The 50,514-nt window shown below is 68.0% G+C and carries 42 protein-coding genes; 14 read left to right on the top strand and 28 right to left on the bottom strand.

Annotation, left to right across the window (positions count from 1 at the left end):
• Nucleotides 1–307 precede the first annotated feature (307 nt).
• Together VGP60_RS27750 and VGP60_RS27745 are read right to left on the bottom strand one after the other, a co-directional pair.
• Nucleotides 308–1,441 (bottom strand): NAD(P)/FAD-dependent oxidoreductase, encoded by a 1,134-nt coding sequence (locus VGP60_RS27750; protein ID WP_327551053.1) that lies wholly within the window; start codon nucleotides 1,439–1,441, stop codon nucleotides 308–310.
• Between the two features lie 8 nt (nucleotides 1,442–1,449).
• Entirely contained in the window at nucleotides 1,450–1,785 is a 336-nt protein-coding gene (locus VGP60_RS27745) for a bifunctional 3-phenylpropionate/cinnamic acid dioxygenase ferredoxin subunit (RefSeq protein ID WP_327551059.1), read from the bottom strand.
• Between the two features lie 174 nt (nucleotides 1,786–1,959).
• Between VGP60_RS27745 and VGP60_RS27740 the strand changes: the two genes are divergently transcribed.
• From VGP60_RS27740 to VGP60_RS27725, 4 genes are all read left to right on the top strand, one after another.
• Complete coding sequence (locus VGP60_RS27740; RefSeq protein WP_327551052.1) at nucleotides 1,960–2,760, top strand: IclR family transcriptional regulator; 801 nt, start codon at nucleotides 1,960–1,962, stop codon at nucleotides 2,758–2,760.
• Between the two features lie 254 nt (nucleotides 2,761–3,014).
• Nucleotides 3,015–5,471 (top strand): FAD-dependent oxidoreductase, encoded by a 2,457-nt coding sequence (locus tag VGP60_RS27735; protein ID WP_327551051.1) that lies wholly within the window; start codon nucleotides 3,015–3,017, stop codon nucleotides 5,469–5,471.
• On the top strand, nucleotides 5,468–6,613 hold the full coding sequence (solA, locus tag VGP60_RS27730) for an N-methyl-L-tryptophan oxidase (protein ID WP_327551050.1): 1,146 nt from the start codon (nucleotides 5,468–5,470) through the stop codon (nucleotides 6,611–6,613). Before VGP60_RS27735 ends, solA begins: the two co-directional genes overlap by 4 nt.
• Complete coding sequence (locus VGP60_RS27725; protein ID WP_327551049.1) at nucleotides 6,610–7,767, top strand: aromatic ring-hydroxylating dioxygenase subunit alpha; 1,158 nt, start codon at nucleotides 6,610–6,612, stop codon at nucleotides 7,765–7,767. The genes solA and VGP60_RS27725 overlap by 4 nt, the downstream gene beginning before the upstream one ends.
• Nucleotides 7,768–7,810: 43 nt before the next feature.
• On the opposite strand, the gene VGP60_RS27720 is transcribed toward VGP60_RS27725, so the two are convergent.
• Both VGP60_RS27720 and VGP60_RS27715 read right to left on the bottom strand, forming a co-directional pair.
• Complete coding sequence (locus VGP60_RS27720; protein WP_327551058.1) at nucleotides 7,811–8,443, bottom strand: dTMP kinase; 633 nt, start codon at nucleotides 8,441–8,443, stop codon at nucleotides 7,811–7,813.
• Nucleotides 8,444–8,536: 93 nt separating this feature from the next.
• Entirely contained in the window at nucleotides 8,537–8,872 is a 336-nt protein-coding gene (locus VGP60_RS27715) for a hypothetical protein (protein WP_327551048.1), read from the bottom strand.
• Nucleotides 8,873–9,195: 323 nt separating this feature from the next.
• Here VGP60_RS27715 and VGP60_RS27710 point away from each other — a divergent pair, with 323 nt between their 5' ends.
• Nucleotides 9,196–10,164, top strand: coding sequence for a hypothetical protein (locus tag VGP60_RS27710; RefSeq protein ID WP_327551047.1), 969 nt, complete (start codon nucleotides 9,196–9,198; stop codon nucleotides 10,162–10,164).
• 81 nt (nucleotides 10,165–10,245) lie between these two features.
• Here the strand turns inward: VGP60_RS27710 and ahcY are convergent, their stop codons facing one another.
• Nucleotides 10,246–11,736: an adenosylhomocysteinase gene (gene ahcY, locus VGP60_RS27705; protein ID WP_327551046.1), complete on the bottom strand. Its 1,491-nt coding sequence runs from the start codon at nucleotides 11,734–11,736 to the stop codon at nucleotides 10,246–10,248.
• Nucleotides 11,737–11,819: 83 nt separating this feature from the next.
• Between ahcY and VGP60_RS27700 the strand changes: the two genes are divergently transcribed.
• Nucleotides 11,820–14,123, top strand: coding sequence for a hypothetical protein (locus tag VGP60_RS27700; RefSeq protein WP_327551045.1), 2,304 nt, complete (start codon nucleotides 11,820–11,822; stop codon nucleotides 14,121–14,123).
• An 82-nt stretch (nucleotides 14,124–14,205) separates the two neighbouring features.
• Here the strand turns inward: VGP60_RS27700 and VGP60_RS27695 are convergent, their stop codons facing one another.
• The 7 genes from VGP60_RS27695 to VGP60_RS27665 all read right to left on the bottom strand — a co-directional run bounded on the left by VGP60_RS27695 (nucleotide 14,206) and on the right by VGP60_RS27665 (nucleotide 21,232).
• Nucleotides 14,206–15,726, bottom strand: a complete 1,521-nt coding sequence (locus VGP60_RS27695; RefSeq protein WP_327551044.1) for an amino acid permease — start codon at nucleotides 15,724–15,726, stop codon at nucleotides 14,206–14,208.
• Between the two features lie 90 nt (nucleotides 15,727–15,816).
• Entirely contained in the window at nucleotides 15,817–16,731 is a 915-nt protein-coding gene (locus VGP60_RS27690; protein WP_327551043.1) for a cation diffusion facilitator family transporter, read from the bottom strand.
• A gap of 95 nt (nucleotides 16,732–16,826) precedes the next feature.
• Complete coding sequence (gene manA / locus VGP60_RS27685; RefSeq protein WP_327551057.1) at nucleotides 16,827–18,053, bottom strand: mannose-6-phosphate isomerase, class I; 1,227 nt, start codon at nucleotides 18,051–18,053, stop codon at nucleotides 16,827–16,829.
• A gap of 48 nt (nucleotides 18,054–18,101) precedes the next feature.
• Nucleotides 18,102–19,196 (bottom strand): hypothetical protein, encoded by a 1,095-nt coding sequence (locus VGP60_RS27680; RefSeq protein ID WP_327551042.1) that lies wholly within the window; start codon nucleotides 19,194–19,196, stop codon nucleotides 18,102–18,104.
• Complete coding sequence (locus tag VGP60_RS27675; protein WP_327551041.1) at nucleotides 19,180–19,401, bottom strand: Trm112 family protein; 222 nt, start codon at nucleotides 19,399–19,401, stop codon at nucleotides 19,180–19,182. The genes VGP60_RS27680 and VGP60_RS27675 overlap by 17 nt, the downstream gene beginning before the upstream one ends.
• 29 nt (nucleotides 19,402–19,430) lie before the next feature.
• The gene (locus VGP60_RS27670) at nucleotides 19,431–20,786 is read right to left on the bottom strand and encodes a phosphomannomutase/phosphoglucomutase (RefSeq protein WP_327551040.1); all 1,356 of its coding nucleotides are present in this window, start codon (nucleotides 20,784–20,786) and stop codon (nucleotides 19,431–19,433) included.
• Nucleotides 20,787–20,878: 92 nt separating this feature from the next.
• Nucleotides 20,879–21,232, bottom strand: a complete 354-nt coding sequence (locus VGP60_RS27665; protein ID WP_327551039.1) for a DUF3499 domain-containing protein — start codon at nucleotides 21,230–21,232, stop codon at nucleotides 20,879–20,881.
• A gap of 114 nt (nucleotides 21,233–21,346) precedes the next feature.
• Here VGP60_RS27665 and VGP60_RS27660 point away from each other — a divergent pair, with 114 nt between their 5' ends.
• Nucleotides 21,347–21,778 carry a metallopeptidase family protein gene (locus VGP60_RS27660; protein ID WP_327551056.1) on the top strand — a complete coding sequence of 144 codons (432 nt, stop codon included), beginning with the start codon at nucleotides 21,347–21,349 and terminating at the stop codon, nucleotides 21,776–21,778.
• A gap of 84 nt (nucleotides 21,779–21,862) precedes the next feature.
• Here VGP60_RS27660 and VGP60_RS27655 read toward each other — a convergent pair whose 3' ends face one another.
• Together VGP60_RS27655 and VGP60_RS27650 are read right to left on the bottom strand one after the other, a co-directional pair.
• Nucleotides 21,863–25,195, bottom strand: coding sequence for a glycosyltransferase family 2 protein (locus VGP60_RS27655; RefSeq protein ID WP_327551038.1), 3,333 nt, complete (start codon nucleotides 25,193–25,195; stop codon nucleotides 21,863–21,865).
• Nucleotides 25,196–25,279: 84 nt separating this feature from the next.
• Nucleotides 25,280–25,603, bottom strand: a complete 324-nt coding sequence (locus VGP60_RS27650; RefSeq protein ID WP_327551037.1) for a WhiB family transcriptional regulator — start codon at nucleotides 25,601–25,603, stop codon at nucleotides 25,280–25,282.
• Between the two features lie 232 nt (nucleotides 25,604–25,835).
• On the opposite strand from VGP60_RS27650, the gene VGP60_RS27645 reads away from it, so the two are divergent.
• Nucleotides 25,836–26,606, top strand: a complete 771-nt coding sequence (locus VGP60_RS27645; RefSeq protein ID WP_327551036.1) for a site-2 protease family protein — start codon at nucleotides 25,836–25,838, stop codon at nucleotides 26,604–26,606.
• Here the strand turns inward: VGP60_RS27645 and VGP60_RS27640 are convergent.
• From VGP60_RS27640 to mshB, 3 genes are read right to left on the bottom strand one after another with little or no spacing between them, the layout of a single operon-like run.
• On the bottom strand, nucleotides 26,590–27,408 hold the full coding sequence (locus VGP60_RS27640) for a hypothetical protein (protein ID WP_327551035.1): 819 nt from the start codon (nucleotides 27,406–27,408) through the stop codon (nucleotides 26,590–26,592). The two genes, VGP60_RS27645 and VGP60_RS27640, sit on opposite strands and share 17 nt — an antisense overlap.
• Complete coding sequence (locus VGP60_RS27635; protein ID WP_327551034.1) at nucleotides 27,401–27,859, bottom strand: hypothetical protein; 459 nt, start codon at nucleotides 27,857–27,859, stop codon at nucleotides 27,401–27,403. The genes VGP60_RS27640 and VGP60_RS27635 overlap by 8 nt, the downstream gene beginning before the upstream one ends.
• The gene (gene mshB, locus VGP60_RS27630; RefSeq protein ID WP_327551055.1) at nucleotides 27,846–28,682 is read right to left on the bottom strand and encodes an N-acetyl-1-D-myo-inositol-2-amino-2-deoxy-alpha-D-glucopyranoside deacetylase; all 837 of its coding nucleotides are present in this window, start codon (nucleotides 28,680–28,682) and stop codon (nucleotides 27,846–27,848) included. Before mshB ends, VGP60_RS27635 begins: the two co-directional genes overlap by 14 nt.
• Nucleotides 28,683–28,844: 162 nt before the next feature.
• Here mshB and VGP60_RS27625 point away from each other — a divergent pair, with 162 nt between their 5' ends.
• The gene (locus VGP60_RS27625) at nucleotides 28,845–30,626 is read left to right on the top strand and encodes an ABC transporter ATP-binding protein (RefSeq protein ID WP_327551033.1); all 1,782 of its coding nucleotides are present in this window, start codon (nucleotides 28,845–28,847) and stop codon (nucleotides 30,624–30,626) included.
• Nucleotides 30,627–31,151: 525 nt separating this feature from the next.
• Here the strand turns inward: VGP60_RS27625 and VGP60_RS27615 are convergent.
• From VGP60_RS27615 to typA, 5 genes are all read right to left on the bottom strand, one after another.
• Nucleotides 31,152–32,078: an ABC transporter permease gene (locus tag VGP60_RS27615; RefSeq protein WP_414640418.1), complete on the bottom strand. Its 927-nt coding sequence runs from the start codon at nucleotides 32,076–32,078 to the stop codon at nucleotides 31,152–31,154.
• A 1-nt stretch (nucleotide 32,079) separates the two neighbouring features.
• Nucleotides 32,080–33,096, bottom strand: coding sequence for an ABC transporter permease (locus VGP60_RS27610; RefSeq protein ID WP_327551031.1), 1,017 nt, complete (start codon nucleotides 33,094–33,096; stop codon nucleotides 32,080–32,082).
• Nucleotides 33,097–33,281: 185 nt separating this feature from the next.
• Nucleotides 33,282–35,093: an ABC transporter family substrate-binding protein gene (locus tag VGP60_RS27605; protein ID WP_327551030.1), complete on the bottom strand. Its 1,812-nt coding sequence runs from the start codon at nucleotides 35,091–35,093 to the stop codon at nucleotides 33,282–33,284.
• Between the two features lie 294 nt (nucleotides 35,094–35,387).
• Entirely contained in the window at nucleotides 35,388–37,076 is a 1,689-nt protein-coding gene (locus VGP60_RS27600; protein ID WP_327551054.1) for an ABC transporter family substrate-binding protein, read from the bottom strand.
• A 491-nt stretch (nucleotides 37,077–37,567) separates the two neighbouring features.
• Complete coding sequence (typA, locus tag VGP60_RS27595) at nucleotides 37,568–39,508, bottom strand: translational GTPase TypA (protein WP_327551029.1); 1,941 nt, start codon at nucleotides 39,506–39,508, stop codon at nucleotides 37,568–37,570.
• A gap of 189 nt (nucleotides 39,509–39,697) precedes the next feature.
• Here typA and VGP60_RS27590 point away from each other — a divergent pair, with 189 nt between their 5' ends.
• Entirely contained in the window at nucleotides 39,698–39,853 is a 156-nt protein-coding gene (locus VGP60_RS27590; protein ID WP_327551028.1) for a hypothetical protein, read from the top strand.
• Nucleotides 39,854–39,925: 72 nt separating this feature from the next.
• On the opposite strand, the gene VGP60_RS27585 is transcribed toward VGP60_RS27590, so the two are convergent.
• The gene (locus tag VGP60_RS27585; protein WP_327551027.1) at nucleotides 39,926–40,225 is read right to left on the bottom strand and encodes a YciI family protein; all 300 of its coding nucleotides are present in this window, start codon (nucleotides 40,223–40,225) and stop codon (nucleotides 39,926–39,928) included.
• A 333-nt stretch (nucleotides 40,226–40,558) separates the two neighbouring features.
• On the opposite strand from VGP60_RS27585, the gene trpS reads away from it, so the two are divergent.
• Complete coding sequence (trpS, locus tag VGP60_RS27580) at nucleotides 40,559–41,524, top strand: tryptophan--tRNA ligase (RefSeq protein WP_327551026.1); 966 nt, start codon at nucleotides 40,559–40,561, stop codon at nucleotides 41,522–41,524.
• Here the strand turns inward: trpS and VGP60_RS27575 are convergent.
• The 3 genes from VGP60_RS27575 to VGP60_RS27565 form a co-directional block, all read right to left on the bottom strand.
• The gene (locus VGP60_RS27575; protein ID WP_327551025.1) at nucleotides 41,508–41,903 is read right to left on the bottom strand and encodes a (deoxy)nucleoside triphosphate pyrophosphohydrolase; all 396 of its coding nucleotides are present in this window, start codon (nucleotides 41,901–41,903) and stop codon (nucleotides 41,508–41,510) included. The genes trpS and VGP60_RS27575 overlap by 17 nt on opposite strands.
• A 131-nt stretch (nucleotides 41,904–42,034) precedes the next feature.
• Nucleotides 42,035–43,366, bottom strand: a complete 1,332-nt coding sequence (locus tag VGP60_RS27570) for an ATP-binding protein (protein ID WP_327551024.1) — start codon at nucleotides 43,364–43,366, stop codon at nucleotides 42,035–42,037.
• Nucleotides 43,363–44,082, bottom strand: coding sequence for a response regulator transcription factor (locus VGP60_RS27565; protein ID WP_327551023.1), 720 nt, complete (start codon nucleotides 44,080–44,082; stop codon nucleotides 43,363–43,365). Before VGP60_RS27565 ends, VGP60_RS27570 begins: the two co-directional genes overlap by 4 nt.
• 157 nt (nucleotides 44,083–44,239) lie before the next feature.
• Here VGP60_RS27565 and VGP60_RS27560 point away from each other — a divergent pair, with 157 nt between their 5' ends.
• Genes VGP60_RS27560 through VGP60_RS27550 form a run of 3 tightly spaced genes read left to right on the top strand, consistent with a single transcriptional unit; the run spans nucleotide 44,240 to nucleotide 47,210 of the window.
• Nucleotides 44,240–45,328 carry a LolA family protein gene (locus tag VGP60_RS27560; RefSeq protein WP_327551022.1) on the top strand — a complete coding sequence of 363 codons (1,089 nt, stop codon included), beginning with the start codon at nucleotides 44,240–44,242 and terminating at the stop codon, nucleotides 45,326–45,328.
• A complete protein-coding gene (locus VGP60_RS27555) occupies nucleotides 45,325–46,326 on the top strand; it encodes an ABC transporter ATP-binding protein (RefSeq protein WP_327551021.1) in 1,002 nt (333 codons plus the stop codon). Before VGP60_RS27560 ends, VGP60_RS27555 begins: the two co-directional genes overlap by 4 nt.
• Entirely contained in the window at nucleotides 46,323–47,210 is an 888-nt protein-coding gene (locus VGP60_RS27550) for an ABC transporter permease subunit (protein ID WP_327551020.1), read from the top strand. Before VGP60_RS27555 ends, VGP60_RS27550 begins: the two co-directional genes overlap by 4 nt.
• Nucleotides 47,211–47,738: 528 nt before the next feature.
• On the opposite strand, the gene VGP60_RS27545 is transcribed toward VGP60_RS27550, so the two are convergent.
• Together VGP60_RS27545 and VGP60_RS27540 are read right to left on the bottom strand one after the other, a co-directional pair.
• Nucleotides 47,739–48,752, bottom strand: a complete 1,014-nt coding sequence (locus VGP60_RS27545; protein WP_327551019.1) for an ABC transporter ATP-binding protein — start codon at nucleotides 48,750–48,752, stop codon at nucleotides 47,739–47,741.
• The gene (locus VGP60_RS27540; RefSeq protein WP_414640417.1) at nucleotides 48,752–50,404 is read right to left on the bottom strand and encodes an ABC transporter permease; all 1,653 of its coding nucleotides are present in this window, start codon (nucleotides 50,402–50,404) and stop codon (nucleotides 48,752–48,754) included. Before VGP60_RS27540 ends, VGP60_RS27545 begins: the two co-directional genes overlap by 1 nt.
• Between the last annotated feature and the right edge of the window lie 110 nt (nucleotides 50,405–50,514).

Genomic DNA, 50,514 nt, shown 5'->3' with positions numbered 1-50,514 from the left:
TGCAGACATATTCGCACTGTTCAGCCCGGCCATGCGCACGACCCGGCGATCTGACCACCAGAAAGATCAACAGATCGCCTTTTTCGGGGTACCCCGTAGTCCATTCGGGCGGCGGGGACAAGGGGAAGTTTACCGACAGCTTGTCGACAGGCCCGAAAAGTTTCGAGAACGGGCAGGGTGTCTGACGCTCATTTGTGTTCGCCTTGCGAACGCTTGTTCGTTTAGCGCACACTGCTGGTTGGCATGACGCTCGGCGCGATGGCGCCGTCGGCCCACCACGGACAGCTCGCTCGGGTGGGTGGGTCGGTCAGAGCCCGCGGCGCAGGCGGGTGAAGAGTTTCGGGCTGTCGATGGCGAGGACGCCGACGACCTTGTCCCCGGCCGAATAGGTGGCGACGAACTTCCGCTCGGCCGGATCTCCTTCCACCACCCGGACTTCGCCCTCGCTCGCCCCGGCGAACTGGATACGGCAGCCGTACTGATCGGACCAGAAGTACCCGGGCCGCTCGTAGTTCGCGACCGTCGAACCCGCGAGCAGGTTCCGCACGGCGACCGCCGGTTGCTCGGTGGCCGCCGTCCAATGTTCCGCACGGACTCGCCGCCCGCGCCGGACACACTGATACCGCACCACATCGCCGACCGCGACCACCCGCGGATTCCCGGTGACACCACCGGAATCCGCCAGCACCCCGTCGTCGACGGCGATCCCGGAACCGGTCAGCCACGCCGTGTTCGGCCGCACGCCGATGCCCACGACCACCAGGTCCGCCGGGATCTCCGTGCCGTCCACGAGCCGCACACCGGTGACTTTCGACGTCCCGAGCAGGCCCTCGACCCCGATTCCGGTCAGCGTCCGCACCCCGTGCCGGCCGTGCAGGCTCGCGCACGCGGCACCCATGAGCTCACCGAGAATCCCGGCCAGCGGTACCGGCATCGCTTCCACCACAGTCACTTCATGCCCGAGCGACCAGCAGGTGGAAGCCACTTCCGCGCCGATGAACCCGGCGCCGATGACGACCACTTTGGACGGACCCAAGGCGAGAGCACCGCGCAGCGCGACGGCGTCGTCCAGGGTGCGCAGCGTGTGCACTCCGGCGAGTTTCTCCGTACCGGGAAGGGTTTTCGCCGCTCCGCCGGTGGCGATGACCACGCCGTCGGCCGCGATTTCGACACCATCGGAGAGTGTCACGCTGGTCTTGGAGAGCCGTTCGGCACGGGTTCCGAGATGCCATTCGGCGTCGAGGTCGTCCGAGTCCAGCAGCGCGAGTTCGTCCACGCCGACCTTGCCCAGCAGGAAATCCTTCGACAACGGCGGCCGGTCGTACGGCTGATGCGGCTCTTCGCCGACCAGCACGAGCCGCCCGTCGAAACCCTGCGAACGAAGTTCCTGTGCCGACCGGAGTCCGGCGAGCGAAGCGCCGACGACGGCGATGGTTCTCATGGCCGGCGTCAACCCGTCGCGTCGAGGAGTTGCGGCTGGGCAACCACATTCACATCGACGTAGACCACGCCATCCTCGATGACGACGGGGTATGTCCGAATCGGATTCTTCGCCGGCAGGCAGGACGGCATGCCCGTCCGGAGGTCGAACAGCGCCGCGTGCAACGGGCACTCGACGAAGCATCCCTCGACCCAGCCATCGGCGAGCGAGGCGTCCTGATGGCTGCACGTGTCGTCGACGGCGAAGAATTCGCCCTCGGCGTGGAAAACCGTGATCGGCACGTGGGCGAGGAGGCGGACACCTTCGCCTTCCGGCAGGTCAGCGGCATGGCAGGCTCGAATCATCAGGGCCTCCGAGAGACGTGCGAAGTTACTTACCGGGTACCCGCATGTTTCGTGAATGTTGCGCATTACGAGACACGACGTGCTAGGCGCAACAATCCAGGTCGGACCCGAGCTACGTCAAGGGGTTCGCCCGGTCAGCCGAGCGTGATCGCGCAAAACGGATAGTGTTGCGCCATGCGGAACCAGGACTCGGACAAAGCAGGCTCGGGCAACGGAACCCCCAGTCAGGTGCAGTCGGTCGACCGAGCCATCAGCGTGCTCGAAATCCTCGCCCGCGAAGGCGAAGCCGGGATCACCGAAATCTCGGTGGAGCTGGGCGTGCACAAGTCGACGGCGTCCCGTCTGGTGAGTGTCCTCGAAGCGCGGGGCCTTGTCGAGCAACTCGGCGAACGCGGCAAATACGCGATCGGCTTCGGCATCGTGCGACTGGCCGGGGCGGCCACCGGACGGATGGACATCGCCAAGCTGGGGCGCCAGACCTGCCAGACGCTGGCCGAGACGCTCGGCGAGACGGTCAACATCGCCGTCGCCGACAACGGCGTCGCCATCAACGTCAGCCAGGCCCGCGGGTCGGCGGCGATCAGCACCCAGAACTGGACCGGTCAGCGGACCCCGCTGCACGCGACCTCCAGCGGGAAAGTGCTGCTGGCCTTCATGAACGAAGCCGAGCGGCGCAGATTGCTCCGCCGCAAACTCGACCAGTACACCCCGCGCACCACCGTCGAGGCGGCCGATCTGGCCATCGAGCTGGACCGGGTGGCCGAAGAGGGCTACGCCGTGTGCTTCGAGGAACTGGAGCTCGGCATGCACGCCGTCGCGGTGCCGATCCACGGTCCGAGCGGTGAGGTGGTCGCCGCGATGAGCGCGTCGGGCCCTTCGTATCGCCTCTCCAAGCAGCGCGTTCGACAGATCGTCCGGCCGTTGACCGACGCGGCGACAGAACTTTCGTCACAGCTGGGGTTCTACCAAGAGTAGCCAGTTGCCACTACTTGCGTAATGCGCAAGTAACGCCTGCGTCATAGTGCTTCCAACCAGGCGGAACAGCGCGTTTGGGGTATTGACACGGCGTCTCGGATGACGCACCTTGTTGCTGAAGGCGGAACAACTCCCCCCATACGCAACTCACCCCGCGTCCCCCGCGCGGGTATCCGTGCTCGCCTGCGCACCCGGACCCGAATCAATCCTCTGTGGACAGATCGGGTGGGCAGGCGTGGAGCAGGAGGTACTCGATGGCCGTCGCCCCCCGAGTGGTCGTCATCGGAGCAGGAATCGTCGGCTGCGCGCTGGCCGACGAACTGTCCGACCGTGGCTGGACCGACATCACCGTGCTGGAGCAGGGAGAGCTGTTCAAGACCGGCGGCTCCAGCTCCCACGCCCCCGGCCTGGTTTTCCAGACCACCGGCTGTAAGACCATGACCGAGTTCGCGAAATACACCGTCTCGAAGTACAGCGGCCTGACGCTGGACGGGAAGTGGTGCTTCCAGCAGCTCGGCGGACTCGAAGTCGCGACCACCCCGGACCGCTGGGAAGATCTCAAACGCCGTCACGGCTGGGCGACCTCCTGGGGCGTGCGCAGCTACCTGCGGGCGCCGGGCGAATGCGCGCAGCTGCACCCACTGCTCGACGAAACCAAAGTGCTGGGCGGTTTCCACATCCCGAGCGATGGCGTCGCGAAACCGTTGCGGGCAGCCGAAGCCCAGGCCAGGCGCGCGATGGAGCGTGGCGCGAAATTCCTCGGGCACCAGAAGGTCACCAGTGTCGAACGCTCGGCCGGGCGCGTCACCGGGGTCACCACCGAGACAGACAGCTTCCGTGCCGACATCGTCGTCTCGTGCGTCGGGATGTGGGGCCCGCTGATCGGCGAGCTCGTCGACCTCACCGTGCCGCTGGTCCCGATGGCCCACCAGTACGCGAAGACCACGCCGTTGCCGATCCTCCAGGGCGACAACGACGAACTGACCGAGGCCAGCAAGCCGATCCTGCGGCACCAGGACGCCGATCTGTACTTCCGCGAGCACGTGGACCGCATCGGCGTCGGCGCGTACGGGCATCGCCCGATGCCCATCGACGCAGGGGAAATCGCCGATCCGCTGACGTCTTCGGGCATGCCGTCCGAGCTCGCGTTCACCCCGGCCGACTTCGACGAATCCTGGGCGGCGGCCGTCGACCTGCTGCCCGTGCTCGGCGAGTCCAAGGTCGAGGAGGGCATCAACGGGCTGTTCTCGTTCACCGCCGACGGGATGCCGCTGCTCGGCGAGCACCCCGACCTCGACGGGTTCTGGGTCGCCGAGGCCGTCTGGATCACGCACTCCGCGGGGGTGGCGAAGGCGATGGCCGAGTGGATGGTCGACGGGCAGCCGAGTCTCGATCTGCATTCTTGTGACCTGGCACGGTTCGAGCAGGTGCAGCTCGCGCCGGATTACGTGCGAGCGCGCAGCTGCCAGAGTTTCGTAGAGGTCTACGACATCCTGCATCCCTTGCAGCCCATGCAAGATCCACGTCCGCTGCGGACCAGTCCGTTCTATGAGCGGCAGGCCGAGCTCGGTGCGTACTTCCTGGAGGCGGGCGGCTGGGAACGGCCGCATTGGTACGAAAGCAACGCGAACCTGCCCGAGGTCGAGCAGATCCCGGCGCGCAACGAATGGGCGTCGCGGTACTGGTCGCCGATCGGCGGTGCCGAGGCGCTGGTCGCGCGGCAGCGGGTGGCGATGTTCGACATGACGGCGTTGAAACGGCTCGAAGTCACCGGGCCGGGCGCGCTGCCGTTCCTGCAGACGATGACCACGAACCAGCTGGACAAGAAGCCCGGTGCGGTCACGTATACCTTGCTGCTGGGCGAAGACGGTGGTGTCCGCAGCGACCTGACCGTCGCCCGGCTCGGCGCCGAGCGGTTCCAGGTCGGCGTCAACGGGAACCTGGACCTCGACTGGCTGCGCCGGCACCTGCCCGGCGACGGAACCGTGCAGGTGCACGAAACCACGCCCGGCACGTGCTGCATCGGCCTGTGGGGCCCGCAGGCGCGGGCATTGCTGCAGCCACTGTCCAAAACGGACTTCTCGCACCAGGCGATGGGCTATTTCCGGTCGAAGCAGGCGTATATCGGACAGGTTCCGGTGACCGCGATGCGACTGTCCTATGTGGGCGAACTCGGCTGGGAGCTGTACACGACGGCCGACATGGGCCGGAAGCTCTGGGACACGCTTTGGGAAGCGGGGCAGAAGTTCGGCGTGATCGCCGCCGGGCGCGAGGCGTTCAACAGCATGCGGCTCGAGAAGGGCTACCGCTCTTGGGGCACCGACATCACCGCCGAGCACGATCCCTACGAAGCCGGTGTCGGGTTCGCCGTGCGGATGGACAAGGGCTACTTCATCGGGCGTGACGCGATCGAGGGCCGCGCGGCCGAGACGGTGACGCGCAAGCTGACCGCGTTGACCATCGACGATCCGTTCGCCGTTGTGCTGGGCAGGGAGCCGGTGCGCGTCGACGGGCGTCCGGCGGGGTACGTGACCAGCGCGGCTTATGGCTACACGATCGGCAAGAACATCGCCTACGCCTGGCTCCCGGCTTCGGCGGCAGTACCAGGACGTCCGGTGGAGATCGAGTACTTTGCGGCGATGGTGCCCGCGGTCGTCGCCGAAGAACCCTTGTTCGACGCGAACATGAGCCGGCTGAGGAGTGCGTTGTGAGCGGTTACGACACGATCGTCATCGGACTCGGCGGCATGGGCAGCGCGGCCGCGTACCGGCTCACGCAGCGAGGTCAGCGAGTGCTCGGCATCGACCAGTTCGCGCCGGTGCACAACCAGGGCTCCAGCCACGGCGGCTCGCGGATCACGCGGCAGGCGTACTTCGAGGACCCGGCGTACGTACCGCTTCTGTTGCGGGCACACGAACTCTGGGAGGGCATCGAGCGGGACTCCGGTAGCGAGATCTTCAACCGCTGCGGGGGGATCATGATCGGCAGGCCGGATTCGCGCACGGTCGCCGGAAGCCTGCTGAGCGCCCAGAAATGGGATATCGCCCACGAACTGCTCGACGCCGGGGAGATCCGGCGTCGCTTCCCGACCATGCGACCCGACGACGACGAGATCGCGCTGTACGAAGGCGGCGCCGGTCTCGTGTCGCCGGAGGCGAGCGTCGGCGCGCATCTGCACCTGGCGGCGCGCGCCGGCGCGGAACTCCACTACGACGAAAAGGTGTTGTCCTGGACGGCCGATTCCACGGGCGTGCGCGTCAGGACTTCGCAGGGCGACTACACGGCCGACCAGTTGGTGATCTGCCCCGGCGCGTGGGCTCCTCAACTGCTCGCCGAGTTGGGTGTCGAGTTCACGATCGAACGTCAGGTGCAGTACTGGTTCGCCCCTGAGGGCGGCGCCGAGCCGTTCCTGCCGGACCGGCATCCGGTTTATATCTGGGAAAACGCCCACGGACGGCAGTTCTACGGCTTCCCGGCGCACAATTCTCCCGAGGACGGTGTGAAAGTCGCGTTCTTCCGCGGCGGCGATATTTGCACGCCCGAGACCATCGACCGGACAGTGCATCCCGAGGAAGTCACGACGATGGCCGACTTCGTCCGACGGGGAATGCCGACACTGCCGGGGAAGTTCCTGCGCGCGGCGACCTGTATGTACACCAACACCGTCGACGAGCATTTCGTCATCTCGCGGCATCCCGCGTATGAGCAGGTCGTCGTCGCGTGTGGTTTTTCGGGGCACGGCTTCAAATTCGTGCCCGTGGTCGGGGAAGTGCTCGCCGATCTCGTCACCGAAGGTACGACCGCGCACCCGATCGCCCTGTTCGACCCGGCCCGTTTGACAGGAGTCAGATGACCGCCGAAGCACTCCCTGCCGCCGAGGCGGCATCCAATACCGCGACCGAGTTGCCGCCGAGCCTCATTTCGACGTTGCCCGGCCGGTACTACACCGACGAACGGATTTTCGCGCAGGAGCAGGAAAAGGTCTTCGAGTCGATGTGGTTCTGCGCGGTACGTTCTTCGGAACTGGCCAAGCCGGGTGACTTCAAGAACGTCCAAATCGGACGCGAGAGCGTGCTCGTGAACCGCGCGCGAGACGGTGGCCTGCGGGCGTTCCTCAACATCTGCCGCCATCGCGGCGCGCGGCTGTGCACGGAGGAATCGGGTTCGGTCAAACGATCTTTCCAATGCCCGTACCACGCCTGGACATACGGGCTGGACGGGAAACTGATCGCCGCGCCGAACCTCGCGAGCATGCCGGACATCGACCGCACGGAGTACGGCCTCAACGCGGTGCACCTGCGGGAATGGCTGGGCTACGCCTGGGTCAACCTCGCCGCCGAGCCGCCGTCGTTCGAGACCGATGTCATGGGCGCGGTGACCGAACGGCTCGGGAACCTCGAAGCGATCGAGCACTACCAGCTGGACGAACTCGAGATCGGGCGCCGGATCACCTACGACGTGAAGGCGAACTGGAAACTGATCATCGAGAACTTCATGGAGTGCTACCACTGCGCGACGATCCACCCCGAGCTGACCGAGGTCCTGCCGGAGTTCGCGGACGGCTACGCCGCGCAGTACTTCGTGGGCCACGGCGCCGAGTTCGGCAGTGACATCAACGGGTTCACCATCGACGGCAGCGATGGCTTCGAAAAGCTCGACGGCGTCGCCGAAGACCAGGACCGCCGGTATTACGCCGTCACCATCCGGCCGCAGGTGTTCGTGAACCTCGTGCCGGACCACGTGATCTTCCACCGGATGTACCCGCTGTCGGCGGACCGCACGATCGTCGAATGCGACTGGCTCTACTCGAAGGAGGTCGTCGCGTCGGGGCGGGACGTGTCACGGTCGGTGGAACTGTTCCACCGCGTCAACGAGCAGGACTTCGAGGCGTGCGAACGCTGTCAGCCGGGCATGAACTCCCGCGCCTACGCCGGCGGCGGCGTCCTCATGCCCTCAGAACACCACATCGGCGAATTCCACACCTGGCTCCAACGCCGCCTCGCGTAGTCCTGAACTTTCGCCATCTGTCGACAGATGGCGACGAGCGTTTTCAGCCCGCCAGCAGTTTCCCGGCGAGGGCATCGACGTTCACGCCGGCGACGCCGTCGAGGACGTGCCACGGCGAGAGCCACGAGGTGGCGGCCAGTTCGTCGTAGACCTTCGAGCAGCGTTCCTGCAGGGCGTCGTCGGACTCGAAGGCGTCCTTCGGGCGCGACGCGTTGGCGCGGGCGCGGCGGGCGGCGCGGGCGGCGGCGACTTCGGGTGAGACGCGGAGCAGCAGGTGGGCGTCCGGGGTCGGCAGGCCGAACCTGTCGATCTCCAGTTCCTTGACCCACTTGACGAGTTCACCCGACGCGTCCTGGTGCAGCCGCGCGGCACCGTAGGCGGCGTTCGAGGCCACGTACCTGTCCAGCAGCACGACGTCGTAGCGCTCGCGGTACGCCCGGATGTCGTCGGCGGCGCCGCTGCGGTCGAGCGCGTACAGCATCGCCATGCCGTAGACGGAGTCCGCGAGGTCGCCGTGGCCGCGGTGCAGCGCTTCCCGCACGAGGTCCGCGTGCACACTTTTGCCGTAGCGCGGGAACGCCAGGCTCGTCACGGTCGCCCCGCGGTCGGTCAGCGCGCCGGTCAGCCCGTTGGCCAGCGTGCGCTTGCCGGCTCCGTCAAGTCCTTCGATCACCACTAGTCGCCCCACGAGCGATCACCCTACGGCGTCGGCGTGGATGGCCGGCGGGCCCGGCGGGGTATCCAACACGCCGAAGCCCACCGGCACGTTTCAGGCGGGCCGCCGCACCGAATAGAGCAGGTAGGCACCGACGCCGGCGGCGAGCAGACCGCCGACGACCAGCAGCGGGATCCAGTCGAACTCGCGTCGCATCGGCGCCTGCGCCTGGCCGTCGCCGCCCCGGGGCATCACCGATGCGACCTGGCCACCCGCCAGCCCGTTCCGGGCGTATTCGGGCAACTTGCCGGCGTAGCGTCCGGCGACATCCTGGTAGGACACGACCGGCAACACTTCGCCCGCCGAGGCGGCTTGCGCGCCGGGCATCGCGAACAGGAGACCGGCCGCGGCCAGCCCGGCGATCACCAATCCGTTCCGCACGCCGTTCATCGCCTGCTCCCGACAAGCGGGTGCGTCCAGCTGTAGAAGTCGTGGGTCGAGGAGTTCGCCAGCACGAGATGCCTCCTGTTCCGAGAACACACGGCTACCTGATCACTACGGTGGATCGTGTGGTCACGCAGAGCAAGAAGGCCACCGATACGGTAGGACCGTTCCGCGTCAACCCCGGAACGTGGAACGGTCACTCGAACGTGGCGAACAGACCCGAAGGGGTCTCGGAATCGGCACTCTCCGCTGATAGCGTGAACGTTCCGTGGTGTTCACAGCAGCGCACACGTGTGAACAAGACCCCGGAAGACGGAGACAGGCGAACGGTGAACGAAAAGCCCCGACGGCCTCAGGCCGAAGCTTTGCCGAAGGAACTCACTGAAGCACTTCGCGCCGGAGAATTCCATCAGGCGCTCCGACTCGCCATCGCGCACCGGGGACTTTCGCTCGCCCGGCTCCGCGCGCATCTCGATCAGCGCGGGGTCCCGGTCGGCCAATCCACCCTCAGCTACTGGCAGCGCGGACTGCGTCAGCCCGAGGTCCCGAAGGCCCTGCCCGCTGTCCGCGCCCTCGAATCCGTCCTGCAGCTGCCCGCGGATTCACTCGTCGTGCTCATCGGACCGCGCACGTCACGGGGACGCGGGTCCCAGCTCGCCGCGTCCTTCTCCGACCTGCGCTCCGGCGACATGGCTTCGATCGTCGACCAACTGCTGGCGGAGCTGGGCGCGAACCCGTCGGACAACCACTCGAACGCCGACCTCGAGCTGCTTTCCGTGCACGACACGGTCACCTTCGACGCCGAACAACGCCAGCGCAGCGTCCAGACCCGGCTCGTGACGAGGGCACGGCGGCACGGCCCGGACAGGTACATCACCGTCTACAACGGGGACGAAGGCTGCCGGATCGAAGACGTCGAGCTCGTCACCGCGGAAGGCTGCCGCGTCGGCCGGATCCGGCGGCACCCCGGCGGCGACACCCTCGCCGTCGAGCTGCTGTTCGACCGGAAACTCGCCGAGGGCGACATCCACGTCTTCTGCTTCGAGGTCCGCGACGACTCGGGCGCGATGTCACCCGGCTACTACCGGATGTTCCGGGTGCACTGCGCGAGCTTCCTGCTGCAACTGCGGTTCAACCGCCGCGCGCTCCCGGCCCGCTGCACCCGTCAGTTCCGCACCCGCGACGACGCGACGCCGGTGGAATCGGACGAGCTGCCCTGCGACATGGGCGGCGTGACCAGCGCTTTCTTCCGCGACGCTGGCCCCGGCTTGGCAGGCGTCGCCGTCGAGTGGACCTGACCCCGGCGGCATCAAGGGACCTTTACTACCGCGAAACGGCAGTAAAGGTCCCTTGCTCCCGCTTTAAGCCGGGGTGGGTGATCAGTAGCGGTAGTGGTCCGCCTTGAAGGGGCCCTCGACGTCGACGTCGATGTACTCGGCCTGCTCCTTGGTCAGCTTCGTCAGCTCGCCGCCGAGCGCCGCGAGGTGGATCTTCGCGACCTTCTCGTCGAGCTTCTTCGGCAGGCGGAACACCTCGTTGTCGTATTCCTCGTGCTTCGTGAACAGCTCGACCTGGGCGATGACCTGGTTGGAGAAGCTGTTCGACATCACGAACGACGGGTGCCCCGTGGCGTTGCCGAGGTTCAGCAGACGCCCCTCGGACAGCACGAGGATCGTGCGTCCGCTCGGGAAGATCCACTCGTCGACCTGCGGCTTGATGTTGACCTTCTTGATACGGGGGTACCGCGCGAGGCCCGCCATGTCGAGCTCGTTGTCGAAGTGGCCGATGTTGCCCAGGATCGCCTGGTGCTTCATCTGCGACATGTGCTCGACGGTGACGACGTCGCGGTTACCGGTCGTGGTGATCACGATGTCGGCCTCGGCGAGCGCCGACTCGAGGGTCTTGACCTGGTAACCGTCCATCGCCGCCTGCAGGGCGCAGATCGGGTCGATCTCGGTGACGATGATCCGCGCACCCTGGCCGCGCAGCGACTCCGCCGCACCCTTGCCGACGTCGCCGTAGCCGCAGATGACCGCGACCTTGCCGCCGATGAGGACGTCGGTGCCGCGGTTGAGGCCGTCGAGCAGCGAGTGGCGGATGCCGTAGCGGTTGTCGAACTTCGACTTCGTCACCGCGTCGTTGACGTTGATCGCCGGGAAGAGCAGCTCGCCGGCCGCGGCGAGCTGGTACAGGCGCAGGACACCGGTCGTGGTCTCCTCGGTGACGCCGCGGACGCCTTCACCGATCTTCGTCCACTTGGTCGCGTCCTCGGCCAGCGAAGCACGCAGCAGCTGCAGGAAGACCTTGAACTCGTCCGAGTCGTTCTCGTCGTCCGGGGGAACGACACCGGCCTTCTCGAACTGGGCACCCTTGTGGACGAGCATGGTGGCGTCGGCACCGTCGTCCAGAATCATATTCGGTCCAGTAGACGCTGTGGGGCCGTCTTCACCCCAGGTGAGCATCCGCTCGGTGCACCACCAGTACTCCTCCAGAGATTCACCCTTCCAGGCGAACACCGGAACGCCTTTGGGCTCCTCGGGCGTGCCGTGCGGGCCGACGACGATCGCGGCGGCAGCATGGTCCTGGGTCGAGAAGATGTTGCAGGACGCCCAGCGAACTTCGGCGCCGAGTGAAACGAGGGTCTCGATGAGGACGGCGGTCTGCACCGTCATGTGCAGGGAGCCGGACACACGGGCGCCGCGCAAGGGGTAGACCTCGGCATATTCCCGGCGCAGAGTCATCAGGCCGGGCATCTCGTGTTCGGCGAGGCGGATCTCTTTACGGCCGAACTCGGCCAGGTCAAGATCGGCAACGGCGAACTCGATGCCGTTGCGGGTGTCGTGCCGCTTGGCAACGCTTTCGGGGGTCATAAGTCGGTTCCTCCAAGGTGGATGACGATCCAACAGTACCGTTGACGGCTTGTGCGTCACTTGAGAAGTTAGGATCCCCTCACTTGTCCTTCCCAGGACCGGACACCAGGGTCGTCGAGTTGCGCGTCCCAGGACTGATCGGTACCACCGGGGAATCGCTGCTCGACGTGGTTTCCGCGGTAGATGTCGCCGGTGACGGGTACGGCCGGGTCATCCGGCCTGCCGACCGGCTGCGGCGCCCCGCGCCCGGGCCGACGCTGCCCGCGCTTGGCCGATCCGTCCCACGCACCCTCGAAGGTTATCTGTGGAGCCGGATGACCTCCGGCGGGGCGGCGAAAGCGACTTGGGCGCTCCTCTTCCCGTTTTCGCTGGCGAACGTGGCCCACTGGATGCTGCCGCCAGTACCCGGAGGCAGCAGGCTCGCCGCCGCGCTCGGCTCGATGTGCCGGGCCCTGCTGCGCGTCGCGGCCCTGCTGCTGACGATGCTGCTGGTCAACCAGCTGGCCGTGATGAGCCTCGACCTGCTCGCCGCCCAATGCCTGGCGCCGGGCTCGTCGTGCCTGTCTGTCGCGCCGACGTGGTTGCGCACGTCCGAGCTGTTACGGACGGCCATCGGCCTGCTCCCGCCGCTCGTCGTGATCCTCGTGCTGAACCGCGTTTCGTCGACGAACTGGCACGTCGACGCCGAGGCAGGCACAAAACCGCAAGCCGGGCTGCCCGGCCACGAACTGCTCGCCGACCCCGACGCGCCCGGCCTTCGCGGCCTGCACACCATCGCCGCTTTGGGCAGCGTCGCACTGCTGACTCTCGGCGGCCCGTTCCGCCTGCCCGGTGACGTGCTGGGCATCGTGGCGTGGGTGTGCGCGCTGTCGTCGCTGGTCGCGACGGTGCTCGCCGCCGCGGCCGGTGGCGGGGCGGGCAGGGTCGGGACGTGGGCGCGCCGGACGTTGATCACGTTCGCCACGCTGACGCTGCTCGCGGCCGCCGTCCACACGCCGAAGTTCACCTCCGGTGGCCTTCCCGGCACGGACGGCATCGTCGAAGGGCTCGGTGCGGCTCTCCTGGTGATCACTGTGCTCTTCGGCCTGCTTCTCGTACCCGCCGCGCTGCTGGCCAGGGGCGCCTGGAAGTCGATGCCGCGACGGCTGCGGCCCTGGGTCGGCGGCTGGGCCGCCGCACCCGCGCTCATCCTGGCCGGGCTGCTCGGTGGCGGTTTCGGTGCCGGGCTGACGATCGCCGTCCGCCGCCTGCTCTCCGACGACCTCCGCCTGCCGGACACGTACCAGCTGATCACCGTCTTGTGGGGCGCGGGATTGGCGCTGGCCGTGCTCCTCGGCCTGCTCGGGGTCGTGGTCGCCGTTCCGCTGCGGCTCAGGCGGCGCGGGGTCCCGGAAGTCGTCCGGATAATGGATCTCGACCCGGAACATGAAACAGCAGCCGCCGCCGCGTGGGCGAGGTCCGCGTGGGAGCGGCGGCATCTGCACCATCTGGCGCTGGCCGTCGCGTTCGCGATGTCGATCGGGGTGGTGGTGCTGCTCGTCGTGCGCTTCGGGCTGCACAAGGTGCCGACGTGGTTCGGGCCGCTGTCGGCCATCGGCGTGGTCGCGCTGGGCGCGCTCGCCGCCGGTCTGCTGCGCGTGGTCTACACCGCGGCGAGGACGCCCGAGCGCAGCCGCCACCTCGGCGCGCTCGCCGACCTCGTCTGTTTCTGGCCCCGGGCGGCGCATCCGACCGTGCCGCCCTGCTACGCGCTGAAGGTCGTTCCGGAGCTGGTCGCGCGCACGAAGGAACACCTCGCCGAGCCGGGTACGAGGGTCGTGCTCGCCGGGTACAACCTCGGCAGCCTGCTGACCACCATCGCGGCCGCCCGGCTGGTCGACGAACTCCCGGAGGCGGATCGTGAGCGCGTCGGCCTCCTGACCGCGGGCTCTCCTCTGCAATGGGGCTACCAGCGAGCTTTCCCCGCGGTGCTGCCCTGTGACTCGCTGGCCAAGCTCAGCGAACGTCTCGACGGCCGGTGGCGGGCGCTCTGCCGGGGCACCGACATCTTCGGCGGCGGCGTCACGACCTGGCGCCATTCCGTGTCCCAGGACAAGCTCATCGGCGACGGCTACCAGCCCGGCGGCGGCATTGGCCCGCTGATGGCCGTCCAAAAACCGACCGGCGCGCTCGTCCTCGGCGGCGACCACTGGCTGCCCGACCCGATGCGCGCGCCCGACGGCCTGCGCCGCTGGGCACCCGGCGTCCTGAAACACCTCGACTACCTCGCCGACGCCGAATGGGACCACGCCGTCGCGATGGCCGCCGGCCTCGAACGCACCGGCCAGCCGTTCCGGCTCGTGGGCGAGCAGGTCCCGTTATGGGACCCGCCGCACCACCCGAAGTGACATGAACGGACCTTCCTTTCAGTTTTTGAGAGGAAAGGTCCGTTCATGTCACTTTTTTGGAGCTGAGCCGAGTCGAGCGGGGCTACTCCCGCTGGGCCTGAGCGGGGAGTTCGCCCCTGTTGCGCTTGCCCAGCAACGAGTTCCGGCGGCTGTAGACGAAATAAATGACCACGCCGAGGATCATCCAGACGACGAACCGGAGCCAGGTCAGCACGGTCAGGTTCAGCATCAGCCACAGACACGCGATGATCGCCAGGATCGGGATCAGCGGCACCCACGGCACCTTGAACGCACGCGGCAGGTCGGGCCGGGTCCGGCGCAGGACCAGCACCCCGGCGGAGACCAGCACGAACGCGAACAGCGTGCCGACGTTGACCATTTCCTCCAGCTTGTCCGCCGGGAAGAAGGTCGCGGCCACCGCGACGAGCCCGCCGACGATCATGGTCGCCTTCTTCGGCGTGCCACGGCTGCTGGTCTTGGACAGCGCCGTCGGCATCAGGCCGTCGCGGGACATCGCGTAGATGACCCGGACCTGGCCGAGCATCAGCACCATCACCACGGTGGTCAGCCCGGCGAGCGCGCCGACGGAGATGATGTTCGCGGCCCAGTCGACGCCGTTGGCGGAGAACGCCGTCGCCAGCGTCTTCTTGCTGCCGTCCCCGGCCGAAGTCGCGAGGTCCTTGTAGTTGACCATGCCGACGACTACAAGCGAGACGGCCACGTAGAGCACGGTCACGATGGCGAGCGAGCCGAAGATGCCGCGCGGCACGGACTTCTGCGGGTTCCTGGTCTCCTCGGCGGTGGTCGCGACGATGTCGAACCCGATGAACGCGAAGAACACCAGTGAAGCACCGGCCAGCAGCCCGAACACCCCGAACGAACTGCTCGCGCCGCCCGCGATCAGGGAGAACAGCGACTGCTCGACCCCGCTGTGGGTGGATCCGGCGGCCTCGCCCGGTGGGATGAACGGCGTGTAGTTGGCGCCCTTGATGTAGAAGAAGCCGAGCACGATGACGAACAGCACCACCGCGACCTTGATCCCGGTGATCACCATCGAGAACCGGGAAGACAGCTTGGTCCCGATCACCAGCAGCGTCGACAGCCCGGTGACGAGGATCAGCGCGCCCCAGTCGACCGTCACACTGCCGATGTCGAACGTCGTCTTCGTGCCTTCGCCGAAGATGTACCCGAGCACCGTCTGCAGGTACGCCGACCAGCCCTTGGACACCGCGGCCGCGCCGACGGCGAGCTCCAGGATCAGGTCCCAGCCGATGATCCACGCCATGAACTCGCCGAAGGTGGCGTAGGAGAACGTGTACGCGCTCCCGGCCACCGGAACCGTCGAGGCGAACTCGGCGTAGCAGAGCGCCGCGAGCGCGCAAGCGATTGCGGCGAACACGAACGCCAGCGACGTCGACGGCCCGGCGAAGTCACCGGCCGTGCGCGCGGTGAGGGTGAAGATCCCCGCCCCGATGACGACGGCGACGCCGAAAACCGTCAGATCCCAGGCACTCAGGTTTCTTCGGAGCTTGCTGCCCGGTTCGTCGGTGTCCGCGATGGACTGCTCAATCGATTTCGTGCGCCACAAACCCGTCCCAGGCAACGTCGACCCCCTTCGGTGACCACTGGAAATCGCGATCTGGTCACCCTAACGCGTGACGGGTTCGACGGCATTTCGAGCGGAAACCGCAGGTCAGACCGTGGTTCGGTCGAGGTCCGGCTCGAGGTAGATGAGCCGCGCCGCCGGGACCTTCGCGCGTACGCGGGACTCGGCGTCGTCGATCGCCTGCGCGATCTCGTCCATCTCCAGACCGGGGGAAAGCGCGAGTTTGGCGGCCACCAGCAACTCGTCCGGCCCGATGTATTGGGTGCGGATGTGGATGACGCGCTGCACCTTGCCGGCCGCGAGCTCGTCGATGATGATCTCGAGTTCCTTGTCCGTGGCGCCCTCGCCGATCAGCAGGCTCTTCATCTCGATGATCAGGATGACCGCGATGATGCCGAGCAGCAGGCCGATCATCACCGTGCCGACGCCGTCCCAGACCGGCTCGTCGGTGAGCACCGACAGGCTGACCCCGATGAGCGCGAAGACGAGACCGAGCAGCGCGCCCGCGTCCTCCAGCAGCACCACCGGCAGCTCGGGCGTGCGCGATTGGCGGATGAAGCCCCACCACGAGACGTCGCCCTTGATCTTCTTGGACTCGGTGATCGCGGTGTAGAAGCTGTAGCTCTCCAGCAGGATCGCGACCACGAGGATGATCACGGCCACGATCGGCGAGGTCAGCGCTTCGGGATGCTGGATCTTGTGGATGCCTTCGTACAGCGCGAACGCCGAGCCGAGCGTGAACAGCATCAGCGCGACGATGAACGAGTAGAAGTACCTGTCCCGGCCGAAGCCGAACGGGTGCTCCTTGGTCGCCTTGCGCTGAGACGTCTTCTGGCCGAGCAGCAGCAACCCCTGGTTCGAGGTGTCCGCCACGGAGTGCACCGCCTCGGCGAGCATCGACGACGATCCGGTGATCGCGAACCCGACGAACTTCGCCACCGCGATCCCGGCGTTCGCACCGAGCGCCGCGAGAATGGCCTTGGTTCCGCCGCCTGCTGACACCGTTACCCCCTGAAGAACTGCCTGATTTGTCCGGACCGAAGCTACGCGGATGAAAGACTAGCCGGGCCGCTCGGCGCTCACGAAGCCCGCTCGCGTCAGGTACAGGTACCCGCGGTGGCGCGGAAGGCCTGGATGGGCCCAGCCCCCACGGGATCAAGCCGCACGGGCGGATCAGCTGCGGGCAGCCAAACCGACTGGCCACGCTTCAGCTCGACCTGCTCGCCATCGTCGGCGGTCACGAGCAGTTCGCCGGCAGTGCACAGGAGGATCTGCGGGCCGGTGCAGTCGACCATCACCGCGGCGTCGTCACCGGCGGGCCACTCGAGACGCGACAGCTCGAATTCCGGCGCGTCCGTGCGGTAGACCGACATGTGGTTCTCGGTATCGCCGGTCTGCACGGGCATTTCGCCACTGCCGAAGTCGACCACACGAAGCAGTTCGGGTACGTCCACGTGCTTCGGGGTCAGCCCGCAGCGCAGGATGTTGTCCGAGTTCGCGAGGATCTCGACCGCGGTGCCGTGCAGGTAGAGGTGCAGGTTGCCGGCAGCCAGGTAAATGGCCTCGCCCGCGGCCAGCGTGAGCCGGTTGAGCAGCAACGCGGCCAGCACACCCGCGTCGCGCGGATGCGCTTCGCCCAGCTCCAGGACGGTCCGGCACTCGGCGTCGAACTCGCCGTGCGCCTTGACGTGCAGGACGCAGGCGTCGAGCACCTCGGGCAGCAGCTCGTCCAGCGTCGCCTGCGGCAGCGTGATCCACGTGGTGAACAGCGCGCGCAGGCCGTCGGCGTCCGGCTGGGCTTCCAGCAGGCCGACGAACTTCGCCAAACCCGGCGATTCGAGGGCGCGCAGCAGCTCCACGGTCCGAAGCGGATCGCGGAACCCGGCCAGCGCGTGGAACTCCGTGAGCGCGCAGACGAGCTCGGGCTTCGCCGTCGGGTCCGGGTAGTTGCGGTTCGGCGCGCTTCGCGGGATACCGGCCTTCTCCTCCAGCGCGTGTCCCTGCGCGGCCTGCTCGGCCGACGGGTGCGCCTGCATGGAGAGCGGTTCGTCGGCGGCGAGGATCTTCAGCAGGAACGGGAGCCGTCCGCCCCAGCGCTTCGCGCACTGCTCACCGAGCTGGCCCACCGGGTCCGACTCGACGAGCTCGAGCAGGCTTCGCTCGGCTCCGTCGGGGCCGACGATCCGGGACGGGTCGCCAGGGTGCGCGCCCATCCAGAGTTCCGCTTCCGGGTGCGTTGCCGGTACCGGTCGCCCCAGCAGCTCGGGAATCGTCGTCCGGGATCCCCACGCGTAGGGCCGCACGGCATTGCGCAGCAGCTCCACTGTCACCTCAACTCCTCGCCGGGCACAGCCGGCCCTAGCTCTCTCGTCTCACGCCGTGACGGACGTGTACCGGCCCGCGTCCCCGATGCTCCCGGCCGCCAGGCCGAGGTAGACGGCCGCCAGCTCGAAACGCAACGCGAGGACACCGGCACGGATCGGTTCGTCCGCGTCGATCTCTTCCGCCGCCGCGATCCAGTCGACACCGGGCAACATGTCCTGTGCCTGGTAGCGAGCCGCCTCGGCGGCAGGCCCTGTCCGCACCGCGAGCAGCAACACCCTCGGCCGTGGCCCGGAGCCCTGATCGTCCGGGTCGGCGAAAATGTCGCGCTCACTGTTGCCTGCCAAAGCCGCCCGGCGCAATGCGGGTCTTGCCAGAGCTTGGCGATAGTCCTCAACGTCACACACCACGCCCGCGTGGGCCGCGAACGCGTGCGCGGCGTGGTCGCCGACCGCGACCGCCACCGGGTCCAGGCCCCAGAGCAGCGGAATCCTGTCGGCGACGCGCAGCGCGAGCGCTTTGGCCGGGTTGGCGAAGGTCTCCCTCGCCAGGTAGTTCTTCTCGGCTTCGGCGTCGAGCTGGTCGGCCAGCGCCTGGACGTCCGAAACGAGCAGGCCGAGCGCGTTCGCCGTCAGCAGCCCGGCGGCCAGTCCCCGCGGGAAGGCCATCTCGGGCGGCACGGGGATCCGCGGCGCGAGCACCAGGCCCTTGCCGGCGACCGAGGCCGCGACCGGGCCTTCGGGCGGTGCCGAGAGCACGACGCGCGCACCGAACCGCGCGGCGCGATCCAGTGAAGCGGCCAGTTCCCTGTCGCCGGGGTCGTCGGTGTGCGCGAACACGACGTCGAGCGCGCCTATCCAGCTCGGCACGACCTCCGCGATCACCACGGGCACCGGGCACGACGGCGTGAGCAGCGCGGCGAGCATCCTGGTCAGCGACCGGCTGACCCCTGGCCGGTCCAGCAGGACGAGCGCACGCGGACGGCCGACGTCGAGCCGATCGCTCAACCCGACGTCCGCGGCGGCCTCGGCCGTCGCGCGGACCTGCGCGCCCGCCATCGCGGCGGCGCGCAGAAGCCCCGCGCTGTCGGCTTCGGCCAACCGCGCGGGGTCGTCGAGCAGCGAGTCGTCAAGCACCGTCGTCATGGGTGCCATCCGGGGACGCCGGGTCCGTGGCTTCGTCCAGCAGCAGCACCGGGATGCCGTCACGGACCGGGTACACCCGCCCGCAAGAGGTGCAGGTCAGGGCGTCGGCCTCGGGATCGGTACCGGAACCCACCCGGAGCGGGGCGTGATCGGGCGACGGGCAGGCCAAGATCTCCAGCAACTGTGCGTCAAGCGTGACGGCCATCGTTCTTCCTTACCACGTGTAAGACCACGTTACCCACGGATAATCGCCAGAACCTCGTCCGTGAGCGTCTTTACGGCTGCGGAATCGGCGGCTTCGACGTTCAGGCGCAGCAGCGGCTCGGTGTTGGACGGGCGGAGGTTGAACCAGCTGCCGTCGGCCAGTTGGACGGTGAGGCCGTCCATCTCGTCATAGGTCACGCCCTGACGCGAGCCGAACTCGTCCTTGACCGCCATCAGGCGCGCGACCTGGTCGGTGACGGTGGAGTTGATCTCGCCCGACGCCGCGTAACGCGAGTACTCGGCCGTGAGCGCGGACAGCGTGCCGTCCTGCTCGCCGAGCGCCGCCAGCACGTGCATGGCCGCCAGCATGCCGGTGTCGGCACGCCAGAAGTCGCGGAAGTAGTAGTGCGCGGAGTGCTCGCCACCGAAGATCGCGCCGGTGGTGGCCATCTCGGCCTTGATGAACGAGTGCCCGACGCGGGTGCGGACCGGCTTGCCACCGTGCTCGGTGACGATCTCCGGCACGCCCTTCGAGGTGATCAGGTTGTGGATGATCGTGCCGCCGGGCTCCTTCGCGAGCTCGCGGACGGCGACCAGCGCCGTGATCGCGCTCGGCGAAACCGGCTCGCCGCGCTCGTCGACCACGAAGCAGCGGTCCGCGTCGCCGTCGAACGCCACTCCGGCGTCCGCGCCGACCTCGCGCACCTTCGCCTGCAGGTCGACGATGTTCGCCGGGTCCAGCGGGTTGGCCTCGTGGTTCGGGAAGTTGCCGTCGAGCTCGAAGTACATCGGCACGATGTCGATCGGCATTCCGTCGAACACCGTGGGCACGGTGTGGCCGCCCATGCCGTTGCCGGCGTCGACCACGATCTTCAGCGGGCGGCTGGTGGAGAGGTCCACCAGGTTGCGCAGGTAGGCCGCGTAATCGGCGAGCACGTCCTGCTCGGTCACCTGGCCGGGCTGCCCGTCGAAGGCCGGAACGCCCTGCTCGACGGTGTCACGGAGCTCGATGAGCCCGGTGTCCTGCCCGACCGGCGAAGCCCCGGCGCGGCACAGCTTGATCCCGTTGTACTTGGCCGGGTTGTGGCTCGCGGTGAACATCGCGCCTGGCATGTTCATCGAGCCCGAAGCGAAGTAGAGCTCGTCGGTGCTGGCCAGCCCGATCAGCACGACGTCGAGTCCCTGCGAAGTCACGCCGTCGGCGAAGGCCGCGGCGAGCTCCGGAGACGAGTCGCGCATGTCGTGCCCGATGACCACCGACGGTGAGTCCGGCTTGATCAGCAGCGCGAAGGCGGCGCCGAATTCGCGGACGAGAGCCGCGTCGATCTGCTCACCGACCACTCCGCGAATGTCGTAGGCCTTCACGATGCCCGAAAGATCTGCCACAACCTCTCCCCGAGAGTCTCTTGACCTTGCGCTCGATGCGCCTGGGCAACCCTACCGGCGAAGGTGTCAGCTGCGAGTGACCGGGCAGGAGGTCAGGAGCGACCGGGGAGGACGCGCAGATGTCCGCGGCGTCCGGAAGGTCCCTCGGGCTCGGGGGCCACCGGCGCGCGATCCGGGCGGCCCGCTTCCCGCACGGCTTCGGCCAATGCCGTCAGCTCGTCCGCGGACTGCTCCGGATGGGCGAACTCCCCTTCGTGCCGCACGACTTCCCATCCCTTGGGGACAGTGAGCCGCAGGGCGTGGACCTCGCAAAGGTCATAGGAATGCGGCTCGGACGCTGTCGCCAAGGGACCGACCACCGCGGTCGAGTCGCTATAGGCGTAAGTCAGCGTGGCGACAGCGGGCTCTAGACAACCCGTTCGCGAACACTTCCGTACGCTCCGCACCTTCGGAACGATAGCGCGTCCGGGCGACGGCGTACCGGCGACACGCGCTGGAAGTCTTCGAGCGCGTACCCTTCCCTCGTGGCGACGGCTCGTGATTCCCGACAGCGACTGCGCATGCGCCGGGACAGGCATGGGCGCGGGCTCCGTGGTGCGCTCTACCCGGCGACGCTCCCGGCGGCCACCAGCCGCGCGGAAAAGTTCGACGCGCTCGTGCTCGACGCGCTCGAACCCATCGAGGCCCGCTGGCGCCATGAGCTCACCAAACTGGACGTGGCCGTCGACGACGTGCCCGAAGTCCGGCGCGACGGCAAGGCCGATCCGTCCGAAGGCGTGCTGCACGACGGCTCGGTCCCCCTCTCCCGGCTGGTGCCGACCGGCGTCGACCGCGCGGGCTTGCCGACGCGGGCCCGGATCGTGCTCTACCGCCGCCCGCTCGAAGCACGCGCCAAAGACCCCGGCGAGCTCGCCGAACTGGTCCACGACGTCCTCGTCGAGCAGGTCGCGGTCTACCTCGGCGTCGAACCCGACGTCATCGAAGGCGACTAACCTCCCGAGTGCGATCTGTGCACGCGCGAGTGCAGTCTGTGCACGCTCAAGCGCGATCCGTGCACGCCTGAGCGCGGTTCAGCGCTAGACCGGGCGTCGCCGGGACGGGACGGCGGTGAGCAGCGTGAACAGCACGGCCGCGATCTGCCCCAGCAGCAACAGGTTCCGCAGCGACGAAGGATGATCGACGACGACGTCCGACTGCCGCTCCGGTACCGACACCGCCACCTGGTGCCCCCACGCGGGCACGATCGGCACGGCCCGACCGTTCACCGTCGCCTGCCAGCCCGGCTCCTGTTCGGCGGCCAGCACGAGCAGCCGCCCGGTCGGGCCGTCCGAGACGCGCACGCGCACGTCCGGTGTCGACGCGGGAACGGGCACCACGCCCGGTGCGTTGCCGGGAGCGCCTTGCCCGGTGACGGCCTGCTTCGCCAGTTCCGGGGAGATCAACGTGGCTTGCCCGCCCGGCGCGAGCATCCGCAGCACCGGGCTGCCGTCGGACATCGGCGGCGCGCCGCCGGCCAGTTCCGGTGCCAGCGCGACGAAAGCGTCGGGGTTCGCCCCCGGCGGCAGCACCACGAACAGCACCCCGGACGCGGTCGCCGCGGCGAAAGCCTGTTTGACGGCCTCGGGGGTACCTGTCACCAGGTCTCGACGCCAGTTCGCGAGCCGCTCGAGACTGCCGGGGGTCGGCGCGAGCAGGTCGTCACCGAAATGCGGCAGTCGTCCACCGGTCTGTGTCACCGGCTCCGAGCCGTCGCCGACGATCAGCACCGAACGCCCGCTCGACGCCAGTTCCGCGGCCAGCGCCGAAGGCAGGGTCGCGTCGCCGCCCGCGTGCAACGGCCCCTGACGTCCGGCCGCGACCGCGCCGACGCCGAGCGCCAGCAGCACGACCACACCGCACAGCGCGGCCACCTTCGGCAGCCACGACAGGGAAACCGACGGCCCGCGTTGGACCGAAGCGAGGATGACCCAAAGCAGACCGGCACTGATGACGAGCAGCGGAACGCCCGCGAAGCCGTGCGACGGCACCCCGCCCTGTAACGGCGTCACCGCGACCTGGCGCACCAGCACGAGTCCGCCGACGCCGAGCGCCACCACCGCGAGCCCACCGGCGGCCCGCGCCGACGGCCGCAGTACGAAGACACACAGTGCCGCCACGACGATCGCGATCCCGACCGGCCACGCGCCCGCCTCACCGGGATCGAGCCCGACGAGCTCGGTCGCGGAAGTCAGCGGCGCGGCGCCGCCCAGGCCCTGCACCAGAAGTTCCGGATGGTTCAGCAGCGCCGACGGCCACGGCAGCAGCAGCGCGAGCGGGAGCACCACGACGATGCCGACCCCGGCGACCCGCCGCGCCAATCCCGTCGGCGCCGGCAGCACCACGAAACCCACGACCAGGCCGAGCAACGCCAACGCGTGCGCCAGCGGCGAGAACGCCCCGAGCAACGCGACACCGAGCGCGCACAGCACGGAACCGTGCAGCCATCCCGTGTCGGCACGCACGAGCAGTCCCGCGATTCCGGCGATCACGGCCGGCAACAGGATGTGCACGATGACGACGTCCAGCCGTCCCTGCGCGACGGACGCCGTCGCGGCGGGCAGCACGGCGTACGCGGCGGCCACCCCGGCGCGGACCCAGCGGCGCACGCGAAGCCGTCGTGTGGCGGCGTAAGCGGTCAGAGCCGCCAGCGGCAGGTCGCCGATCAGCAGCACCGCGGCCAGTGCCGCCGGCCCGCCGATGGGCGCGAAAACCGCGCCGAGGATCCCGAAAACGGGCAGTGCCGCGGGTGCCGGACTCGCCGTGCCACCGGAAATCGGGTGCCACGAAGCCAAATACGTCGACCACAGCTCGCCGAGACCGCCGACCGGCAGCAGTTTCCCGCCGGCGAGATCCAGCCCGAGACGGCCGCCATTGATCACCAAACCCAGTACGGTCAACACGATCAGCAGCACGACCGGCGGGGCGAACAGCGTCGCCGAAAGCACGCGGCGCCGATTCACCTCCACGAAAACGAGTTCGGGCTCCGACGGGGTGCCGTCCGCCGATCGGCGTGTGGGCGAAGGTTTCCGCGATGGTGACGGAACCTGATCCGATGAGGCATCCTTCGGTGCCCGATCGGGCAGTGCGACCGCGACCACCCCGCTCGGCCTTCGCAGGCCGGAGCCTCGCGAACCCGCGCCCCGCATCGCCCCCGCGGGCAACGCGCCCGGCCCGACCGGGCGGACGGCCTTCGCGGAATTCTCCGCGCGCAGGGCTTCCGGGGGAATCCACGCGCTTTCCGTCGCCGAACTTTCCGGCAACGTGCCCAGCGCGGCTTCGCTCGCCACCCGGCGACGCACCAGATCCACGACGCCCGCGCGAGCGGCGTTGCGCAATCGCGTCAGCCTGCCGGTGAACAACCCCCGTACCGAACCGGAACCGGTTCCGCGTCGGCGTGTCCGCGCGACACGCAGGTCTGCCTTGCCCCCCAACAGATATCCGATGGCGGCGAATTCCGCGCCCGCCTCCGCGGAACGGCGCAGCAGCAGGAAAGCCAACGCCCGTAACGAAGACAGCACGGGCAGCCGGATGAGTCCCAGCCAAAACGAAAAGGGAGAACAATTCACGAGGAACGCGCGCAGCCCGTGCGCGCGGTTCGCGGCGGCGACCGACGTCGTGAGCGCGTCGGCCTTGCGCTGCCCGGTGGTGACGGCCCTGGCGTGCCGAAGTCGCGCCGGGGGCACGGAAAGCACCAGGCTGCCGGCGGTGTTCGCCCGCCAGCCGAAGTCGATGTCCTCACGCAGCAACGGGAAACCCGGGTCGAAGCCACCCAGTGTTTCCCAGAGCTCACGCTGGATCAGCGCGCCGGCACTCGGCACCGCGAGCACCTCGGTGCTCTGCGCGTCGAGCGCGGCTATCTGCTGGCGATGTCCCGAAGCGTCGGTGGAAAGCCCGGACTCGACGATGAGCCGCGGGTCCGTCCAATCGAGAGCGAGCGGACCGAGCACCTTCGCCGATGGAGCGGCAACGGCCGCCCGCAGCAAAACGGCGAGACAGTCGGGTTCCGGCGCGCAGTCGTCGTGGAGAAGCCAAATCCACGCGCCGGGGTCGCCCCACCGCTCGACGGCCTGCGCCGTGGCTTCATTGACCGCGGCGGCAAAACCCGTTTCATTCGAAAGAGTGACAACGCCGTCCAGTACCGGATACGAGTCGGGACCCGCGACCACACCTTCCGGATCTGCTGCCTCCGCAAGCAAAAGCGGTGTGCGGTCACTGGAACCGGTGTCGACGGCTAAGACGTGACGCGGTCTGATCGTGCTTCGGCGCAAGGCCGAAAGCGCTAGTGGCAACCAGTTTTCCCCGTTGTGGCAGACCAGAACTGCCAGTACCGGAGCGGTGCGCAGCGACGGAGGTGCGGGAGTGCGGTGCAACTATCACTCCTGAACAGGAGGCGGGTGGTCATCGCCACCCTACGACCTGACCCCGTCGCCGAACGGGTAACCCACGATTGAGAGCTAAACCGCGCGCTTCTTGAGCTTGCGGCGTTCCCTTTCCGACAGGCCACCCCAGATGCCGAAGCGTTCGTCATGCGCCAGGGCGTACTCAAGGCAGTCATCCTTGACGTCGCACCCCAGGCAGATCCGCTTGGCCTCACGGGTGGAGCCGCCCTTCTCAGGGAAGAACGCCTCCGGATCCGTTTGCGCGCAAAGGGCGCGCTCCTGCCATTCCTGCTCCTCGGTGGCATCGAAGAGATCAGTGAGATCTACCGGCTCCTGCTCCGGCTTTTCTCCCCAACCCACTACGTGCCCCCATTCCTTTCCTTCGGCGTCCAACCGCACGTCCGCCTCCTCGCTTCCACGCACTCCCCAGGCTGGCGGTGTCGAAACGTCATCTGCCGCTCCCCCTGGAGCGTCGAATGACATCTATGTGATTACACCTGTGTAGTGCGGCCAGGTCAAGCCGAGTACCAAGTTTGGGGGATACCCGAACGGCGTTGCGCAAGGGGACACGCCGTAGGAGATCGACCGGGTGCGACGAAAGTTCACAAAGGCCATACGGAAGACTGGAGGAGTGCAGAGATCAGCAGTACGCCCGAGCCCTGTCTTCTTCGGCATCCTCGCGGTCACAGTCGTAGGTGGGGTGATCGCATCCCTCGGTGACAGCTCCGGCGTGATCAGCCGGGATCCCCTGCTCGTCCTCGGTGTTTTCCTGCTGGTGATCGGCGGCTGGGTCCTCTCACTGACGCTGCACGAATTCGGGCACGCTCTGGTGGCGTACAAGGGCGGTGACTACAGCGTCGCCGACAAGGGCTACCTCACGATGGACGTCCGGAGGTACACCGACCCGGTGCTGTCGATCGTGTTGCCGCTGGTGTTCCTCGCGATCGGCGGGATTCCGTTGCCCGGAGGGGCAGTTTGGATCAACAGGGGCGCCCTGCGCTCACGTTCGGTGTCGACCTGGGTGTCGCTGGCGGGCCCGCTGAGCAACCTCGGCATCGGCGTCGTGCTCGCACTCGTCGTCTCGCTCGTCTCACTGCCGGTGGGACTCGCCGTCGGGCTGTCATACCTGGCACTGCTCCAGATCGTGACGTTCATCCTGAACATCCTGCCGGTGCCCGGGCTGGACGGGTACGGCGCGATCGAGCCGTACCTTTCACCACAGGCGCGGGAACTCGGCGCGAGAGCCCGGCCGTGGGCGCCGCTCATCCTGTTCGCGTTGCTCTTCGCATTGCCCGGCGCGAGCGCGCTCCTCTGGGACGCGGCGTTCTCACTTTTCAACGCCGTCGGCGGAAGCGGTTCCGCGGCTCAGCTCGGGCAGTACGTCGTCATGTTCTGGCGCTGACGCCGCCCTGCGTCGCGAACCACTTGTGCGCGCGTTTCGCCACGCGCTTCAAACCCGACCGCTCACCGAGGTAGTCGCCCGCCATCCCGACGATCGGCAACATGCCGAGTGCACGGTGGAAGAGCCGCCCGCGCGGCCGCTTTTCCAGCTCCTCCACGATCCCCAGCAGCGAGCGGCCCAGCCGCCACAGCGTGCCGACGGCCGCCTTCAGGGTGATCTTGCCGTGCTTCTTCTTCGACTCGTCCAATTCCTCGGTCAGCTGTTCCGTCGCCGCGTCCTCCGCCGACTTCCCCTCCGCGTCGTGCGCGACACGCTTTCCTGCCACGAGGACCGGATCGACGTCGCGGTCGAACAGCACCCACGCGATCAGCCGGACGCGGTCGCCGACGTCCAGCACCCCGTGCTCGCCGGCGATCGCGCACAACAGCAGGCCTTGCGCGGCCGCGCCGAGGGTGTCCTGGATGGGCAGCCTGTCGGCCAGTGCTCCCCCGAGACCCGGGACGGAGGTCAGCAGGGCGGTGAAGCGGCCGACCCGGTTCACCCACCAGTGGGTGCGCTCGTCGACGTCCATCGCGGCCCATGCGGCCGTCCCGGGCACCTTGACCGAGGTGAGCCCGTTGAGCAGCTTTTCCCGCAGGCCGTGTTCCAGCGCGGCGAGTTCGTCGTCGGCTTCCCCGCGCTCGCTCCTGGCCCGCAGGCCCATCGGGTCGGACTCGCGCAGCGCGTCGAGCATCGGCCCGCAGCCGCGCACGAACGGCCTCAGTGCCGCGACCACCTGAGCGTCCGAAATGGCCTCAGCCACCTTTGCCTCCTGTCTGCGTGCCTCCCTCGGCCGCCGCGCTCTTGACCGCCGAAGCCTGCACCGCCGACGCGAGCCGGCCGCCGAGCGCCAGCGCGCCCGGCAACGCCCCGCCGGCGAGGAGCAACAGCGCCCGCCAGTCCTGGAGAAGGACGAGATCCCCGCCGGGACCGAACAGGCCCATCACCATGAGTACGAGTACCCAAACCACGAGCGGAATCCACGAAAGTCCGGGACGAACCAGTTTCGCGGTCCTCAGTACCAGCCATGGCGTGGTGACGGCGGCGAGCACGACGGTGATCGGCACCGGGAAGTCGCCGAGCTTCGGCAGCACGATGCCGTCGAGGCGCAGCGGCAAGAAGAACAGTTCGAGCAGGGCCAGCAATACGGCGTCGACGACAAGCATGACCAGCATGCCGCGACGCTCGGCGGTCAAGGGCTCACCCATTGCCATCGCCTGCTTCGATCGCCAGGCCACCGAAGAGGTCGGTCTCGGCGCCTTCGGCCGGGCCGGTGGCGAGCACGAAGAACTCGTGGGCCGGGATCGGCTGGGCGATGTTGTTGGACAGCGCGAAACAGCTTTCGGAGACGACCGTCACCTGGGTGGCGTGGGCGCGCAGCGCGGCGGCCTTCGCGGGCCGGTACGCGCCGATGTCGACGCGGGTGGTGATCAACGCGTCGGAAGTCACCGGCAGCTCGCCGTCGTCCGGCACCCGGAACGCCCCCGCTCCGCTCGACCGCAGCTCGGCCAGCCCGCGTGCGGTGGCTTCCTCGGAGTGGACCGTGTGGAACACCCGCCGGACGGATTCGGCTTTCGACGCGGCCTTCATGGTGATTTCGTGGGTGCGAACGTGATCCGGATGGCCATATCCCCCGAAATCGTCATAGGTGACGACGACCTCCGGCCGCACTTCTTCGAGGATCGCGGCGAGCTGCGCGACCTGCTCCGCTTGTGAGCCCCGGGTGAAGGCGCGGTGATGGGCCGACGACGGCATCCCGGCCATCCCCGAGTCCCGCCAGCGCCCGATTCCGCCGAGGTAGCGATGCCCGATCCCGCCGAGTTCCGCGACCGCCCGGGTCAGCTCGCCGGTGCGGTAACCACCCAGCTGATCGGCCGCCCACGAGCCGAGTTGTGCCAGGTCAGGCGGGATAACTTCGCCTTCCTCGCCCAGGGTGCACGTCACCACCGTGACCTCGGTACCCTCGGCCGCGTAACGCGCGATCGTGCCGCCGGTGGTGATGCTCTCGTCGTCGGGATGGGCATGGACGAAGAGCAGCTTGCGGTGTCTCGCAGAGGTCACGGGTTCAGATTAATTGCTGTGCTCCGAGCCCTGCCCGCCCGACCTCGGTTATTCTCGCGCGGAGTCGTGGGTAGACACCCACACGAAGTCGTGGGTACATCTCATGGCAACAACCCGTACCCCCACGAAGGGCATCTGGTGAGCACAGAAGCATCGTCGGCGAGCCTTGCCGGCATCTCCGGTTCCGTACTGTCCATTGCGGACCTCACAATCTCGTTCAGGACCGAAGACGGCACGGTGGACGCGGTCAAGGGGATCGGCTTCGACGTCGCCCCCGGTGAGATCGTCGCCGTCGTCGGCGAGTCGGGGTCCGGCAAGTCCGTGACCTCGATGTCGGTGCTGGGGCTGCTGCCCAAGACGAGCACGATCTCCGGGACGGTCCGCCTCGGTGAGGACGGCATCTCGGGGCTCAAGGAGAAGGAACTCCGCAAGATCCGCGGCAACGAGATCGCGATGATCTTCCAGGAGCCGATGACCGCGCTGAACCCGGTCTACACGATCGGCTGGCAGATCCGCGAGTCGCTGCGCTCCCACCAGGACATCTCGAAGGCCGCCGCCGACGCGCGCGCCATCGAACTGCTGGAGATGGTCGGCATCCCGAACCCGCCGGAGCGGTTCAAGCAGTACCCGCACCAGCTCTCAGGCGGCCTCAGGCAGCGTGTGGTGATCGCGATGGCGATCTCCTGCGACCCGAAGGTGATCATCGCCGACGAGCCCACCACGGCCCTCGACGTGACCGTCCAGGCCGAGATCCTCGGCCTGCTGCGCAAGCTGCGGGACACGCTGAACACCGCGATCGTGCTCATCACGCACGACATGGGTGTCGTCGCCGACCTCGCCGACCGCGTCGTCGTGATGTACCAGGGCGAGATCGTCGAGCAGGCTCCCGTGAAGGAACTGTTCGCCTCGCCGCAGCAGGACTACACCCGCCGCCTGCTCGCCGCGGTGCCGGTGCTCGGCCAGCGCCCGGAGAACCGGCGGCTGCTCGACGACAGCGCGATCAAGGTGAACAGCACCGAAGCCGTCAAGATCGCCGAGGAGATCCGCCTCGATGACGCCGAGCTCGAAGCGCAGATCGAGGTGTCCGCGCCGGCGCTGGAGATCACCGACCTGGTACTCGAGTTCCCCGGCCGCCGCGGCCAGCAGAAGAACCGCGCTGTCGACGGTGTCTCGCTGTCCATCAAGAAGGGCGAGATCCTCGGCCTGGTCGGCGAATCCGGCTCCGGTAAGTCCACTGTGGGCAGGTGCGCGATCGGCCTGCTCAGCGCCACCGAGGGCACCGTGTCCATCGCGGGCCGCGACATCACCAAGCTGTCCAACAAGGAGCTCCGGCCGCTGCGCCGGTACTTCTCGATCGTCTTCCAGGACCCGGCGTCCACTTTGGACCCGAAGATGACGATCGGCGAGTCGGTGGCGGAACCGCTGGTGCTGCACAAGATCGTGCGCGGCAAGGAGCTCAACGACCGCGTCGCGACCCTGCTGGACAAGGTCGAGCTCAGCGGCCACTACCGCAACCGGTACCCGCACGAGCTCTCCGGCGGCCAGCGCCAGCGCGTCGCGATCGCCCGCGCGCTCGCCCTCGACCCGCAGCTGCTCATCGCCGACGAACCGACGTCCGCACTGGACGTCTCGGTGCAGGCAAGGGTGCTGGACCTGTTCCTCGACCTGCAGCAGAGCCTGCAGTTCGCGTGCCTGTTCATCAGCCACGACCTCGCCGTCGTCGACCTGCTGGCCGACCGCGTCGCCGTCATGCAGCGCGGCAAGCTGATCGAGGTCGGCACGCGCGACCAGGTGCTGCACTCGCCGCAGCAGGACTACACCCGCCGTCTCCTGTCGGCGGCCCCGGTCGCGAACCCGGTGCTGCAGGCCGAACGCCGCGCCGCCTGGGAAGCCGGAAAGCTCGCCCCCGTCTCGATCTAGGGCATGTGAGACATCCTCAGAGCAGTGGGGTGGCAGGGCTCGACTTGAGCCGGTGGCTCGTGAGTGGCTACGAGTGTTAGAACACTCGTAGCCACTCACGAGCCACCCACCCAGCAGAAACGCCCCAACGGACCCCGGGAACGCCGTGAAGGAGGCCTTCATCACCTTGGGCGCCACCGGGGCCAGCGCGTTGCCCTGCGCTATCGACGTGCCCCAGTCACCGGTCAGGAAGTTCCCGAGCCAGGTGAAGTAGCGGGGAACCACGCCCTGGTCCAAGCCGAGCTTGTGGGACAGCTCGTCGATGGACGCCTGGCTCACGCCGGGCTGCCCCCTGAGTGTCCCGAGTGGATCGCCGGTCGCGGCGACCATGACGAAGCACAGGAAGGTGCCGACGAACAGGACCGGGACCGAGATGGCCAACCGGCGGAGCACGTAGTACAGCAGGTTCATGGGGACACTCCGGCGAACCGTGGAGCCCGGGAAACACGAACGGCGGGCACCCGTGGGTCACCCGCCGCCGGTGCGTCAAGCCTTCTGTCTGCGCTGCCGCGGGTCGAAAGCGTCCCGCAGGCCGTCACCGATGAAGTTGATGGAGAGCGAGATAAGGACCAGCACCACGAACGGGCCGAAGAACAGCCAAGGCCGCGTTTGGAGCTGGGCGTAGTTCTCGAGGATGACCCGGCCGAGCGAGGTGTCCGGGAGCTGGACACCGAGGCCGATGAACGACAGCGCCGCCTCCGCGAGCACCGCCTGCGCGACCGCGAGGGTCGCGTTCACCGTGATGCTGCCGACCATGTTGGGCACCAGGTGCTTGAAGATGATCCGGCTGGTGCTCGCGCCCGAGGCACGCGCGGATTCCACGAACTCCCGTTGCGACAACGACATCGCTTCGGCTCGGGTGATGCGGGAGATCTGCATCCAGCCGAACGACGCCAGCACCAACGCGACGATGTACCAGGTACCACCGCCGAACGCCTTGGCGAGGATCGCCGCGGCGGCCAGTTGGGGGACGATCAGGAACAGGTCCGTCAGCCGCGAGAACGCCGAGTCGGTGATACCGCGGAGGTAGCCCGAAAGCGCCCCGAAGATGACACCGACGAGGGTGGAGAGGATGGACACCGTCAGCGCGATCAGGAGCGAGTACTGGGTGCCGCGCAGGATCTGCGACACCATGTCCTTGCCGACCTGGGTGGTGCCCAGCGGGAAGGACGCGCTCGGGTCGGCGAACGACGGGTTGGAGCTGTCTTCGTAGTTGTGCGACCAGAAGATCGGCAGGATCGCGCAGAGCAGGACGATCAGCACCAGCACCGCGGTACTGGCCATCGCGAGCCGGTGGCGCAGGAACTTGCGCAGGACCAGCTTGCCCTGACTACGGGGCTCCGGAAGAGCTTCTGGGGGAAGGGTGCCTTCGGCGGCGACCGCTGAGGGGTCGCTCGCGAGCAGCGAGTTCAAGTCAGCCAACGCGAATCCTCGGGTCCAAGATGCCGTATACCAGGTCAGCGATCAGGTTGGCGACGACAACCGTCAAAGCGATGACGACCAGCCAGCCCATCATCACGTTCACGTCGTTCTTCGTCACGGATTCCACGAGCAGACCGCCCATGCCGTGCCAGTTGAACACCGTCTCGGTGATGATCGCTCCACTCAGGACGCCGGCGAAGTTCACCGAGAACAACGTCGTGACCGGGATCAGCGCGTTGCGGAAGGCGTGCCTGAACACGACCCGCGAGCCGGTGAGGCCCTTGGCTCGCGCGGTGCGCACGTAGTCCGCGTTCAGCGTCTCCAGCATCGATGCGCGCTGGAACCGGCTGTACGCCGCGAAACTGATCGCCATGATCGACAGCGTCGGCAGCAGGAAGGCGCCGACGTATCTCACGAGGAAGTCGCCGACACCGTCGGCTTTCAGGTTCTCCGGGCTGACCGTCCGCAGCCACGGGTTGCCGAGCCAGTCGGACAGGCCCAGGTCCCGGACCCAGCCGTTGATCTCGATGGCGTACCGCTTGAGCACGATGGCGACACAGAAGATCGGCATCGAGAACAGCAGGAAGGCCAGTGTGGTGGCTAGGTAGTCGACCACGGAGTACTGCTTGACCGCGGCCAGGACGCCGACCGCGACACCGAGGATCAGCGCGAGGATCTCGGCACCGACCACAAGCTGGAAGGTCACCCCGAAGGCGGCCATCACCTTGGGGGCCACCGGTGCCAGCGCGTTGCCCTGTGCGATCGAGATGCCCCAGTCGCCGGACAGGAAATTGCCGAGCCACGTGAAGTACCGAGGGACTATGCCCTGGTCGAGACCCAGCTGGTGGGCGGTCTGGGCGAGGGACTCCTTGCTGATGGCCGGGTTGCTTCTCAGCTCACCCAGCGGGTCGCCGGTGGCGGCGACCATCACGAAACACAAAAACGTCCCGACCAACAAGACCGGGATCGATATCGCCAAGCGGCGAAGGATGTAAATCACCAGGTTCAACGAACTGCTCCTCGTCCGGGCCTGGTCTCCGAAGTCGCCGGCCCCTTGCCCGGCCGTCACCGTAGCTCGGGTAATGCTACGGCCAACAGCTACTTCCGGAGGGGACCGGGGCCGAGCTCGTGGCTCGGCCCCGGTCCCACCAGGTTGATCATTGAGAGAAAGAGTAAAGCCAGGCCGGTTAAGCCTTAGTTGGCCTTCTCCCACTCACCAACGTTCCACAGGACACCGTTGTAGGACTGCATGTACGTCTTGTCGATGCCCTTGAACGCCCACATGGACGGCGTCTGGAACAGCGGCAGGGTGGCGTACTGGTCCGCGAGGGCCTGGTCGGCCTTCTGGTAAGCGGCGGTCTGCACGGCGACGTCGGTCGCCGAGACGGCTTCCTGGAACGCCGAGTCGATCGCCGGGTCGGACAGGCCCTGGTAGTTCTGGCTGCTCTCGTCGGTCTTGGTGATGTAGATCGACTTCTGCTCGGCCTTGAACGGAGCCGAAGACCAGCCGAACAGGGCGATGTCGTAGTCACCCGTGCTCACGCGGCCACCCTTGAGGAAGTTCGCGTCGGTCTCGTCCTTGATCTCGATACCCGCCAGCTTGGCCTGCGAGATGATGATCTCGACGGTCTGGGTGCGGCGCGTGTTCTGGTTGTGCGTGATCTTGGCCGAAGCCCGCACACCGTTCTTGGCGAAGATGCCGTCGGCACCCTTGACCCAGCCCGCGTCGCTCAGTGTCTTGGCCGCGACTTCGGCACCGAGACCGGCCTTCTTGCTGTAGAGGTCCTGGAAGCCCTCTTCACCCGGGAAGAACACGATGCCGTTGAGCGGCTTGGCGTCCGCCTGGACCTGCTTGAGCAGCTTGTCCGTGATCTCGTCACGCTTGACGGACTCGAAGAACGCCTTGCGGAGGTCCTTGTCGGCGAACATGCGCTTGTAGTTGAGGTCGAGGTGCTCGAAGGTCAGTTGCGAAGCCGACCCGTAGGTCACACCCTGGGCCGCGAGGCCCTTCAGCGTGGCCGCCGCCGTGGCGTCCGGCTGCGTGGACGCGGCGACGTCGATCTCACCGTTCTGCAGCGCGGTGGCCATCGCCTTGGTGTCTTCCATGGCGCGGACGATGATCCTCGACGGACCACCCTTGCCACCGATCCACAACGGGTTCTTCTCGAGCGTGACCGCCTTGGCGTTCTCGTCGAAGGCCGTGATCATGTACGGGCCCGAGGACGGCATGATGTCCTTCTTGAAGCCCTTCCACTCGTTCGTCCAGAAGTCACCGAGCTTCTTCAGGGTGGCGGCGTCACTGGACGGGGTGAGCTTCGTGATGTCGGCGATGCCGGTCTTGGCCTCGGCGATGTGCGCCGGCATGATCGCCGTCGAGTTGAACAGGCCCTTGTAGTCGAGGTACGGCGAGCTGTACTTCGTCTCGAAGGTCAGCGGGTCCTTGCAGGTCGCGTCGCTGATCAGCTCGTAGCCGGTCACCGACGCCGAGGTGAAGGCCTGCGTGCCGTCCGGGCCCTTGGCCTTGCCACTGTGCGAGAGCCAGGAGAAGTACAGGTCCTTGCAGTCGAAGGCGGCGCCGTCCGACCACTTGACGTTCGGCTTCAACTTGTATTCGACGACCTGCGGCGACGGCGAAGTGACCGTCCACGAGTCGAACACGTCGTTGTTCAGCAGCACCTTGTTGTTGCCGTCGAGCACGTCCGCGCCGGAGAGCACCGCGGTCAGCACATAGGTGTTGTAGGAGCTGTTCGTGTCCGGGGTGTCGTTGTTGTACCCCGAGTAGCCGTCGTCGATACCGACGGTCACGGTGCCTTCGTAGGGCGGCGTGTTGGCCAGCTTGAAGTTGTCGCCGCTCTCGGCCTTGCCCACCGCCATGCTTTTGACATCGCCGGCCGAGCCGTTCTGGTCGCTACTGGACCCACTGTCGGAGCCGCTGCTGCAGGCGCTCAGAACGAGCGCGGCCGCGGCCACCATGGACCAAGCAGAGACTGCTTTGGATCTCCTCATGAAGTGTGCCCTCCTAGCACTGGGTCCTTGACGTCGGAACAAGGACCCACACCGCTCCGGATATTGGGCCGGAGCTTATGACACGCCAAGCGACACTCATTTGGCGCACTGCGGGTGGACGGTAGAAAGGAAAAGCACACGGAGTCACCACTTGAGGGGCGATCGTGACCAAAGGGTGACTTCGGGCTGACATTCAGAAATACATTGGTTACGCGATGGAATCGTTCCGATACTCAAACGAAGGGTTTAGACCACCCGGCCGAGCGCGTGTCTTGAGACCACCTGGCGCAGCAACTACTTGGCGCCGCGGGTCCAGTTCACCGCCGACCCGAATGGGCCCACCATCGGGGGACCAGGGCTTACGCCGGAAATGCCGGACCCGATCGCGAGCGTATCGGCGAGCTGGAACAACGGAATGACGACATTTCTGCGCCACAATTCCGTCTCGAGGGAGGAAAGGGCTTCCGGGGCAGTTGTCTCGTCTGACAGTGCCGAATCGATCGTCGTCTGGAGGCTGTCGTCGCAGAATGCGGCGGAGTTGCCTGGTACGACCGATTTGGCCTTGTCCTCCGAAGACTGGCCGGGGCGGCAGCCGAAGGTCGACGCCAGCACCGTGGCGGAGTCCCCGCCGACGGCCTGTGGCACGACGGCGATGTCGACGCCGACGCTGCCACCGGCGTCCGGGGTGGACACCTGCAGCCCGTCGACCACCGGCATCGCGAGCAGCGTGGAGAACAGCTCACGCGGCTCCGGGTTGACCACGTTGACCTCGATACCGGCCGCGATGAGCTGCTTGGACAACTCCTTGGCCATCGTGGCGTAGGGCTCCAGCTTGCCCGGCGAGGCGATGACCAGCGAAAGCGTCTTGCCCGCCTTGCGCCAGGTCCCGGTCTCCTTCACGTACCCCGCGGCTTCGAACAGGCTCGTCGCCTTGTCCGCGTCCGGGGCGGCCGGCGGGCCGGTGGACGGGATCGTCGGCGCGTAACCCGGCGCCGACGGCGGCTTGGTCAGCGCGTCGGCCTTGAGGTTCGAGGCCGGGCCGCCCGCGGTGCCTTCGGCGATCAGCTTGGCCCTGTCGAGCACCGCCGCGACCCCGGCGCGCACCTGGTCGTCGGCCAGCGTCGCGCTGACCGGGCGGAGCAGGACGTCGGCGACGAACGGCCGGGCGACGGTGTGGACCTGGACTGTCTCGCCGATGTCGGTGAGCGATTTGAGCCCGTTCGCGTCGGTACCGGCGATGGTGAACTGGTCGTTCCCGCTGCGCAGCGCCGCCGCGAGCCCGATCTGGTCGGCGCGGCGCAGGATGAGCCTGTCGACCGCGGCGGGCTTCTGCCAGTAGCGGTCGTTGCGCTCGAGGATGACCTCACCGCGGCCGATGTCGAGGGTCTTGACCGAGAACGGCCCCGCCACCGCCGGGAAGCTGGTCGCCAGCGCGCCCTTCCAGCCGCCCGGCGCGTCCTTCAGCAGATGCGAGGGCAGAAGGTCGGAGAACAACGACTGCCAGCCCGGATACGGCTTGGCGAAGCTCACCTCGACCCGCTTGCCACCGTCGCGGGACTGGATCCCGGAGATCAGCCGGTACCCCGCGGCCCCGATCACCCCTGGCTCGTCGCGCATGGCCCGGTACAGATAGTCGAAGTCCTCCGCCGCGATCGGCGCCCCGTCCGACCAGGACGCCGCCGGCGAGATCTCGTACGCCACCGTGAACGGCAGCTCCGACATCACCGAAGCCGACACCATGAGATTCTTGTCGAGCTGGGGCGTGCCGTCGTCCTTCTGCCGGAACACCGACGGCAGCAGCAACTGCGACAACGCCGTGGTGATCGTCGAGGCGTCGGCCAGGTTGTGCGGGTTGTACCCGCCGATGACGTCGTCGACCCCCACCACGATCTGCGACTGCGTCACCACGGGCGTCGGAGACGACGAGGCGACCGGCGTGGTCACCACCGGAGGCGGCGGAGTGTTGCTGCAGGCCCCCAGCATGGCCACCACGAGTACCAGCACCGGTCCCGTAGTCCAGGGCTTCGCCCGCACGTTTGATCCCTCCAGCTGCCACCTGAGCCCGCCATGCTGCCATGGCGGCACCTACCGCGGTAGCGAGATTGCCAGACAGGGTGTAAACCCCGGTTACCGGATCCGATACCGCTATACGGGGGACGCACCGGGCCCCCTCCCGGTTCCGTCGGCTCCAGCCCCTTTCGATCCCCTGGTCGAGACCCGAGCAGGGCCAAGTCTCGAGCTACCGAGCCGGGACGGACTCAGGTGGCCACGGCGAACCGTGGCCACCCCCACCGAGCCCCTCGAGCCGTGACATTCCCCCAAAGCGGCGTTGGGGGCGTTGAGTGCCCCCAACGCCGCTTTGGGGGAATGTGCTGCGGAGTGAGGTGGGTCACCTGGCCGGCGCTCGATGGCGGGGACAGCACAGGGCCCCCGACCGTGGAAAACGATCGGGGGCCCTGTGTGGCCAAAGAAGATCAGCCGTTGGCGCCTTCGTTGCGGTTCTTGTTGCGCGAGCGCTCCTTGGCGCGGGTGCCGAAGTCGAGGGTCACCTTGCGGATGCGGACGACGTCGGGGGCGACCTCGACGCACTCGTCCACGGAGCAGAACTCCAGTGCCTCTTCCAGGCCCATCTTGCGGGGACGCGCGAGGGTCTCCATCACGTCGGCGGAGGACTGACGCATGTTCGTCAGCTTCTTCTCCTTGGTGATGTTGATGTCGAGGTCCTCGGCGCGCGGGTTCTCGCCCACGACCATGCCCTCGTACACCTCGGCGCCGGGCTCCACGAAGAAGGTGCCGCGGTCCGCGAGCTGGATCATCGCGTACGCGGTGATCGGGCCGGAGCGGTCGGCGACCAAGGAGCCACTGTGGCGGGTCCGGATCTCGCCGGCCCACGGGAAGTAGCCCTCGAACACGTGGTTCGCGATGCCGGTGCCGCGGGTCTCGGTGAGGAAGTCGGTCCGGAAACCGATCAGGCCACGCGCGGGGAGCACGTAGTCGAGCTTGATGCGGCCGGTGCCGTGGCCGCTCATGTGCTCCATGCGGCCCTTACGCGCCGCCAGCAGCTGCGTGATGCTGCCGAGGTGCTCTTCGGGCGAGTCGATGGACAGGCGCTCGAACGGCTCGTGGAGCTTGCCGTCGATGACCCGGGTGACCACCTGCGGCTTGCCGACGGTCAGCTCGAAGCCTTCACGCCGCATCTGCTCGACGAGGATGGCCAGCGCCAGCTCGCCACGGCCCTGGACCTCCCAGGTGTCGGGACGCTCTGTCGGCAGGACTTTGATGCTGACGTTACCGATCAGCTCCTGGTCCAGCCGCGCCTTGACCAGGCGGGCGGTGACCTTGTCGCCACCGGCGCGGCCGGCCAGCGGCGAGGTGTTGACACCGATCGTCATGGAGATGGCGGGCTCGTCGACGGAGATCCGCGGCAGCGCCTCGGGGTTCTCGATGTCGGCGAGGGTGTCACCGATGGTGATCTCCGGGATACCGGCGATCGCGACGAGCTCGCCGGCGCTGGCCTCGGTGGCCGGGACGCGGGTGAGCGCTTCGGTGATCAGCAGCTCGGAAATGCGGACGGTCTGGACCGAGCCGTCCTCGCGCATCCAGGCGACGTTCTGGCCCTTGCGCAGGTTGCCGGAGTGGATCCGGATGAGCGCGATCCGGCCGAGGAAGTTCGACGCGTCGAGGTTGGTGACCAGGGCGCGCAGCGGGCCTTCCTTGTCCGCGAAGGGCGGCGGAACGTGCTGCATGAGGGTCGCGAACAGCGGGTCAAGGTTCTCGCTGTCGGGGATCTCACCGTCGGCGGGAGCTTCGAGGCTCGCCTTGCCGGCCCGCGCCGAGGCGTAGACGATCGGCAGGTCGAGGATGGCGTCGAGGTCGGCGTTTTCGATGTCGCCAGCCAGGTCGAGCAGCAGGTCGTGGGTCTCGGAGACGACCTCGGCGATCCGGGCGTCCGGGCGGTCGGTCTTGTTGACCACCAGGATGACCGGCAGACCGGCTTCGAGGGTCTTGCGAAGGACGAAGCGGGTCTGCGGCAGCGGACCTTCACTCGCGTCGACGAGCAGCACGACGCCGTCGACCATGGCGAGGCCGCGCTCGACCTCACCGCCGAAGTCGGCGTGGCCGGGGGTGTCGATGACGTTGATGGTCACCTGACCGTCATCTGTCTGACGGCGGATGGACGTGTTCTTGGCGAGAATGGTGATGCCTTTTTCCCGCTCGAGCTCGCCCGAGTCCATGACCCGGTCGACGAGCTCGGCACGGTCGGCGAAGGCGCCGGACTGCCGCAGCATGGCGTCGACCAGCGTGGTCTTGCCGTGGTCGACGTGTGCGACGATGGCGACGTTACGCATATCGGGCCGCGTCTTGCTGGGGTCCGACAAGCCGGTTTCGGTGGCGATGACACTGGCTGCGGGCACGCGAAGACTCCTGAACTTAAAGGTCGGTGTGGTGGCCGCGCTGCTCTTGAGGCATGCAGCGGCCAACTCTGGCCACACGCGGACTACACCAGGATACCCGTAGCCGAATTGTGAGCAGGCCCACGCCCCATGATCGGTTAGCCTCACCTAACCTGAAGGCTCGGATTCGGCGACGACGCGGAGCGATTTGTGGGCAAGAAGGACAGTGACCCCCAGGCGCGGGTCCGCAGGCTCATGAAGGCCGGCAAGGTCAAGAAGAAGTGCTGCCGCTCGAAGTCCCGTTGCAAGAAGTGCCCGGTCCTCGCGCTCAAGAAGGCCAAGCTGAAGTTCGCCGTCGCCGCTTAGCCGCCATCTGTCGACAGATGGCGATGATCTTGGGTACGGGGCGGCCATTCTTCGTCGAATGACCGCCGGCCACTAGTGGACGAGAGCCTCGTTGATCAACCGCAGTTCCGGTGCGGTCCTGGTGGCGGAAAATTCGATCACTTCGTATTTCGACAGGTGCCGCACCACGAACGGGTCGGTGGCGAGCACGGCGTCGAGCTTTCCCCGCAACATCGGGCGGACGAGGATGACGCCGTCCGCGGGGGCGGCGCACTTCCCGGCGGCCAGGAAATGACCTTGCTGGAAGTGCCGGGCGAGCCACTCAGCGTGGTCCGCCAGCAGGTAGTCGACTTCTTCTATGGGTGCTGTGTGGTTGAGCAGCGCGATGAACATGATTCAACGGTAGACCCGATTCTTGGCACCGCCATCCGCTGTTAGCGTGTTGATGCGCACTATTGACGCCACCACCCACGAATGCGTGAAAACAGCGTTTTCGAATTGCAATTCCTTTGCCCTGCTTTACATTCCGATGACCTTTACTGGCCGCAGCGGGCCGCCGTCCGCTATGCTCACCCCATGCACTCACGCATCGCACAGTGGTGGCCGCCGGCAGGCGGCTTCTGAAACTGTGCGCTGAACAACGCACACCAGGCCGCCCGATCGGGCGGCCTTTTTTGTGTCCCAAGGCTTCCCGTATCGCCCGCGGCGAGACCAAGGGGAGAAATCATGACCAGGCTTTCGGGCATCACTCCGTCCGGCCACATCCAGTTGGGCAACCACCTCGGGGCGATCCGCCGCTGGGCCGCCGAGGGCAAGCCGGAGGACCTTTACTTCGTCTCCGACCTGCACGCGATGACGACTTCGCACAATCCGGCGAGACTCCGGTCCCTGGCCGGGGAGCAGCTGGCGGTGCTCATCGCGTCGGGCATCTCACCGGACCGGGTATTCGTGCAGTCCGATATCGCGCGTGAATTGGGGGCCCTCACCTGGATACTGGAATGCACCTGCAGTTACGGCGAAGCCGCGCGGATGATCCAGTTCAAGGAGAAGTCGAAAGGCCAGGCCGGGGTCCGGCTCAGCCTGCTGACCTATCCGGTGCTGATGGCCGCGGACATCCTGCTCACGGGGGCGTCGGAGGTGCCGGTCGGTGAGGACCAGCGCCAGCACGTCGAATTGGCGAGGACGCTGGCGCGCCGGTTCAACACCACCTACGGCGAGGTGTTCACCATGCCGGAGGCGGTGCTGCCGCCGTCGGGTGCGCGTGTCCGCGACCTCGCCGACCCGACGCGGAAGATGTCGAAGTCCAACCAGGACTCGGCGGGGGTCGTGTTCGTGCTCGACGAGCCCGACCAGATCCGGCGCAAGATCAAGCGCGCGGTGACCGACGGGCTCAGCGTCCCCGCGTACGAGCCGGAAGAACGGCCGGGGCTGGCGAACCTGCTGGAGATCCTGGCGGCGTGCACCGGGGGCGATCCGGCCGGGATCGCCGCGGAGCACAAGTCCTACGGCGCGCTGAAGGAGGCGACGGCCGAAGCTGTCGTCGAAACGCTGCGGCCCTTGCGGGAAGGTGCGAACGCGCTGCTCAAGGACCCCGCGGAGCTCGACAGGGTCCGCAAGGCCGGTGCGGCGAGGGCGGCCGAGCGAGGCGAACACCGCCTGCAGTCCGCGCTGCGCCTTATCGGAGCGGGGTAGCGAGCAGGGCGCGCAGGTCGGGGAGCAGCAGCTCGTCGGCGGGGAGCCACGGGACGCTCACCAGCTGGTCGGAGGTCAGCCAGCGGAGCTCCAGATGTTCGACGGCCCGTGGTTCCCCCTCGGCCAGTCCGGCGGCGAAGATGCGCAGCACCTTCCCGCCGGGCAGGCCGACGTCCGGCCCGACCCGCTCGCCCACCGAGATCTCGACGTCGAGCTCCTCGACACATTCGCGGCGCAGTGCGTCCACTTCGGACTCACCGGGCTCGACGCGGCCGCCGGGCAGCTCCCACTTCCCGGCCGCGTCGACGGGCCAGGCGCGTTGCTGGGCGAGCAGGGTCCCGCCGCGCACGATGGCGGCTCCGACGATCACAACGGTCACGCGCCGGGACCCTAGCCGCTCGTGAGTGTTTACGAGTGTTAGAACACTCGTAAACACTCACGACCCACCCACCCCAGCCGAGCCTGACCCCTCGTCTGCCCCAGCGGTGCCGTCCGCCCCAGCCGTCCGCGTCAGCCGCTCGCGCGCCAGGTCACCTGGAACCGGGCCCCGCCCTCGGGCGACTCCCCCACCAGCACCTGCCCGCCGCGGCGACGGACGGCTTCGGCGACCATCGCCAGGCCCAGCCCGGTGCCACCGGACGACCGCGCCCGGTCGTCGGACACGCGGTAGAACCGGTCGAAGACGTGGTCGCGGTGCTCCGGCGCGATCCCGGGGCCGTCGTCGTCGACCACGATCCGGACCGTGGAACGCCGCGCCAGCACCGAAACCACGATCTGACTCTCGGCGTAGCGGCAGGCGTTGCGCAGCAGGTTGTTCAGGACCAGCTCGACTTCGCTGTGCGACGCGTGCGCCCACACCTGCCCGGCCACACCGCTGACCCGCGCCTGCGGTGAGCCGGCGGGCATCCTCGCGACGGCCGCACGGGCCTCGGTGACCAGCTCGACCGGGCTGGCGGGCGCGATCTCCCCCGCGTCCGACCTGGCCAGCGCGAGCAGCGCGTCCAACAGCGACGAAAGCCGTTCCGCCTCGGCAAGGATGTCTTCGAGCGTCTCGTGCGCGAGGTCGGCGTCCGGGTTGGCGACGGCGACTTCGGCCTGGACGCGGATCGACGCGACCGGCGACCGCAGCTCGTGCGCCGCGTCGCCGGTGAACCGCCGCAGCCGTTCGCTCACTTCTTCTTGCCGCGCAAGCAAAGCGTTGAACTCGGCCGCCAGCTCACGGAGTTCGTCGTGCGAAACCGGCAACGGGAGCCGCTCGCCCGGCGGCAGCGCCCGCACCGAGCCGCGCATCCTCGCCACCGGCCGCAACGCCGACCGCACGACGAACCAGGTCGCCAGCGCCGCCACCAGGCCACCCATCAGCGCCACGACCAGCAACCAGGTCGACCCGCTGTGCACCAGCGCGGCGAACCCGACCAGCCCGGCGCCGGTCACCACCAGCCGTTGCCGGCCGTCGGGCGCGCTGACCACCGTCCCGAGCCAGCGCCAATCGGGCCCCACCGTGCCTTCGCTGTGCACGCGCTGGCCGGATTTCAGCTTGCGGACCTCGTCCGGGCTCAGCGCCGGCGACGGAAGACCGTCCACCGGATCGCCCGCGGTGTCGAGCACCCGCACGGCCATGCCGGGCACGAGCGTCGGCGGCTTACCCGCGCTGACCTGGGCTTGCGCCGTCGTGAGCGCCGAGCCGAGCTCGTTGTCGACCGAGCGGGTCAGCAGCGGGCCGACCGTGGTCCCCGCGATCAGCGCGAGGCCCAGCAAACAGACGAAGGTGACGGCCGCGGCGAGCAGCGTGATGCGGAACCGCAGCGACCGACGCCGCCACCAGGAGGGAGACAGGATCAACCCGGGCTCATAACCTCGTCGAGCTGCGCGTCGGAGGCCAGATAGCCGTGCCCCCGCACGGTCCGGAGCAGCGCACCCGCGCCGACTGCTTCCAGCTTGCGCCGCACATATCCGACGTAGACCTCGACAACGTTGCGCGTCGCGGCCTGCTCGTCACCCCAAACCGCGCGAAGCAGTTCGTCCTTGGTGACCACCGTCCCCGCGCGGCCGACGAGCACTTCGAGCAGCGCGAACTCCCGCGGGCTCAACGCGACGGGCTCTTCGTGCCAGCGGACCTCACGAGTGGCCCGGTCGACCAGCAGCGGGCCGATCCGCAGCGGCCCGCGCGAGCCGTCGTTGCTGACCCGGCGGAGCAGCGCCCGCACCTGCGCCACCAGGACGACGAACGAAAACGGCTTCACCAGGTATCCGTCGGCGCCGAGGTCGAGGCCGTCGGCCTGGTCGACCTCGCCGTCCTTGGCCGAGACCAGCAGCACGGGCGTCCGCACGCCCTGTGCACGCAGATGCTGCAGAACGCGGTAGCCGGACAGGCCCGGCAACATGATGTCGAGCAGCAGGACGTCGAACGAGCCCGTCTGCGCGAGCCGCAACGCGCTCGGCCCGTCCGCGGCGGTGACCACGTCCATTCCTTCGGCCCGCAGGCCGCGATGCAGCGCCTTGCGCACGCCCAACTCGTCGTCTACCACCAGCACCCGAGGTTTCACGATCCTCAGCATGCCCGGTTTTCGCTGCTCACGTGCACGCTCTCAGCGTCATCTCAGCCAAACAGGCCCATCCTGAGCGGTATCTCAGCCGTCAGGGGGCAGCCTCGGTTGAGGAGACGAGCCACCGAAATACGGGGATTATGGAGCTCGTCGGACACAGGGAGAAGCAATGGAGCCGAAGAAGAAGGCCATCACCGCCGCGGTACTGGGTAGCGCGCTCGGGATCGGCGGACTCGCCGTGATCGCCATGCCGGCGACCGCCGGAGCCGCACCCACACTGCCCGCGGTCAGCGCGGAGAGCCTGGTGCAATCCGTCGCGACGGCGAAGACACCGGCGCTGGCCGGCAAGGTCAAGGTGACCAACAACCTGGGCCTGCCGGGCCTGAACATGGTGCCCGGCGCGGGCGTGCTCAACCTGGACTCCGCCGACGTCTACAACGACGGCAACGGGCGTAGCAAGGTCGCCATCCACCAAGGCAACACCCAGGAGACGATCACCCACGACGGCACGACCGTCTGGGACTACAGCTCCAGCAACAACACCGTCACCAAGCACACGGTCCCGGCCGACGCGCTGGAGAAGCCGAACGCCACGGAGAAGATGACCGACCCGACCACGGCGGCCACCCAGCTACTGGCGACGATGCGCGAGACCAGCACCGTCGCCGTCGACGGCACCGCGAGCGTGGCGGGCAGGGACGCGTACGAACTCGTCCTGACCCCGAAGCCGACCGAGCGCACGCTGCTGCGGGAGATCCGCGTCGCCGTGGACTCCGAGACCAGGCTGCCGCTTCGGCTCGACGTCCTGACCAACGGTTCGGCGGACCCGGCGCTGCAGATCGCGTTCAGCGAGGTCAGCTTCGGCCCGCAGGACGCCGCGCAGTTCCAGTTCACCCCGCCCAAGGGCGCCAAGGTGACCGAGTCGCAGCCGAAGCTCGACGACACCACGAAGAACGAACTCGACAAGGCGCAGCAGGCGGTCAAGGTCGTCGGCGACGGCTGGGACACCGTGGTCACCGGGACGATCCCGGCGGACCTGCTGAGTGGCAAGCCGGCGAGCGGCACCGAAGCGAAGCAGGGCAAGTCGGTCGACCCGAAGGCGCTGCTCTCGCGGATCGGCAAGCCGGTCAACGGGACCTGGGGCTCGGGCTACGCGATCACCACGAAGGTCGGCACCGCGATCCTGACCGACGACGGCCGGTTCGCCGCCGGCGCGGTCCCGGAGCAGGTGCTGTTCGAAGCACTGGCCGCCAAGTGACCAGTACGGCCATCCGCGGCGTGGACGTCTCTTCGGAGGCGTCCACGCCGTCCGTTCCGCTGGCCGCGCGGACTCGGGGGCTGCGCAAGGTTTATCGCCAGGCGGTGGCCGTGGACCAGGTCGACCTGGACGTACCCGAGGGCGCGGTACTGGGGATGCTCGGTCCGAACGGCTCCGGCAAGACCACCACCATCCGCATGCTGCTGGGCCTGGTCAGGCCGACGGCAGGCGAGGTCGAGCTGCTCGGCCACCGCATGCCCGACGGGGCAGGCCACGCCCTGCCGGACGTCGGCGCGCTGGTCGAAGGGCCGGGCTTCCACCCTTTCCTTTCGGGGCGGGACAACCTGTTCCGGATGGCGGCGGCCGAGCCGCGCCTGTCATCGGCGGGAATCTCGGGTGCGGTCGAGGCGGCGCTTGAGCGCGTCGGGCTGTCGGGGGCGGCGCATCGGCGATACAAGGGGTATTCGCTCGGGATGAAGCAGCGGCTCGGCTTGGCCAGCGCACTGCTGGTGCCCCGCCGGATGGTCGTGCTCGACGAGCCGACCAACGGGCTGGATCCGGCCGGTACCAGGGAAATCCGCAAGATCATCGGCGAGCTGCACGCCGACGGCGTCACCGTGCTGGTGTCCTCGCATCTGCTCGCCGAGGTCGAAGCGACGTGCACGCATGTCGCCGTGCTGCACGAAGGTTCAGTCGTCGCCCAGGGCGAGCTCGCCGAGCTGCTGGAGTCCGGGAGCCCGGCACTGCTGGTGTCCACTCCGGACAGTGCCGAAGCCGTCGAAGCGTTGCGGGAACAGCGGATCACCAGCAAGTTGACGCCTGAAGGGGTCCGGGTGGACCTCACCGCGACGACTCCGCCGGACGTGTTCGCGATCCTGGTGCGGGCCGACGTCCGGCTGTACGAAGCGACGCGGGCGCGGACCGGCCTGGAAGACCTGTTCGCCAGGCTGACCGAACACGAACCGTCCACAGTGGATGGTACCGAGGGGGCGTCATGACCCAGGTTCTCGCGCCCCAGCCCGAAATCCGGACCGGTCACGACACCGTGCCGATGAGCCGGCTGATCCGCGCCGAGCTGCGCTGGATCTTCCGGCGGCCGCGGACGCTGATCGTGCTGGCCATGCTCGCGGTGATCCCGGTCGTGATCGGCGTCGGGCTCACCCTGGTGGACACGAACGCTGGAGGTGGTAGCGGGGGCGGACCGGGCGACGGCGGCGGCGCACTGCTGGCCACCGCGGTGAACAACGGGTTCGTCCTGCCGATCGCCGCGCTGGTCATGACGTTGACGCTGCTTTTGCCGCTCGCCGCGGCGATGGCCGGAGCCGACGCGATCGCGGGCGAGACCGCACACGGGACGCTGCGGGGCTGGCTGCTGACGCCGGTCAGCCGGGGGCGGCTGCTGGCCGTGAAGTCGTTCGGTGTGGCCACGGTGGCGCTGGTGACCGTGCTGTCGATGGCCGTCACGGGGGTGATCACCGGGCTCATCATCAACGGCACGGATTCGCTGTTCACCATCTCGGGGACCACGCTTTCGCTGTGGGACGCGCTGGGCCGGATCCTCATCGCCGTCGCCTGGGTGACGTTGCAACTCTGGGCTGTCGGCGCGGTCGCGCTGGCCATCTCCGCGTGCACGGAACACCCGATGCTGGTCGTGGTTTCGGTGCTGGCGGGGAACATCGTGTTCCAGATCCTCGGTTATCTCGACGCGGTGAGCTGGCTGCATCCGTTCCTGCTCAACCAGAACTGGACCTCGGCGCTGACCGAGGTACTGCAGGACCCGATGGCGTCGGCCCAATTGGGCGAAGGCGCGCTCCGGGCCGCCTGCTACATCGCTATCGCACTTTCACTCGCCTACGCACGCCTCACCACCCGCGACGGCTAACTGTCCGTGAAGGCCACATCGAATCAGGGCAGTGCGCGCAGCGTCTCCGTTGAGGGTGGTGGTGGGAGACGGGTGGGCGACTCAGCGTCCCTCAATGTGGCCTTCACGGACCATTTCCGAACTGGGTCAGATGAGCCAGCCGAGCACGTGGGCAAGGTGCGCGAGGATGCCGGTGACGATGTCGTGACCGTGGTGCGCGTGCTGGACGAACATCTGCATGAGAGAACTCCTTGATTGGATTTTCCGGTGTTTCCCGGGAGCCACAACAGGTTTTCAGCGCTGTTGGCGTCAAGTCAAAACTCCGCCGCGGGCTCGCTCCGCCGATATTCGGCGCCGTGAAAATCTTCCCACCCTAAAACGTGTAACTCGTTCGTGTTTGCGCCGGGGGTGCCTTTCCACCACCGGTAGCCGCGCCTTGGGCCGTTTGATCTGCCGCGGAAATCCTTGATGGGACATCCGGGTGGGCACGCGCGGCGCCCCGGGACAGCTGGTGATCTTGGGGAGTTCACTCCAATGGGTGGCGAAAACTCAGCCGAGGAGCGCGATTCCGTCCGCGTCGAGAGTGAGCCGGACTCGATCACCAGGCTGGACGTCCGCGGTCACCGGAGCGATGGCGTCCACCGCCGGCAGGTCTTTCCCGAGTTCGACCACCAACCGGACGTGCTCGCGCCGGTGCACCACTCCGGCGACGTCCCCGGCAATTCCCTTGTCCGACAACCTGAGCGCGTTCGGGCGCAAGCCGAGCCGCACGTCGCCGTCCACTACGCCGTCGACCGGGACCTCACCCAGCGAGCACCGCACAATGCCCTCCGACGCGGTGCCCGGAAGGATCGTCGTCACGCCGAGGAAAGTCGCGACGGTGTCGTCGACCGGACGGCTCCACACGCGGCGGACAGCGCCCTCCTGGCGGATCTCACCGCGCTCCAGCACGGCGACCCTGTCGGCAAGGGTGAACGCCTCTTCCTGGTCGTGGGTGACCAGCAGCGCGGTGATCTTGCTGCGGCGCAACAACTCCGCGAGGTCGATGGCCAGCTGCTCGCGCAGTCCGGCGTCCAGGCCGGAAAGCGGTTCGTCGAGCAAGAGCAGCCGCGGTTCCGGCGCGAGCGCGCGAGCCAGCGCCACCCGCTGGGCCTCACCGCCCGACAGCTCGGTCACCCGGCGCCGCTCGTATCCGCTCAGGCCGACCAGGTCGAGCAGCTTCGCGATCCGCTCCGCGTGTTCGGCCTTGGGTACCCGGTGCATCCGCAGCCCGAACCCGATGTTCCCGGCGACGTCGCGATGCGGGAACAGCTGGCCGTCCTGGAAAACAAGCCCGAAACCGCGTTCGTGCACCGGGACCCCGGCGAGGTCGTCGCCGTCCCAGCTCACCTTGCCGCGTACCGCCGGTTCGAGCCCGGTGATCGCCCGCAACAGCGTCGACTTGCCCGAGCCGGACGGCCCGAGCAGTGCCAGTACTTCGCCGTCGGCGATCTCGAGCCGGGCATCGCGCACAGCTTCGAACGATCCATAGTGGACGGTCAGACCCGAGACGGACAACGCCATCAGAACTCCCCTACCGAGCTGTGCCCATTCAAAGACCAGCGCCCACGAGCCGACCCCAGTCTGTCGATCACCGCGACCGCCGCCGCCGTCACCACCATCAGCAGCGCGCAGGCGGCGTAAGCCATCTGGTTGTTCAACTCCCCCGGCCGCGCGATCAGCGTCGCGACGGCCACCGGCAGCGTCGGCGAATCCGGGCGCGCGAGGAAACTCGTCGCACCGAATTCGCCCAGTGCGACGACGTAACCGAACCCGGCGGCCGCGACCAGCGAGCGGATCGTGAGCGGCAGATCGATCTCGCGCCACACCCGAGCCGGGGACGCGCCGAGCGTGGCCGCGGCCTGGCGGAGCCGGTCGTCCACCGAACGCAGCACCGGCAGCACCATCCGCACGATCAGCGGGATGATGACCAGCGCCTGCGCGAGCGGCACCAGGAGCGGGGACGTCCGCAGGTCACCGGGCAACGCGCTCAGCGTCACGAGATAGCCGAAGCCGACCGTCACCGCCGAAACCCCCAGCGGCAGCATCAGCGCGACATCCATCGTCTCGCCCGCGGCGCGCGCGAGACGTCCAGGAGTCCGGCGCAGGGCCACGAGCACCACCGACGCGAGCACACCGATGATCATCGCGAGCATCGTCGCGTCCGACGCCGTGCGCAGCGAGTTCATCGCCGCGTCCCAGCCCGAGACCTGCAAAGTGTTCTGTATTCCGGTGCCCGCCAGCGCGCGGTAGCCGGCGAAGCTCCAACCGTCCGAAGTGGACACCGAGCGGACCAGCAGCGCGATGATCGGCGCGACCAGCAGCCCCAGCACCCCGCACCCAGCCGCGACGACCCACCACTCCCCGCCTTCCGGCCGGCGAGCGGTCTCCGACCCGGAACGCAGCCGCAACGCCGTCTCGCGGCGCTTACGAGCCACCGCGCCGACGGCGAGCGCCGCGACCACCGCCGCGAACTGGACGAGCGAAAGCGCCGCCGCGCCCGAAAGGTCGAGCAGGTTCACCGTGCGGAGGTAGATCTCGGTCTCGAGCGTCCGGTACTTCGCGCCACCGAGGATCAGCACGACCCCGAAACTGGTGGCACAGAACAGGAAAACCACCGCCGCCGCGGACGCGATGGCGGGCGCCAGCGTCGGCAGGGTCACCGAGCGGAAGGCCCGCCACGGCGACGCGCCGAGCGCACGAGCGGCGTCGACCGCCCGGGAATCGAGATGTCCCCACAGTCCGGAAACGGTCCTCGCCACGACAGCGACGTTGAAGAACGCGTTGGCCAGCACGATCGCCGTGACGCCGCCGTCCGGCCAGAGCGCGCGGAAAGCGAGCCCGACGACCACTGTCGGCAGCACGAACGGCACCAGCACCAGCGTCCGGACGAACGCGATGCCCGGCAGCCGGACCCGCGACAGCAGGAACGCCACCGGCAGCCCGGCGACGATCGCGAGAACCGTCGACGCGGCCGCCTGCGCGACCGTGAAACCCGCGAGCTTCCAGGTTTCGGCATCCGTCACCACACTCGCGACGCCGCCGGCCGAGAAGCCCCGGCCGACGATCGCGGCCACCGGCCACGCGAAGAACACCACCAGGAAGCCGATCGGGACCACCGCGAGGAGGCCCAGACCGCTTCCCCTGGCGGTTATCCCTCGAAGAGCGTGCGCCACTGGCCGATCCACTTTTCGCGGCCCGCCAGCACCTTGGCGCCGTCGAGCGCGGCCGGCTTCTCCGGCAGCGGCGCGACCTGCGCCCAGCCGGCGGGAAGATCGACGCCCTG

It is taken from the genome of Amycolatopsis sp., assembly GCF_036008905.1.
Taxonomy (GTDB): domain Bacteria; phylum Actinomycetota; class Actinomycetes; order Mycobacteriales; family Pseudonocardiaceae; genus Amycolatopsis.
The sequence above is the reverse complement of the archived record's forward strand: the minus strand, read 5'-3'. Positions and strand labels throughout refer to the sequence as shown.

Bases quoted from the DNA above. Each gene is read 5' to 3' on its own strand.
- VGP60_RS27750 (WP_327551053.1), bottom strand. From the start codon at position 1,441: ATGAGAACCATCGCCGTCGTCGGCGCTTCGCTCGCCGGACTCCGGTCG.
- VGP60_RS27745 (WP_327551059.1), bottom strand. From the start codon at position 1,785: ATGATTCGAGCCTGCCATGCCGCTGACCTGCCGGAAGGCGAAGGTGTC.
- VGP60_RS27740 (WP_327551052.1), top strand. From the start codon at position 1,960: ATGCGGAACCAGGACTCGGACAAAGCAGGCTCGGGCAACGGAACCCCC.
- VGP60_RS27735 (WP_327551051.1), top strand. From the start codon at position 3,015: ATGGCCGTCGCCCCCCGAGTGGTCGTCATCGGAGCAGGAATCGTCGGC.
- VGP60_RS27725 (WP_327551049.1), top strand. From the start codon at position 6,610: ATGACCGCCGAAGCACTCCCTGCCGCCGAGGCGGCATCCAATACCGCG.
- VGP60_RS27715 (WP_327551048.1), bottom strand. From the start codon at position 8,872: ATGAACGGCGTGCGGAACGGATTGGTGATCGCCGGGCTGGCCGCGGCC.
- ahcY (WP_327551046.1), bottom strand. From the start codon at position 11,736: ATGACCCCCGAAAGCGTTGCCAAGCGGCACGACACCCGCAACGGCATC.
- VGP60_RS27680 (WP_327551042.1), bottom strand. From the start codon at position 19,196: ATGACGACGGTGCTTGACGACTCGCTGCTCGACGACCCCGCGCGGTTG.
- VGP60_RS27675 (WP_327551041.1), bottom strand. From the start codon at position 19,401: ATGGCCGTCACGCTTGACGCACAGTTGCTGGAGATCTTGGCCTGCCCG.
- VGP60_RS27660 (WP_327551056.1), top strand. From the start codon at position 21,347: ATGCGCCGGGACAGGCATGGGCGCGGGCTCCGTGGTGCGCTCTACCCG.
- VGP60_RS27635 (WP_327551034.1), bottom strand. From the start codon at position 27,859: ATGGCAATGGGTGAGCCCTTGACCGCCGAGCGTCGCGGCATGCTGGTC.
- VGP60_RS27605 (WP_327551030.1), bottom strand. From the start codon at position 35,093: ATGAGGAGATCCAAAGCAGTCTCTGCTTGGTCCATGGTGGCCGCGGCC.
- VGP60_RS27600 (WP_327551054.1), bottom strand. From the start codon at position 37,076: ATGCTGGGGGCCTGCAGCAACACTCCGCCGCCTCCGGTGGTGACCACG.
- VGP60_RS27585 (WP_327551027.1), bottom strand. From the start codon at position 40,225: ATGTTCATCGCGCTGCTCAACCACACAGCACCCATAGAAGAAGTCGAC.
- trpS (WP_327551026.1), top strand. From the start codon at position 40,559: ATGACCAGGCTTTCGGGCATCACTCCGTCCGGCCACATCCAGTTGGGC.
- VGP60_RS27565 (WP_327551023.1), bottom strand. From the start codon at position 44,082: ATGCTGAGGATCGTGAAACCTCGGGTGCTGGTGGTAGACGACGAGTTG.
- VGP60_RS27560 (WP_327551022.1), top strand. From the start codon at position 44,240: ATGGAGCCGAAGAAGAAGGCCATCACCGCCGCGGTACTGGGTAGCGCG.
- VGP60_RS27550 (WP_327551020.1), top strand. From the start codon at position 46,323: ATGACCCAGGTTCTCGCGCCCCAGCCCGAAATCCGGACCGGTCACGAC.
- VGP60_RS27545 (WP_327551019.1), bottom strand. From the start codon at position 48,752: ATGGCGTTGTCCGTCTCGGGTCTGACCGTCCACTATGGATCGTTCGAA.